Source organism: bacterium, from assembly GCA_030685015.1.
Taxonomy (GTDB): domain Bacteria; phylum CAIWAD01; class CAIWAD01; order CAIWAD01; family CAIWAD01; genus CAIWAD01.
The window spans coordinates 1-56,177 of sequence record JAUXWS010000060.1; the positions used below are offsets into that span (position 1 = coordinate 1).

The following is a 56,177-nucleotide window of genomic DNA, read 5'->3' on the forward strand; positions in this document are numbered from 1 at the left end:
GGTGCCTGGCACCGGCCTGGCACCTTATCCACCACTCATTAACAATTATGCGCGTCTTGTCGGCGAACGCCGCAGAACTGTCCGATCCGCCGCACACTTCGGACCAGAGTTCGATGCACCTTAACGCAAGGCCGCCTCCACGATGCATGCCAGCAGAGCGGGGAAATCCAGACCGGCGGCGGCCGCCGCCTTGGGCACCAGACTGGCATCCGTCATGCCCGGCGTGATGTTGATCTCCAGGCAGCAGGGCCGGCCGTCAGGGCCCAGGCGCCAGTCGGTGCGGGTGGCGCCCCGGCAGCCCAGGCTTTGGTTGAGGGCGGCCGTCCACTCCCCCAGGCGCTGGGCCAAGTCCGCGTCGAGCGGGGCCGGGCAAAGGTAATCCGTGCCGCCGCTGTACTTGCGCCGATAATCGTACCAACCCCCGTCCCGCGGGCGGATCTCCACCACGGGCAGGGTGCGGCCGTCCAGCCAGGCACAGGTCAATTCACGGCCTGGCACAAAGGCCTCGACCAGGGCATCGTCGCCCAAGGCATGCACCTCGGCCAGCGCCGCCGGCAAGTCCTCCGGTTGCTCGACGATGCGCACGCCCACGCTCGAGCCCATGCAATTGGGCTTGACCACAAGCGGACCTGCCGGCAGCATGTCCTCGACCTCCAATGCGGCGCCCCGGGGCACGAGACGGCCAGGGGCCACGGGCAGGCCCAGGCCTTCCATCCAGGTGCGGGTCCGCGCCTTGTCCATGGCCAGGGCGGAGGCGAGGGAGGGGCTGCTGCTGAGCGGCAGGCCCAGCAATTCGCAGAGGGCCGCCAGGTGCCCATCCTCCCCGAACCCGCCGTGGAGACAGTTGAAGACCAGGTCGGGCGCCTCGGCGCGCAGGGCGGCGACCAGGGCCTCGACCTGGGCCGGCTCCAGGCGAAGCAGGAGGGGCGATTCCTCGCGCGGACCCTGCCCGAAGGGGAAGGCGGCCAGCGGGGCAAGCTCCCGCGGGCGCAGCGGGTCCAGCAGACGCAGCTCGTGGCCCAGGCCGCTGAGGGCCTGGGCGCAGGCGTGGCCGCTGGCCAGGGAGACCTCGCGCTCGCCCGTCTCGCCGCCCAGCAGCAGCAGGATGCGCGCCATCAGCGCCCCCCCGCCGCGCGCTGCTCCCGCCGGTGGGCGCTGAGCAGCGTGTTGCGCAGCAGCATGGCGATGGTCATGGGACCCACGCCGCCGGTCACCGGCGTGATCGCCGCGCAGCGTGGAGCCACGGCGTCGAAATCCACGTCCCCCACCAAACGCGAGCCCTTGGGGGCGGAAGGATCCTCGATCCGGTTGATCCCCACGTCGATCACAACGGCTCCCTCCTTCACCATGTCGGCGGTGACGAAGCGGGCCCGCCCAATGGCGGCGATGAGGATGTCGGCCTGGCGGCAGATGGCGGGCAGATCCCGGGTGCGGCTGTGGCAGATCGTGACGGTGGCGTCGGCGCCCTCCGCCTTCTGCACCAGCAGGCTGGCCATGGGCTTGCCCACGATGTTGGAGCGCCCCAGCACCACCACGTGGGCGCCCGCCACGGGGATGCCGGACCTCTTCAGCATCTCCTGGATGCCAGCCGGGGTGGCCGGGGCGAAGGCGCCGGGCAGCCCCGCCAGCACGCGCCCGGCGTTGACGGGGTGGAAGCCGTCCACGTCCTTGTCGGGGTCGATGCGCTCGATCACTTCCTGCTCATCCAGATGCCCGGGCAGCGGAAGCTGCACCAGGATCCCGTCCCAGGCGGGGTCGGCGTTGAGTCGGTCCACCAGCCCCAGCAGATCCTCGCGGCGACAGTCCGCCGGCAGGCGGAAGATCTCGCTCAACAGGCCGGCCGCCTGGCAGGCCTTGTGCTTGCTGCGCACGTAGACCTGGCTGGCGGGGTCCTCGCCCACCAGCACGGCGGCCAAGCCCGGAGGCCGCCCGCCCCGCTCCGTCAGCGCGGCTGTCTCCGCCGCCACCTCGGCCTGGATCTCCGCCGCCATCCGCTTGCCGTCGATCACCATCGTCATCCCCGTCCTCCTTCACTGGCAGCCCTAAGTCTGTTCTTGCCCATCTTTCACCCTGTCCGCCGTCCAGGGCCGTGAATCCCGGTAGCCGCCCGCGTAGTGCAGATAGACGGCCAGGTTGTAGAGCGGCTCGTTCATAGGCAGGCCGCAGGCCTCCAGGCGGACCAGCAGGCGGTGCAGGCCCAGGCGCCAGGCGAGGCCCAGCAGTCCGGCGCCGCGGCCGCCCTCGGCGGCGGGCAGGAGGCGGTCCAGCTGCAGGTCCCGCCGGAGCTCGGGATGTCGCTCCACCAGGTGGTTCAGGCCCTCCCGCCCCAGGCGCTCCAGATTGGCGCAGTGGGTGGCGAAGGAGCGCTCCTGGGCGTGCAAGGCGCGGGCCTCCCGGCAATAGACCAGGCGGCCTCCCTTCTCCCCCAGGCGCAAGCCCATGTCGATGTCCTCGCCGCCCCAGCCGCGTAGACGCTCATCGAAGGGACCGGCCTGGGCCAGCAACCCGTGGTGCACGCTGCTGTTGCAGGTGTAGAAGTAGCGGGGCGGCATGGCGGGCTGGTCGCGGAACTTCCACGGGCCGCGGCGCTCCAGATAGCGCTGGTGGGCTTTCAAGCCGGCCCGGCGCCGGCGTTCGGCGGCGGGGTCGGCCGCCAGCAGGGCCATCTCCCCCACGCCCCGCGGCTGGTTGTCATACACCATCTCGCCCACCGCCACGACAAAGGGATCGGGTTGGCAGGCGCGCAGGCGGCGCACCCAATCCGGTCCCACCCGCAGGTCGGCGTCGAGGAAGAGCAGCCACTCGCCCCGCGCCGCCGCCAGGGCGGCGTTGCGGGCCGCGCTGCGGCCCCGGTTCTCCGGCAGCTCGACGACGACCAGGGGCAAGTCCCGCCAGGCGCCCGGCTCCACCTGGGAGTCCAGCGGACCGCCCCCGGCGCCGCCCCGCCCCCGTTCGAGCATGGAGCGGCTGCCGTCCCGCGAACCATCCAGGACGACCACCACCTCCCACGGCAGTCCGTGGTCCTGGGCGCGGAGGGAATCCAGGCAGCGCGCCAGGAGAGGCCCGTCATTGTAGCTGGGGATGATGACGCTGATTTCCACGTCGGCCCGATCCTCGCTTGGGGGACTCAAGGTGGGGATCCGGGCTGCTTCGTGCCGGCTCCCGATCCGCCGCCTGGACCTTCCGGCTTCCGGAAGAGGGCCAGGAAGGCCTCCTCCTCGCGCTCCCAGCACAGGTCGGTGGCGGCGCTGCGCAAGGCGCCCTGCCAGGCCGCCACGCGGGCGGGATCAAGCAGGACCTCCAGCTGACGGGCGATGGCGGCGGCGTCCCCAGGGTCGGCGCAGCGCCCCACCTGCCGCCCCAACACGACCGAGGCCGTTTCGGGCAGGGGGCTGGCCAGGACGGGCAGACCAGCCTGGATGTACTCGAAAAGCTTGTTGGGCAGCAGATAACGGTAGGAGAGACCCAGGTCCGGCACCAGCACGGTGCCCACGTCGGCGCCGCGCAGCAGATCCTCCAGGTGCTCGGGCGGCACCTTCCCGGCGAAATGGATGCGCCCGCCCCAGGGCAGGCCGGCGGCGTGGGCGCGGTGGAAGGACTCTCCCGGCCCCTCCCCGAAGTAGACCAGGCGGGGGGGTGCCTCCCCGGCTCCGCCCAGGTGGCCCATCGCTTCCTGCAGGGGGCGGAAATCGTAACCGGGCCAGAAACCGCCGGCATAGGCCACCACCGCCGCTCCGCCCAGGCCGGGCAGCAGGTCGCCCAGGGGCCGCCGCCGCTCCGCCTCCCGCTCACGCCACGAGTGGACAGGCAGGTTGCGCACCACGGCCACGCCGGGCAGGCGGTACTCCTCGGCCAGGGCGCGGGCAATGGAGCCGCACACGGCGCAGGAGGCATCGGCCCGCCGCATGCCGTGCCCCTCTCCCCAGCGCCAGAAGGCGGCCACGGCCGGCCGCGCGCGGTTGGTGGGCAGCTCCGCGTAGTACTCGCGGGCATCGTAGACGAGGCGGAAAGGCCGGCGGCGCCGGGCCAGCGCGGCGGGAAGCAGGGCGGGCGGGTCGACGGCCAGCACGCAGTCCGGCCGCTCCCGCAGCACCAGCCCGTGGAACCAGGACATGAAGCGCAGGAAGTAGGCCTTGCGGCGTCCGGCGCGGGGGTTCTCCAGGCGGTGCAGGGGACGGTCGCGCCAGAAGCGGGAGAGCGGCGCCGTGCCATTGTCCACCCAGGTGGCCGCCACCTCGTGCCCGGCGCGCTCCAGGCTCAGCGCCATCCGTTCCTGGCGGCGCTCATGGGACAGCTCCGACAGGATGCCGATCAGGATGCGCACGGTCCGCCTCCCCCGGGCGGGTCGTCCACCCGGTCAAGGGCCAGGCCGAGGGCGCCCTCCCGTTCCCGCCAATGGGCGGCCACCTCGCCCAGGCCGGCGGTCCAGCAATCCGGCGCGGCGATCCGCTGCAGCAATCCCTCCAGCAGCTCCCGCCGCCCGGGGAAGTCCGCTTGGCAGAGGGTGTGGGGGTGCCAGTTGACGGTGAGCAGGCCGCGCCCCCGCCGCACCAGTTCGAGGACCTCGCTGCTCTGGCGGGCCGCCGCCGGAGCGGTCAGCCCCTGCTCATCGAAGAGCTGGCTGTCCATGAGGATGAGGGGCAGCTCGAGGAGGGGGCGCGCCCGGCCCGCCATGTCCACCGGGCGGAATGGCAGGCTGGTGCCGGCGCGGAAGGCGGGACGGTCGTTGAAGCCCAGGCTGCTGTCCACGGCCAGGCCGGCACCCTGCTGGGCCGACCAGGTGCCGTCGACCAGGAAGCGCAGCCAATGCTGACGCACCACGGCCGTCCCTCCGCCCGACAGCCGCTCCAAGCGGTGGCGCTCGGCGGCCAGGCGCGAGGCCGACCGGTGGCTGCCCCAACCTCCGTGCAGGGCCGTCTCGAAACCGCGCCGGCGGATGCGCGCCAGCAGCCCCCGCACCTGGGCCCGGTCCAGGTGGTAGCGGAAGGTCTGGTGGTCGCGGGGCCTGGCCAGGAAGAGCAGGGTGGCATGGAGGCCGTGGCGCTCCTCCAGATCCATCAGCTCGTCCACAAGGAACCAGGGATCGGCGCCGCCGCGCAGGCGGTCCAGCAGTTCGCGCCAGCGGCCGGCCAGCTGCCGGCGACGGCCTTCCAGCAGCCAGCGCGGACTCTCCAGCAGCAGGCGCAGGGCGCTGCGCAGACGCCACTTGAAGAGCATGTCCACATCATGGCTGAGGGCGACGGCGAAACGGGCGCGACCCGGCCAGCGGGGCAGGGCGCCCGCCTCCTCCTCGTGCGGTTCCAGGTCCAGCAGGCGGGCGAGCAGGCGCAGGATCTGGTCCACCCAAGGCGTCAGGGCGAGATGCCGCTCGCCGGCGGGCAGGTCCTCCAGGCGGGCGTGCGCCCAGGCGGCCGGCTCCTCGCGCTCGGCGGCGCGGGAGATGGCGCGCAGCACGGGGCCGAGCAGATCGAAGCCCGACTGGATGAGGGTCTGGTTGTCGCGCGAGGTCCAACTGAAAGGGACGCCGCCGCCCAGATAGCCCCAGGGCAGGCCGCTCCCGCCGCGGAAGCGCACCAACCCGCCCATGACGGGAATGGGGCCGGGCTCGACCCAATCGCTCCGCGGCACGGCGGAGGGGTCGGGGGGAGGCAGGAAGAGCACGATGCGGGGCGCGGGCGGCGGCTCCAGCTGGAGCGGCATGCCCAGCACGATGAGGCGGGCGGGCGCCAGCTCCGGCGAGGAAATGCGGCGCAGGCGGGCACCCAGTCCGCAGGAGAGGAAGGCGAGCAGCGCATCCAGCCCCGGCGGATGCGCGGCCCCCACCGGATAGACACCAATCTCGATCACTGGGTGCGGCATGGCCGAAAATAGGATTTCCCCGGGCGCGCCCTCACACCTCGCCCAGGAAGTCCTCCATCGCCTCGGCGACCAGACGCGGCGATTCCAGGGCGGAGAGGTGTCCGCAGTTGCCGGGAACCACCACCAGGCTGGCCGCCGGCATGAGTTCGGCCATGCGCCGGTGGTCCGCGGGCGTGCTCATCTGGTCCTGGGCGCCGCACAGACAGAGGGCGGGGCCGGCGAAGGCGCGCAGGGTCCCCCCCATGTCCTCGCGGGTGAGCAGCAGGCGCAGCTGGCGAACGAAGAGGCCGGGCGCCTGGCGCCGGAACATGGCCCGCACCCGCTCGCCGTGGTCGCGCAGGCTCTGGGGGGCAAGCAGCCGGGGCAGGAACTCCTCCATCACCTGCTCGAAACGCCCCTCCTCCAGCCGGCGGATCACCTCCCGGCGGGCGGCCACGGCCTCCGCGCCGGGCGCCTCGCAGGTCGTGTCCAGCAGCAGGAGCCGCTTGACCGCCGACGGACAGCGCGCCGCCGCCGCCATCACGACACTGCCGCCCAGGGACAAGCCGCCCAGGTCGAAGCGGCGCAAGCCCAGGGCCCCCAACATGGCCAGCAGTTCAATGGCGCACTCGCGCACGCTCTCCTCGCCCTCCGACTGGAAGATGAGCAGGCGCCGCCGCCGGGCCAGGCGGTCGGCCTGGCCGGCGAAGAGCTCCTCGTCGCACATGAGGGCGCAAACAAGGGCCAGGGGGCTGCCCTGGCCGCGGTCACTGAGCAATTTCACCGATCCATTCCCCCCTGCGCCACGGCGCCGCCCCAGGCAACCGGTCGGGCTTGGACCCTCGCTGGGCTGCGCACCCATGTCGAAGCCGCTTCCTTGTAGATCTCGCTGCCCCTGCCGGCGGCATGTGCCGCCGACAGACCCGCTGCCAAGGTCGGGCAGGGCGCTGGGGAGCGCCCGACGGCCAAGTCCGGGAGGCTGCTTGCATCAAGCCCCATCAGAACTCCTGGCTGAGACGGAGCACCACCTTGAGGAAGCTGTCCTCGCGGTCGCCCGCCCACGATTGCCAGTCGAGACGACCGCTCAGCGCCAGTCCCTGCCGCCAGTTCCAGTCCACCTGGCCTCCCAGGTCCGTCCGGGTGAAGGCCTGGTCGGTGCTGGCGGACTCGCTGGTCACGCTCTGGAACTGGCCGCGCACCGTGCCGTGCAGACGCCCGCCCAGCCAGGAGCGCCCCAGGGCGGAACGCAGGTTCCAGTAGCCGTAGTCGGCCAGGGTGGCGTCGTCGTAACTGCTGCCGTAGACCGTCAGGCCCGCCTCGAGGCGCGTCGCCAGGCCGACGACCACCTGCCAGCCCAGGCCCAGCTGGTTGGCGCCGAAACTGCGGTCGGCGCGCAGGTGGAGAGCCGGGTTGGCCGGGTCCACCAGACGGCCCACTTCGTCGCTGTAGCCCTGGTTGACCAGACTCAAGTTCCACTGGTGACGTCGCCCCAGCCAGTCCAGGCTGCCCGAGAGGCCCAGGCGCAGCTGGGTCAGGCTGCCCTCGATCTGCTGGCTGTGGGCTTCCAGCCGGTCTGTCTCCGTCGCGTCGTCCGCCACCAGGTCGTCGGCCTCGTTGGCCTCCTGCTGCCGGTCAAGGCCCAGGCGGACCTGCAGGTCCCGTCCACGAGGATACCAGCCCAGCCCCAGGCTGAGCATGTCGCGCGTGGTGGTGCCCACCGAGGAGTCGTACTGGCCGTCCAGGTTGTCCGTCGTCCGGCCCAGGCCCAGATCGGCGTAAAGCTGGTTGCCGAGGAGGCGGACACGATCGCTCACGCGGATTTCCTGCTGGTCGGAGCTGAGGAAGCTGTTGCCCAGGCTGCGGTAGGCGCCGCCCACCCGCCGGAAGTCGAGCGAGGTCTCGTTGGCGCCCAGGGCCAGCTGCCAGTTGGAGCTGAGCGCCATGGAACTGAGGAAGTCCCCGTCGGCCAGGTCCATCGGGCTGAAGTAGGGGTTGATGATGATGATGTTGTCGAAGGTGGACGGGTCGGGGATGCCGTCCCCGGCGCCGATGGTCGCCATGTCCTCCTTGGTCCAGGCGCCGTCCGTGATGTTGGAGTTGTGCAGGGAGAAGGCCACCTGGTTGCGCCCCGACAGCCGGCCGCGCAGTGCGTTGAGATCCAGGCGCGCCGCCAGGGCGGCGTTGTCTTGGGGACTGATGCGGGCCAGGCTGTCCGTGCCCCACTCCGCCGGTGGCCGCGGATCGATGCTGGCCGCGTCGTCCTTGGCCTTGAGCACGCTCAGGCCGCCCTCGAGGAGGCCGTAGCGCCGCCCGAAGCGCAGGTCCGCGGCGTAGAGGCGGCGGGTGAAGGCGCCGGCGAAGTCCACCACATGATGGGTATCCACGTCGACGATGGAGCTGCGGAAAATGGGATCGCGCGCCTGCTGGGCGCGCCCGCCCACCAGGTGCAGGCCGAAGCCCTTGAGATCAGTCTCCAGCTCCAGGCCGCGCACGCGGGTGCCGCTCAGCAGCAGGGAGCTGTACTCGGGCTGGCGATCGCCCACTCCCAGCAGGAATCCCCGCCGGCCGGCCTCCAGGTTGAGGCGCGACTGGGGTTGCAGCTCGTCGCGCTCGAGGTCCAGGGCGGAGAGAAGGACGCGCCCCTTGAGGGTCCAGACCGCCTCGCCCTTGCCCCGCCAGGCGCGGAAGGAGGCCTGGCCGGCATGGTAGCGCTGCCATTGGTCGCCGCGGCTGTCCAGGAAGTCCATGTTGAATTCCTGCCAGGCGTTGGCGGCAAAGCCGCCGGGAACGGCATCCGGCGCCGCCACCCGTACTTGCAGGTGCTGGGGTTGCAGATCACGGCCCTGGCGGTCCTTGAGGCGCAGTTCCACCTGGTGGAGGCCGGGCGCCAGCGGACCGCGCCAGGTGAGTAGCCAAGGGTCCGCCTCCACGCCGGAGACGCGCTGGCCGTCGATCCAGAGCTGGCCGCCGGCCAGATCCACCTGGTCGTCCAGGGCCGAGAAGGCGAGGAGGGCCTCCTCCCCCGCCTCGATCTCCCGTTTGCTGAGCAGCTCGACCAGGGCCAGTTCACCGGCCGGGGCCAGCGCCACACGCCAGCGGCCATTGGCGGGCAGGCGGATCAAGCCGCCCTCCACGCGGATCTCGGCGCGGTAGGCCAGCTCGCGGCCACTGAGACGTTCGGGCGGCACCTCGAAGACGATGCGACCGGCCGCCAGCTCCACCGGGGCCAAAGGCTGCACGGTGCGGCCGTCCAGTTCAAGGTGGAGCAAGGCGTCGACCGGGGCCTGCCGGCTGTCTGGATCGAGGAACTCCAGCCGCAGCGGGCGGGTGCTGGGCGCCTGGCTTGGCGCGAAATGATTCCATCCGGCCTGGGCGATGCCGCACAGGCCGGACAACAGCAGGCCCAGGATCATCAACAACAGGCGACCACGGAACATGTGACTCCCCCCTCTCGCAGGCCCGCGGCGCCTGGCGCCACGGGCACGGCCGCCGGGGGAACCCGGCGGTTCCCCCGGCGGCCGGCCATGCGGCCCGACCTGCCCCTCAGGTCCGCCGCTACTCGTAGAACTCGATGATCAGCGTGCGCTGCGCGTCGCCGTCGCTGATGGGCACGGTGACCCGCCGCAGCTCGCCACGCTCCAGGCCGATCTGGTCCTCGGCCGTGGTGGGCGCCACCGAGGTGCTCCGGCCGTCGGAGCGTCCCGTTTGCCCCATCACCACGTCCAGCGTCTCGCCCGTGGTCTTGGACATGAGGGAGACGATGCCCTCCTCGGCAATGATCTCCGTTCCATCCTCCCGCGCCCGGGTCCACCAGGCCGTCCCCTTGACCGAAGCGACGGAGGTGGGCGTGGCGATGCGGAACTCCCCCTGCTGGCGCGTCACCTTGCTCCACAAGGTGCCCGCGCTCATCTCGACCTCCTTGTCCGTCCGGCCCGCCTGCCGGTTGGCATGCAGCGTCACCCGCGTCAGGGGGGTCAGCTTGAGCTGGCTCTTGTCGTCGGTGAAGACCAGCACGGCCCGTCCTTCCGGGCCGGTGCGCACCTGGTCGCCGTCGCCCAGGCGGGCGCCGGTCAGCAAGGCCTCTTCGCGGCCGTCCGCCGCCGCGGTGTGGAAGACCTCGCCCGTGGCCTTGACCGTCACGGCGACACTGGCGGCCCGCTCCTGGGCGGGCAGCGCCACCGCCGCTCCCAATGCAAGCACCAGGGTCAGGATCCAGCTGGCGGCGCGGCGCCCTTCCTTGAAGCGGTTCATGCTGCCCCCTACTCGATGCGGATGGACGCGATGTTCAACTCGCCCGCGGCCAGACGGCGCAGGAGATCCTCCAACTCCTCGCGGGTGACGACGCGCCCGTCGATGAGGATGGTGCCGTTGACGAAATAGCCCTCCAACAGGCCGGCGATGCCGGCCAGCTGACCCGGGGTCAAGGTGCCGAGCAGGTTGGCCAGATCGGGCTGGTTGCCGCCGCCCGGGCCCTGCTCCACACGGAAGACGCGGAGGGTGCTGGGGAAGCTGCGCGGCCCCGAGGTCGTGCTGAGCAGGGCCTCCACCCGCCACACGTACTGGCGGCCGTCCACCAGCGGTCGGGCGCTGGCGCCACCCAGGCCGTATACCACGCTGGTGGAGGACAGCTCCGCCTCCCACATGGGCGAACTCTCGATCGCCTCCAGCAGGCTGCCGTGGAAAACCGGGTCGTACTCGCAGACGCGCAGGCGATAGGCGCGGGCGCGGCCGCTCCAGGTGAAGGTGGGCTGGTCCGTCCAGACCCGGGAGGCGTCCCAGGGCATGAGCAGGTCCACCCGGCGCGGATCGTAGAAGGTGAAACTGGCCACGGCGGGGGGCGGTGTGGGGACCGGCTGGGAGAAGGTGATGCGCAGGGTGTAGGTGCCGGCGGGCAGGGTGTTGCCGCTGATGGCGTCGATGAAGCCGTCGTTGAACTCCCCGCCCACGCCGCGGAACTGGCCCAGCCCCTGGTCCTGGCGGATCTGGTTAAGACTGAAGGGACCGTAGGTGCCGGCGGATACCGCGCCCTGGGAAACCAGGCGCCCGCGCACCAGCCAGGCATTGCCAAAGCTGAGCTGCACTTGCATGTCGTACTGGAGTGGATTGGGGTCGGTGATTCCGAGGGTGACAAAGATTTCGTTGCCCACGCCGGTGAGATCCCCCCGCGGGTCCATGTCGCCCACGTAGTAGAGATCGTAGCCGGGGTCGGGGAACTGGATGGTGACGGTGGGGCTGGCCAGCGGACGGCTTGCCGCGCCAAGCAGCAGAAGCAGCCAGAGGCCACGGATGAAGGCGCGCATGGGGATCTCCTCCCTTGTGTCCCGGCCGGACGGCACCTCCGTCTCCGGGATCCGGCGACAATCAGCTATTGAACAAGGTGCTGCCTTGTGACGGTGCGCATGCGGACGGGGTGAGGCCGATTCATCGGGGCATGGACGCTTTACTGGCGAATGTAGTCCTGGAACAGCACCCGATCGATGGCACCCGCGCTCAGGAAACGGTTCAAGGCCGCTCCCAGGCTGTCCCGTATGCCCTCACGATAGGAAATGTCCGACAGAGAATCCTCGGTCATGGCGCTGAAGGTGTTGATCAGGTAGTCGCGCATGAAGGGCGTGCGTTGTTCCAGCTCCTTGGCCAGCTCCGGGTTGTGGGGATCGTACTCGAGGGACAAGCTGATCTTGAAGACCCGGCGCCCCTGGCTGCCCCTGGGGTTGATGATCAGGTCGGGAATGGGGTGGATGGCGCCGAAGTCGTAGGCCTTGGCTTTGGGTGCCGATTTGGCCGCGGTCGAACCGCCGGCAGCGCCGGACCCGCCGGCGGCCGCCGCCAGGCTGTCCTGCGCGCCAGGATGGGGCGCCGGGGCCAACCAATTGACGAGGAAGAACGCCATGACAACCTGCACGGCCAGGATCGCCACCACGATGCCCGCCTTGATCACCAGCTTCATCACGTACCTCAGTCCACCATGTTCTCAGTCCACCCGGCCCGGAGCGGGGGACTCCGGCCTGTCCCGTCATCGGCACATTCGCGCCAAACTTAAGCCCGCCCGGTCGCCGAGCGGGCGTCCTCCGCCGTCCCCACCGGCGCCGGACCCTCCCCGTCCCCCGGCGTCGCGCCACCCAGCGTGCGCCACATGGTCCAGCCGCCCAGCCCGCCCAGGAGCAGCAGGCCGGCCCCGGTCCAGGGACGCAACAGGAGCAGATGGCCGATGCCGAAGGTCATGCCATAGACGAGGGAGACGCCACCGGCCCAGGCCAACAGGCCACGGCCCACCCCCGAACCCCTTTTGCCCATGCCCTCCTGATCCGCCTTGACCGGCCCCCACCAGCCGCCCGGCCTGGTGCGCCGATAGAAGCGCCGCAGGTGCTCCAGGTCCTCCGGCGGCGTGAGGAGGGTGACCGTCAGCCAGACGACGATGGTGGCCGGCACCAGGATGACGGCCTTGTGGGCGGTGGTGAGGGTCACGCCGGCCAGCACGGGCGCAGTGGCGAAGAGCTTGTAGTGGCCCGGCGCCGCCTGCAGCCAGGCCATCGCCTCGAAGCCGAAGGCGATGACGATGGAGGCCAGCAGGGCGGACAGCTCGCTCCAGGCGTTGATGCGCCACCAGAACCAGCGCAGGATGAGCACGGCCCCGATCCCCGAACCCATCGCCCAGACAAAGATCCAGGCCTTCTCGATGCTGGTCATGAAAAGGGAGAGGCCGGCCGCGCAGGCGATGAGGGCCAGCACGGCGGCGCGGCTGGCCGCCACGTAGTGCCGCTCCGGCGCATGGGGCCGGATGAAGCGGCGGTAGAGGTCGTGCACGAGGTAGCTGGAGCCCCAATTGAGGTGGGTGTCGATCGTGCTCATGAAGGCGGCCAGGAAGGTGACGAGGAGCAGGCCCTTCAGTCCGGGCCCCAGCAAGGCGTTGAGCACCATGGGATAGCCCAGCTTGGCCTCGCTGCCCGCCAGGTCGGGGAAGAGCACGAGGCTGGCCAGGGCGACGAGGATCCAGGGCCAGATGCGCAGCGCGTAGTTGGCCACGTTGAACCAGAGGGTGGCTTTGAAGGCGTCCCGCTCGCTCTTGCAGGCCGCCATGCGTTGGATGATGTAGCCGCCGCCGTCGGCGTTGTGGCTGGCCCACCAGGTCAGCAGGATGAAGGTGAGGAAGGTGAGGAAGGGGCTGGCCAGCGGATCCGGCCCGGCGGCGCTCTCCATGGCCGGAACCATGTCCAGCAGATGGGGCGGCGCGGCGGGGGAGGCGGCCGCCCGGCGGGCCAGCTCGCCCAGTCCGCCCACCTTGCCCACGGCGATGACGGCCAGGGCGATGGAACCGCCCATGGCCAGCACGAACTGGAGCAGGTCGGTGACGGCCACGCCCCAGAAGCCGGACAACCAGGTGTAGAGGACGGCGATGGCCACCAGGATCCAGGTGGCGATGACGGGATCGACCTCCACCAGCACGGTGAGCACGCTGGTCATGCCGTTGATCACCCAGCCCATCACGATGAAGTTGTAGACGGTGGCGAACCAGCCGGCCTTGAAGCCGCGCAGCACGGCGGCAGGACGGCCGCCGTAGCGCAGTTCGATCAGCTCGTTGTCGGTCATCACCTCGGCGCGGCGCCACAGGCGGCTGAAGAAGACGACGCCCAGCATGCCGCCCAGGGCCATGTTCCACCACCACCAGTTGCGCCAGATGCCGTGGCCGCGCACCATTTCGGTGATGGCCAGCGGCGTGTCGGCGGCGAAGGTGGTGGCCACCATGGAGGTGCCCAGCACCCACCAAGGCAACTGGCGGCCGGCCAGGAAGAAGTCGCCCGTGGAGGAGCCGCCCCGCCGGCGCAGCAGCCAGCCCGCCCCCAGGGCGAAGCAGAGATAGAGCGCGACGATCAGCCAGTCGACAAAGGCCATGGCTGTCCTTTAATCGATATCGGTATCGCTATCGCTATCGGGATCGCAATCGCTATCGGGATCGGGATCGCTATCGGAATCGCAATCACTATCGGGATCGGGATCGGGATCGAATCCGATATCGATATCGATATCGATATCGATATCGATACCGATAGCGATCATGTTGCGAAGGGCCAGGGGCCTACACGCCCACCTGGATGCCGCGGAAGCGCGTCGGACTGCTGCCGTGGCTCATCTCCGCCGTCTGCCCGGGCTGCCCCTTGCCACAGTTGGCCACGCCCACCAGTTTCCATTCCTCGGGGCCGCAGATGCCGTCGCAGGCCCCCCAGAACTCGGGCGTGATCCCCTGATAGGTGGGGTTCTTCACGATCCCGGCCAGCTTGCCCCGCCGGATGCGCCAGCCGATCTCGCAGCCGAACTGGAAGTTGAGGCGCTGCTGGTCGATGGACCAGCACTTGTTGGCGTCCATCATCACGCCGTCCTCCACGCCTCCGATCAGCTCCTCGAGGGTGCCGGCGCCGGGCATGAGCGAGAGGTTGTTGATGCGCGTGATGGGCAGGTGGAACCAGCCTTCGGCGCGGTTGCAGCCGCGGGAGGCGGGCTCCTCCACCCGGTGGGCCAGCTCGCGGTTGGTCATGTAGCCTGTGAGGATGCCCTCCTGGACGATGGGCCAGCGCTGCTGGCGCACGCCGTCGTCGTCGTAGCCCTGGGTGGCCAGCCCGCCGGGCACGGTGCCGTCCGCCACCAGGTTGACCAGCGGGCTCCCGTAGCGGAAGTGGCCCAGCTTGTCGACCGTGGCGAAGCTGGTGCCGGCGTAGTTGGCCTCGTAGCCCAGGACGCGGTCCAGCTCGCTGGCGTGGCCCACGCTCTCGTGGATCTGGAGGACCATCTGCTGCGGCAGCAGGATGAGGTCCAGCCGGCCGGCGGGACAGACCGGCGCCGTGAGCAGGGCGATGGCCTCCTCGCGCACCCGCTCGGCGTGGCCGGGCAGGTCGAGGGCCAGGATCAGCTCCCAGCCCAGTCCCATGTACTGGCCGCCGTGGCTCATGGGATAGCTCCGCTCCTGGGCTTCGCCTTCCTGCACGGCCGTCGCCGTGTAGCCGGCGCCGCTGCGGACCAGGCGCTGCTCGATGAGGGCGCCCTCGCTGTTGGCGTAGTGCTGGTGCTCGCGCAGGAAGCTCATGCTGCCCGCCGCCTCCTTGATGCGGGGATCGGCCCGCAGGATGCGGTCGCAGGCGTGGAGGATGCGCAGTTTCTCGCTCAGGTCCACGGTGAAGGGATCGATCTGCAGCGGGGTCTGCCAGAAATCCCGCCAGGCGGGTTCGGGCGCCAGCCGCACGCGCTCCTTGTTCAGGCCGGCGCTGGCGCGGGCGATGCGCACGGCCTCCACCGCCTTGGCCTTCAGTTCGGCCGGCTCGAGCCGGTTGGAGGAGGCGAAACCCCAGGCGCCGCCGGCCAGCACGCGGATGCCGAAGCCCAGATCCTCGCTGTCGGTCAGGCCGGCCAGCTCCCCGTTGCGGGTCCGCACCACCTGTCGGCGGGTGTGGATGATGCGCAGGTCCGCCCAGTCCGCGCCGGCGCCCAGGGCGGCGTCCAGCGCCAGGAGCAACATGTCCTTCATATCAGAATCCGCTTTCGCTGGTGAAGTGGAAGTCCCGGATGCGCATCCCGGGCAGCACGAAGCCGCCCCCGAAGAAGCCGCCATGGAGGACCTGGTCGCGGGTCACGGCGTCGATGTTGGCAAAGGCCTTGAACAGGCTCTCCGTGAAGCGCATGTTGTGCACGGCCCCCGTGATGCGGCCCTGCTCGATGAGAAAGAGGCCGTCCCGCGTCATGCCGGTCAGCAGCATCTCGTTGCGGTCCTGCACGTTGGTGTAGTGCAGGTGCGTGACATAGAGGCCCCGCTCGGTGCCCGCCACCAGCTCATCGAGCGTGGCCGGGCCAGGGGCGACCACCAGGTTGCCGGGAAAGGGGCCGTGGGGGTTGGGCCGGGGCAGGGCGTGGCCCGTGCTCTCCACGCCGGCCTGGCGGGCGGTGACGCGGTCGTGGACAGGGCCCAGGAAGACGCCCTCGCGCACCAGGGGCACCGCGCGGCGCGGGAGGCCGTCGAAGTCGAAGGGCATGCCGTCGGTGAGGGGGTGGTCCGCGTCATCGGTCACGGTCAGGAGCGGCGAGAAGAGCTGCCGCCCCACCTTGCCGGCGAGGGGACTGGTCCCCGCCAGGTGGTCCTGGGCGCCGAAACCCAGCCAGTTGAGGAACATGAGCAGGTCCGCCACGGCGGCAGGCGGCAGCACGACGGTCCAGGCCCCGGGTTCCGGCGCGCGCGGTGCGGCGGCCTGGCGGGCGATGCGGCGGGCCTCGCGGCTGAGCGCCTCCACGTCGACCCCGCCGTATGTCCGGGCCTGCCCCTCCGTCCAGCCCGAGGCGTCGGCGCCGTGGAAGGTGGTGGAGAAGCGGGCCGTGCTGCCCTGGTAGCGGCAGCGCAAACCGGCGTTGTTGGCGATGGCCAGCTGGGACCAGCTGTTGGTCAGGATGCCGCTGGCCTCCAGGCCCTCCTCGCGGGCCAGCTCGAAGGTGAGGGCCAGGCGCGCCGCCTTCTCCTCGGGACCCCAGGCGGCGGTGGCCTCATCCAGGCAATCCCGCTCCGGCGTCGGACAGGAGGCGACGAGCGGCTCCAGATCCTTGGCCGGCTCCTGGAAGGAGGCCACGCGACGGGCCGTCTCCACCAGGTTGCGGCATCCCTCCTCGTCCAGTCGGTTCGTCTCGGCCAGCCCCAGCCGTCCCTGGTCCAGCACGGTGAGATGCAGACCGGCATCCTGCTGGCTCAGGTTCTGCTGGATGCCGTTGTTGGCGAAGCGCGAGAGCGCCTCGCCGCCGGCGCTGAGGCGCAGCTCGGCCCGCTCCAGCCCGCGGCACAGCTCCAGGGTGTGGTCCAGCAGCTCGTCCTGCCGGGCCCGGGTGTATCCAATCATGTCCACTCCCGATCTACTGCGCATCCCAAACCCGACCTCCTTCGACCGGCGTGGTCGGGTGTCAACATCGATGCAGGTCGCCGCCGCGCCCTGCGCCCGGGGCGGATCAACGCCCGCCCTCCTCCGGCCCGGTCTTGAGACCCTCGATCAGGACCTCCAGTTGGGGGTTGCCCGGATCCGCCTCCAGGGCGCGCCGCCAGAGGGCCAGGGCCTCAACCGGACGGCCCTGGCGCAAGCGCAGGTGGCCCAGGTGGGCCAGGATCTCCGCGTCCGGCTCCCCGCGGCACAAATCATAGGCGCGCTCCAGCTGGTCCTCGGCGTCGGCGTAGCGGCCCAGCAGGAAGAGGATCCAGCCCAGGGTGTCGCGATAGGGGGCGCTGTCCGGCGCCTCGTCCACCGCGGCGCGGGACAACTCGAGGGCCAGGGCCAGATTCCCGCCGGCCAGGGCCAGGCTGTAGGCGTAGTTGTTGCGAAGGTTGGGTCCGGCCTCCCCACCCAGGAGGGACAGGGCCCGCGCGTAAAGGGCGAGGGCCTCGCCCTCGCGGCCCTGGCCCTGCAGCAGCGCCGCCAGGCGCGACCAGTGATCCTCGCTGCCCGGATCGACCACCAGCAGGACGCGCAGAAGGGACTCCGCCTCGTCGGGCCGGCCGCTCTCCTCCAGTGCCACGGCGAGCAGGCTGAGGGCGTCCGGGTTGTCCGGGTCCAGATGGCGCGCCAGGCGCAGCTCGCGCACAGCCATCGCGGCGTCGCCTTCCAGCAGGGCCAGGCGCCCGGCCATGAGCGGGTGGAAGGCCTCCAGGCTGTCCAGGGCGCGGCCCCGGGCGATGGCGGCGCGCAGGCCGTCCAGATCCTCCTGCAGGGCGGCCAGGCGGGCGCGCACCAACCAGGCGGCGGGGTCGGCGGCGGCCAGGCGCGAGCTGTCGATCCAGGCGGCGGCCTGCCGGGTCCGGCCATGGCGGGCGGCCCAGATCAGCATCTGCTCCCAGAAGAGCCGGGCGCGCACGCCGCGCCTCTCCCAGGCGGCGGCGTCCAGGGCCAGCAGCCGGCCGAAGCTGGCCTCTAGACCAGCGGCGCGGGCCATGTCCGGCCCGTCGCTTCCGGGGATGGGTTCCAGCAGCAGTTGGATGCGCAGGTGGGGAAAGAGGGTGTCGGGCAGGGCCGCCAGCTGGCGGACCAGCTCCCGGGCCCGGCCCTGCAGGTAGAGGCGGTCCAGCCAGATGACCAGCTCGGGGGCGGCGGGGCGGCGGGCCGCCAACCAGCGGCCGGCCGCGTCCAGGCCGTCGTCCTGGTCCTCCACCAGGCTGAGGCGGAAGAGGGCCTCGGCCGCCACGGCGGGGGCTCCCTCCAGCTCCAGGGCGCGCCGGTAGGCGGCCACGGCCTGGCGCAGGTCGCCCCGCATCTCGGCCAGGCTGCCCTGCAGGACAAGGCGGTCCACTTGCTCTTCCCCGTCGGGGAGCGGGCGCGTCGCGCCGGCGGCCAGGGCCGCCAGCAGCAGAAGAAGCGCCGCCACCGGCCGGAAGCCGCTTCCTCCCAGTGTCATCAGCGCTCCCCGCCGGGCGCCTGCAGCTCCTGGGCGGCGGGGCGCTCCCGCTGCACGAGGCGCATCACGTCGTTCTTCATGACCAGGACCATGACCAACAGCAGGAGGATCATGCCGGCCTGCTGGATCCACAGCTTGAGGCGGTTGGGCAGCGGCCGGCGGATGGCGGCCTCGATGCCGATGTAGACCAGGTGGCCGCCGTCCAGCACGGGGATGGGCAGGATGTTGAGGAAGCCGATGTTGACGGAGATGAAGGCCATGAAGCTGAGGAAGACGACGAGGCCGCCCCGGGCCGATTCCCCCGACATCTGGGCGATGAGGATGGGGCCGCCCAGATCCTTCAGCCCGGCCTCGCCGCTGAGCAGGGCGGCCACCGTGCGATAGGCCATCTGGCATTCCGCCCAGGTCTTGCGCAAGCCGGCCGTCACGGACTGGCCCAGGCCCGCCGGCACGATCTCCACCTGGGGCTCGATCCCGATCAGGCCCACCTTGCCCGTGCCGGGCTGCAGCGCCTCCACGGGAAGCACGCGGATGGCCAGGGTATCCGCTCCCGTCGGTCCCGGCCGCAGCACGAGGAGCAGGACCTCGCGGCCGGGCCGCTGATGGATGCTGCCCGCCAGGTCGGCCCAGCTGAGGACCGGCTCGTCGTCCACGCGCAGCACGCGATCCCCCACCCGCAGCCCGGCGAGCTGGGCGGGCATGTCGGCCCGCAGGCCGCCCAGGACCGGCTCCTCCGAGGCGCGGCCCACGCCCCAGAACCAGGCGATGAGGACGTAGAGGAGGACGGCGAGCAGGCCGTTCATCAGCACGCCGGCGCTGATGACAAAGGCTTTCTGCCAGCTGCGCTTGGACATGAACTCGTCGCTGGCGCCCGTGATCTTGTCCTCGCCGTCCAGGCTCTCGTCGATCATGCCCGCCATCTTGACGTAGCCGCCCAGTGGGAACCAGGCCAGGCGGTACTCGGTGGGACCCCGCCGCCGCTTCCAGAGGGCGGGTCCGAATCCGATGGAGAAGGTCTCGACGCGGATCCCCACGAGGCGGGCGGCAATGAAATGCCCCCACTCGTGCACCAGGATGATGACCCCGATCACCACCACGAAGGAGAGGACGGTCAGCAGCACGTTGCCCCCTGTTTGCCCAGCCGGCGCTCGGTCCGCCGGCGGGTCTCGCCATCAAGTTCCATCAATTCTTCCAGCTCCCGGTGGCCGCCCGCATAGGCGGCCAGCTCCTCCTCCACCACTTCGACGATGCGGCCGAAGGGGATGCGGTCCAGCAGGAAATGCTCGACCGCCACCTCGTTGGCCGCGTTGAGGACGCAGGGCCAGCCCTCGCCCCGCCGCAAGGCCTCGCGGGCCAGGCCCAGGGCCGGGAAACGGGCGGCGTCCGGCTCCTCGAACTCGAGACAGCGCAGGCGCGCCCAGTCGGGCGAATCCACCTCCAGCTCCTCGTGCCGCGGCCAGCAGAGCGCGTAGAGGATGGGGATGCGCATGTCGGGCAGGCCCAGCTGCGCCTTCACGCTGCGGTCCCGGAACTCCACCATCGAGTGGATGATGGACTGCGGGTGGATCAGCACCTCGATACGCTCCTCGGGCAGCCCGTAGAGCCAGGCCGCCTCGATGATCTCCAGCGCCTTGTTCATCATGGTGGCGCTGTCGATGCTGATCTTGTCCCCCATGGACCAGGTGGGGTGGGCCAGGGCCTCGGCCCGCGTGGCGCCGCGCATGCGCTCCCGCTCCCAGGTGCGGAAAGGGCCGCCCGAGGCGGTCAGCCAGATGCGGCGCAGGTCCTCCCGCACCTCGCCCTGCAGGCACTGGAGGATGGCGCTGTGCTCGCTGTCCACCGGCAGGAAGACGGCGCCGCGGCGGCGCACCTCCCGCATCACCGGCTCCCCCGCCGTGACGAGGGGCTCCTTGTTGGCGAAGCAGATGCGCCGGCCGGCGCGCAGGCCGCACATGAGCGGCTCGAGGCCCGCCGTCCCCGTCAGGGCGGTGAAGAGCGTGTCCACCCCCTCCCGCGCCGGCAGCTCGACCAGGGCCGGGCGCCCGCTCAGGACCTCGATGCCCAGGCCCTCCAGCTCGCGCCGCAGCGGGGCGGCGTGCGCCTCGTCCACGTGGACGAAGGCGGGGCGGAAGAGGCGGGCCTGCTCGGCCAGGCGCTCCCAGCGCCGCCCGGCGCTCAGCCCCGCCACCCGGAAGCGCGCCGGGTGCTGGCGGATGACATCCAGGGTGGACTCCCCGATGGATCCGGTGGAGCCCAGCAGCAGCACGCCGTCGCGGTGTGGCATCGGCCCTCTTGTCTAGAACAGGTTGAGCAGCGCGCCCACCGTGATGGTGTTGAAATCGCCCAGGGCATACTCGGCATTGATCCTGAGCAGGGGGAAGGGCGTGATGTTCACACCCGCCGCCAGCCGCACGGGATTGGAATCCAGGTCCAGGCCGACTTTCTGTCCCTCCAGGCCCGGGGCCCGGCTGGTGTAGTCCAGCTCCGTCCTGCCCTGGATCAGACTGATGCCGGCATAGGGCTCCAGCACGACAAAGGACTTGGAGACGATGAGATCCAGTCCCGTCGCCGTGGTGGTCAGCGCATCGCCGACCTGGAGGCGGCTCCAGTCCGCCTGCAGGCCCAGGCGGGGCATGAGCAGCGGGATGTGGAAAAGCTCATTGATCTCGAAGCGGAGGCTGGCGCCCAGATGCTGCAGGCTGCCCACCTCCTTGTCCAGCTCCAGCGACATGAAGCGGGCGCCGACCTGGAGGCCCTTGACCAGGCCCTTGCTTGCCGTCAGCATGGGCAGCCCGACCGCGCTGGCCTCGCTGCGGTCCAGGACGCTGCCCGCGGGCACGTCGCCGGAGCTGAAGGGCACGGAGACCAGCTTGAGTCCGACATCCAGGCCCAGCAAGCCCTTGGAGCGGGCGCCGTGGAAGGTCCCTCCCGAGGCCAGGGCGGTCAGGGCGTCGCCCAGGGGCTGGACGAAATCCTCCACCTGGCTCTTGGTCGTGCTCTCAAAGTCCTTGAACAGGTCGTCGAAGGAGGGGGCGGCCTGGGCCATCCCCGCCATCAGGCCAAGGGCGGCCAGCCACGTCATGCCCGTGCTTGCCATCTTCGTCTCCCGGCTAGGGGCGGTCACCCGCGGCGGGCTCCGCCGACTCCAGTTGCTCTTCGGGTCCCAGGCGGGCCCCGGCCAGCCAGGCGCGGGCTTCCATCCGCCGCCGCCCGGCCGGAGCCAGTTCCAGCACTTCCAACTCACCCACGCCGCAGGCGGCGAAGAGGCGCCGCCCCTCCGACCGCAACCGTCCCGGGGCAGCGGGCCGCCCCTCCTCCGCCACGCGGGTGCGCAGCAGCTGCAGGGGCTGGCCGCGGAAACGGGCCAGGGCGCCCGGCTCCGGGGAGAGGGCCCGCACTTGGTTGTGCAGGGCGGCGGCCGGGTGATGAAAATCCAAGAGGCGATCGGCCGGACCCAGCTTGGGCGCCGTCGCAAAATCGCCCTCTGGCTGTGGCCGCAAGCGGCCCCGGCCCGCCAACAGCTCCGCCACCGACTCCACCAGGAGGGCGGCGCCCGCCCCCATCATGCGCTCCCGCAGTTCGCCCGCCGTCTCGTCGGGCCCCACCGCCAGCTCCAGCTGCCCCAGGATGCGTCCGGTGTCCACCCCCCGCTCGAGCAGGAAGGTGGTCAAGCCCGTCCGCTCCACGCCGTCCATCAAGGCCCGCTCGATGGGTGCGGCGCCGCGGTAGTGGGGCAGCAGGCTCCCATGCAGGTTGATCGAGCCCAGGCGCGGCACATCCAGCAGCGCGGCGGGCAGGATGCGATAGGCCACCACCACGAAAAGCTCGGCCCCTGACTCCGCCAGCCGCCCACCCAGGGCGGGATCCCGCAGCCGGGCCGGACATTCCAGGGGAAGTCCCTCCTCGCGGGCGTAGGCGGCCACGGCCGTGGGGCTGGTCCTCCGGCCCCGCCCGGCGGGCTGGTCGGGCCGCGAAAGGACGAGGGCGATCTCGTGCCCGGCCTCGCGCAGGGCCCGCAGGGAGGGCAGGGCGAAGGCGGGGCTGCCCATGAAGACGAGGCGTGCCACGCGGTCAGAGATTGCCCCGCCGGCCCACCTGGGCCAGACGGCGCTTGAGGGTGGCCCGCCGGGCCGGACTGATGCGGTCGACGAAGAGGACGCCCTCCAGGTGGTCCATCTCATGCAGGATGACGCGGGCCTCCAGATCCTCGAACCAGGCCTCCTGCCCGGCGCCGTCCAGGTCCTGCCAGTGCACGCGGATGCGCTCGGGGCGCTCCACCTCCTCGCGGATCTCGGGGATGCTCAGGCAGCCCTCCTCCATCACGCAGCGGCCTTCCTGCTCCACGATGCGCGGGTTGGCGAAGGCCATCAACTTGAGGCCCTCGCCCTCGTCGACGGGCACGCCCACCACCAGGAAACGGATGGAGAGCCCCACCTGGGGCGCGGCCAGACCGATGCCCACGGCATCCACCATGATCTCGTACATCTGCTCGGCCAAGTCCCGCAGGGGGGGGCCGAACTCGGTCACCGGCTGCGCCCTCCGACGCAGGACCGGGTCGCCGATGAGGCGGATCTCCAGATCCCGCAACTCCTCCATGCGATCCTTTCCGGGCGGCTACTCGCTCTCGCCGCCCTTGCGGCTGGCCACGGCGCCGCGGCTCACCTCGACCACCGTGTTCTCGGCGATCTTGACCAGGAGCGTGTCCTCGCGCAAGTCCTTGACCAGACCGTGCAGACCGCCGTTGGTGATGATGCGGTCACCCTTCTTCACCGCCTCCAGCATCTTCTGATGCTCCTTCTGACGCTTCTGCTGGGGTCGGATGATGAGGAAGTACATCACGGCGAACATCAGACCGAAGGTCAGCAGCATGCCACTCATTCCGCCGCCCGCCGGCGCCGCCTGGGCAAATATCGGCATGAATCTCTCCCGTTGGTTGGATGGCTCGACTGCCGGAAGGTAGCAAGGGAGGGCGGGAGAGGGGAGGAGCCGCGTCCGCCAATCCCCGGCGCGGCCTCAGGGCGACACGGCCACGACACGGAAGAGGCAGGTGGCCGTCCAGCCGCCTCCCGTGGCCAGGAAAGTGGTCCCCGTCTGGGTGGCCAGGGTCGTCCATGGCTGGTCCAGGCCGGTCCTCATCTCCAGGCGATCGTGCGAGGCCCCGGGCACAGCCGGCCAAACAAGCCGGAAACCGTTGGCCACCCGTTGGATGGACAGCAGGGGGGTGGCGACAGGACAGGGCGGAAAGGGCTGGTCCAGGACAAGATTGCCCCACCAGACGATCTGCATCTGGATCACGGATCCAATGCGCCGCACTTGGCCGCACACGCTCAGTTCCCCGTCTGTGACATAAGGATAGGAGCTCCACAGGGGACCTGAAGGACAGCCATCCCAGTCAGGCATGAACACGATCTGGAAGGCGGGCGGGTCGCCCCAGGGTCCGATGGGGATGCCGCTGTGGATCTCGCCGCTCCCGAAATCGCAGACAAAGGTCGCCCAGCAACTGATCTGGTCCGCCGTCACGCCGGGATCCACGGCGGAGGCCGGCAGCTCGATGACGAACTGGGCGGGCAGCGTCCCGGCCCAACCCAGGATCAGCATCAGCTTCTTCATGGGGCCACCTCTTGCTCATGTGGCGCGGGAGGGGGCAGACCACCGGAGGCAGGGCAGATCGCACGGTCGGAAAGGAGGAACTCGCGGCTGGGACAAGCAAGGACTTTGCCGGCAGTGCCAGGAAGGGCGGGAGCAGATGGCCGCGCGGGAGGGCCACCGCCATGGGTCAGGCGGGCGGCTTCTCCCCGTCCACCACAAAATCCGGAATGCCGCCCACGATGGGATAGACACGGCCGCAGGCTGTGCAGCGGATCTCCGCCATACGGCTCCAATCCAGCTCGCCCTGGCAGGCGGGGCAGATGAAGAGCGGGCGCAGCTCCGGGGGAACGGGATGGGTCTGGTCCGGCATGGGAAGATCCTCCGTGATTGGAATCCGCGGCATCCGGCGGCTACTGGTCCGGGTCCTCCACCGCGCCCAGGAAGAGCAGGACGCCGCTCCCCTCGTCGACAATGGCGAAGAGGAAGGGGCGGTCGCAGATCATGACGGGGGGCGCGCCGCCCGGACCCACCGAGGTCACGCCCATCTCGACCACGGTGGCGGCGGCCGCCTCCGTGCCGGTCTCGTCCAGCTTGACCTTGGTCTTGTGCAGCACGCTCCCGATGGACAAGGGCAGGTCGGTCGCGGCCATGCGGGAGAACTCGGCCCGGTTCGGGTCGAAGGCCCGCGGCATGCCCAGGGCGCCCAGCGGCCGCGCGAGGTCCGTCGCGAACTCCGTGTCCAGGCGGGGCAGGCCCAGCACGACCCGGGTCTCCTCCCCCAACTGCCGCTTGAGTTCCCCGAACCCCGGCCCCGCCAGGCTGGCCAGGACCGTGTCCAGGCTCCGGTCCGGCGCCGGCAGCAGGAGGTAACAGGCGGAGGCCCCGCCCTTGTAGGACAGCCGCACCGCCTGCAGGAGGCCGGTCTCGACGTAGGGCAGGCGCCGGGTCGCATGCATCATCTCGACCTCGGCGCGCGAGCCGTCCCCCCGGCGGAAGGCCTCCTTCCGTGTCTCGCCCCGCTCGAAGGAGTGCTGCCAATCGGCCTTGAAGTAGACGGCGTTGGCCAGCAGAAGAATGGCCTGGGCGGGGACCTGGTCGATGATGCGGCTGATCATGCCTTTCGTGCCGCGCGCCACCCAGCCGTTGATCAGGTCGGCCAGGTCGGCCCTCGTGAAATCGAGGGTGGTGATCTCCGCGCCAAAGCCGTCGCGGTTGGCCGCGAGGAAGTCCGGGCGGAAGGCGACGCCCTGGCGGGCCCAGAGGGCGTTGGCCAGCAGGAGCTGCCGATCCGGCTGGCGGCCCAGTTGCTGCAACAGGGAAGCCCACTGGCGATTCGCCTCCTCCCGGCTCAGCGCGGTGGTGCGCAGCACCTGCCGCATCTGGCGCTCCGTCTCGCCCGTGGCCCCGTGGGCGGTCATGGCGAGGGCGGCGTGGACGGAGGCGGGCGAGACGAGCACGTTGTCCGCGGCGCCGCCCCGCGTGGCGCGCAGCAGGTCCAGGCCGAAGTCGTTGACGGCCGAGGCCAAGCCCTCGTCCAGCGACGCCGGCGATTCCCCCGGCCGCGTCTGGCCGGCGGCCCCGCGGCTCGCCTCAGGCGCGGCGGGCTCCCGGCAGCCGCCCGCGAGCAGCAGCGCGACAAGGGCGGCCCTCAGGTGGTGGACGACGATGGGACGGGCGCGACCGATCATGACAGTTTCCTCATCCGTTGGCCACTCCGACCTGCAGCAGCGGTCTCAGTTCCGGCGGGATGCGGACCGCCCGCCGCCCGCCGCCCGCGCCGGCGGCCATGAAGCAGTGGCGCGTCCAGCCGCTGTAGCACAGCTCCCCGCCACGCCGCACCTCGTAGTCGATGGCGAACTGGATGGGCGAGGGGCGGCCGGCCACCTCCTCACCACGGAAGCCGGCAAGCAGCTCCAGCTCGTCGTCGTAGTGGGCGGCGCGGTGGTAGTCCACATGCAGGGCGAGGACGGGCAGCCAGAGCCCGCCCTCTTCGAGGGCGCGGTAGCAGTGGCCGCTGGCCCGCAGGAGTTCGGTCCGCGCCTGGTCGAACCAGACGGCGGCGTGGGCATGGTAGGCGAAGCGCATCTGGTCCGTCTCGCCATAGCGGACGCGCAGCCGGCCCACCACCCGCAGGCCCCCGGCGCCTTGCTCAGCCATCGAAGACGCCCATCGCCTCGTATTTGGCGACACGGCGGTTGACGCGCTCGACCGGATCCAAGGCCTCCAGCTCGTCCAGGTGGCGCACGACGGCCTCCTTCAGGCTCATGGCGGCGGCGTTGTAGTCCTGGTGGGCGCCGCCCAGGGGCTCGCGCACCACCTCGTCCACCACCCCCAGCTTGAGCAGGTTGGGGGCGGTCAGGCGCATGGCCTCGGCGGCGTCCTGGGCGCGCCCGGCGTCGCGGAAGAGAATGGAGGCGCAGCCCTCGGGGCTGATCACGGAATAGATGCTGTGCTCGAGCATGAGGATGCGGTCCCCCACGGCCAGGGCGAGGGCGCCGCCGCTGCCCCCTTCGCCGATGATGACGGTCACCACCGGCACCTGGAGGCGGGCCATCTCGAAGAGGTTGCGGGCAATGGCCTCGGCCTGGCCGCGGGCCTCGGCTCCCAGGCCGGGATAGGCGCCCGGCGTGTCCACCAGCGTGATGATGGGACGGCCGAAGCGCTCCGCCGTCTTCATGATGCGCAGGGCCTTGCGGTAACCCTCGGGCTGCGGCATGCCGAAGTTGCGGAAGATGTTGCTGCGCGTGTCGCGCCCCTTCTGGTGCCCGATGAAGGCCACGGCGCGGCCGCCCAGGCGGCCGAAGCCGGCCACGATGGCATGGTCGTCGGCGAAGGCGCGGTCGCCGTGCAGCTCGGAGAAGTCGGGGCAGATGCGCTCCAGGTAGTCCAGGGTGAAGGGGCGCAGGGGGTGGCGCGCCACCTGGACGGTCTGCCAACAGCTGAGCGAGCCGTAGGTCTCGGCCTTGAGGCGGGCCAGCTTCTCCTCCAGACCGGTCATCTCCTGGCGCATGTCCATGCCCGTGGTGTGGGAGAGGGCGCGCATCTCCTCCAGCTGCCGCTCCAGGGCGGCCACCGGCTTCTCGAACTCGAGGGGTTGTGCCTGTGCCATGGCGCTCCTCAGATTCGGCCCAGCAGGGCCCGCAGTTTCAGTTTCCACACCATCCAGATCGCCTCGCGGACGATGGCCTTGCTCATCTTGCTGTGGCCTTGCAGGCGGTCCACGAAGATGATGGGCACCTCCCGGATGGACAAGCCCTTGCGCCACACCATGAAATTGATTTCGATCTGGAAGCTGTACCCACCGCTGTGGACGCGCTCCAGGTCCAGTTGCTCCAGGGTGGACCGGCGGAAGCATTTGTAGCCGGAGGTGGCGTCGCGCACCGGCATGCCGGTGATCCAGCGTGTGTAGAGGCTGGCCCCGTAGGAGAGCAGCAGGCGCGAGAGCGGCCAGTTGACCACGTTGATCCCCGTCTTGTAGCGGCTGCCGATGACGAGATCGCAGTCCTCGATCTGGCGCAGGAACTCCTTCAGCACGATGGGATCGTGGGAGAAGTCGGCGTCCATCTCGCAGACGGCGTCATAGCCGCGTGCGATGGCCCAGCGGAAGCCCGTCACGTAAGCCGTGCCCAGGCCCAGCTTGCCCGGCCGGTGGAGGACCATCAGGCGTGGCTCCCGCTCGGCCAGCCGGTCCGCCAGGCGGCCCGTGCCGTCCGGGCTGCCGTCGTCCACCACCAGGATCTCGAGGCGCGGATCCTGCCCCAGGACCTGGGCGCTCAAGGCCTCCAGGTTCTCGGCCTCGTTGTAGGTCGGGATGATGACGAGGACGCGCTCGGGTCTCATGATGCTCCGCGGATCAATTGATCGACCACATTTGCGGCTGGTCCCGCAGCCAACCGCGCAGGGCTTGCTCGATGGCGGGGAAGCGCAGGCCCAGGGCCCGTTCCGTCTCCTCCACCACCAGGCCGCCCTCCCGGGGGCGGGGCGCCGCCTGCCCCAGCTCCGCCGTCGTCAGCGGACGCACTAGCGAGGCGTCCAGTCCCTCCAGCCGGGCCAGGAGCAGGGCCATGGCGTGGCGCGACATGCGGCCGCGCGCCGCCACGTGGAAGATGCCCGTGCGCCGCATCCGCAGCGCCGCGTCCATGGCGCGGGCCAGGTCCAGGGCCCAGCAGCAGTTGCCCACCTGGTCGGTCACCACCCGGATGGGCCGGCCCCCACGCAACTCGCCCAGGGTCCATTCGAAGAAGTCGGGCTTGAGGCCGTGGCCCTTGCCGAAGAGGACAATGGTGCGGAAGATGGCCGCCGGGATGGCGGCGCCGCGCACCAGGTTCTCGGCGGCCAGCTTGCTCTGCGCGTAGACGCCCGTCGCTCCCGGGGCGTCGTCGGGCCGATAGGGTCCACCCCGGCCGTTGAAGACAAAGTCGGTCGAGACCTGCCCCAGCCAGACGCCGTGCGGCCGGCAGCACTCGACCAGGGCCCGCGTCAACTCCACATTGGTCCGCCAGCAGGCCTCGCGCTTGGTCTCGGCGCCGTCCACGTCCGTCCAGGCGGCGGCGTTGATCACGGCGTGGGGACGGAAATCCAGGAAGAGCGGCTTCAGCTCCCGCCGCGAGACTCCTTCCAACGGATGGTAACGGAAGGAGGGGTGGGAGACGAAGCTCCGCTCCTCCACCCCCAACCCCAGGACGCGGGCCTCCGGCAACAGGACGCGCAGCAGGTGCTGGCCCAGGCGGCCGTGGCAACCCGCCAGGAGCACGCGTGGACGCGTCGCCTCCGTCACCCCCGGCGGCGGGACCAGCCCGGCGACAATCACGACAGACGGGCGCCGGCCGCCATGAAGGCATCCAGGCGGGCGGCCAGCTCCGGGTCCCCCAGGGACAGGATGCGCGCCGCCAGCACGGCGGCATTGATCGCTCCCGCCTTGCCGATGGCCACCGTCGCCACGGGAATGCCGGCCGGCATCTGCACGGTGGCCAGCAGGGCGTCCAGCCCCCCCAGGGGCGAGGCGTCCAGGGGCACGCCGATGACGGGCAGGCTGGAATGGGCGGCCACCACGCCCGCCAGGTGGGCGGCCATCCCGGCGCCGCAAACAATGACCGCCACGCCGGCGCGGCGCGCCTCGCGCGCCAGGCGGGCCGTCTGCTCCGGGTTGCGGTGGGCGCTGGAGACCTTCATTTCGGCCTGGATGCCGAAGTGCCGGTAATAGGGCAGGGCCGCCTCGAACACGGCGCGGTCGCTTTCGGAGCCCATCAGGATCAGCACCTGGGCAGGGGTCATGGCGTCGGCTCCTTCGCTTGCACGGGTCCGATGGGACGCCCTTCCTCGTCTGTGCCCGTGAAGGTGGCCACCAGCATGCTCAGCTGGTGCAGGAAGGGGGATTTGGGTCCACCCGGATTCAGGACCGCGGCGTCAATATAAAAGGTTCTGCCCTGCGGCAGGCCGGCCGCGCCCGGCACGTGGAGGGCATAGAAAAGGAAGGGGCCGCCGCCGATGAAGGCGTCGGTGCCCCAGAGTCCCTCCAGCAGCCGGGCCTCCAGGCCGCCCAGGCGCACCGTGCTGAAGCGGCCATGGCTCGGTTCCGAATAGTCCTTGTCCCAGTAGAGGCGACCCAGGCGGGCCCGCACGGCGCGCAGGCCCTCCTCGCTCAGGCGCAGGCTGTCGGGGCCGTCCACCCAGTGCACGGTGATCCAGCGGTCGGGATTGAGGCGTCGCAGCCGGACGAAGGGCGGCGCGGCGACGCCCTGCACCACGAACCAGTCCGGCGGAATGGCCAGGCGGAAGCCGCAGGCGATGGCAAGGCTGTCGGCCAGCTCCTTCTGCAGGCGCGTGCTGCGGTAGCCTTCCCGCTCCATGGCCTGCTCGTGCTCGAGGAACTGGGCGCGCACCTCCCCCACGCGCTCCAGGACCTGCCGGCGGAAGCTGGCGGGGTTGGGGGCGGCCAGGATGACCAGGAGCTGGTCGCGGGCGAAGGCGTCCGGCTTGCGGAAGAGGAAGGCCTCCTCCTGCTGGATGCGGTCGCGCACGGCGGCCCCCAGCAGGCCCTCCAGGAAGCGGCCGACCGGACCCTCGGGCGGTCCGTCGGAGGCGATGATCAGGCTGCGCCGCGCCAGGTACATCTCCAGGCGGGCGGGATCGGCCCAATGCCAGCCCATGCGTCGCTCGGGAATGGGCGTGATCCAATGATCGACGAAGAGGCTGTCCAGCAAGGGGGCCAGGGCCTCGTGGCGCGTGCTGTCGGCCAGCACGGCCACCTCCCAGCGCTGTCCCTCCGAGCGGGGTCGCGTGCAGCCCCCCAGCGCAAACGCCCCTGCCAGGATGATCAGCAGGACAAGCGGACGGATGGTTGTCATGGCTCCTCTCCTTGGTCGGTCGGGCGCGGCGGGCGCGCCACCAGGTGGCCTGCGCCCAGCCCTTCCGCCGCTTCCCGCAGGCCGGGTCCGTCCAGCCCGCTCTGGAAGGCCTGCTCGAGCAATCCCAGCGCTTCGGCGGCGCCCAGGGCGCGGGCCCGGAAGCGCACCCAATCGGCCATGCGCTCGCTGCGCGCCAGGGGCGTGGTGGGAGCCTGCACGGCCATGGAATGGAGACGGTCCGTCTCCTTGACCAGCTGCGTCGCCTGGGAGGCGTCGTTGGCCTCCACGGCGCGGAGGGCCGAGGCCTCGAAGATGACGGCCAGCAGGCCGAAGGCCGCCGACGATCCGAAAGCGCCGTTGCCGCCGCGCGCGAGCTGTTCGTTTCCCTCGTCGAGGACGCGGACCACGGCGGCGCGCGCCCCGTGCAGATCCCCTTGTTCCAGCAGCGCGGCCGCCCGCGCCAGCCGTCCGTCGACCGTGGCGGGATCGGTGGCGAACTCGCCCTTCAGGGCGGCCAGCCGCTCGTCCAGCGCCGCCGCGTCCACCCGGCGCAGGATGTGGATCTCCTCGTGGTCGTAGTAGCGCAGGCTGAACTCGGCGGGCTCGTCGTCGATGGCCAGCCCCAGCACGGTGGGCAGCGTTTGGAAGACGGTGTCGGTGGCAAATCCCAGCCGCCCGGCGAAAAGCTCCTGGTAGAAGCGGAGTTCGGCCCGGTAGCGCCCGTTGCGCTCGTAGCCCAGCTTGCGGTTGGATTCCAGGATGGCGGCCCACTCGACCTGGCGCAGGCGGTCGACCAGGAAGTCCAGCTTTTCGCCCTCGGTGGCGCCCGTGGCGCGGTGGATGGTGGGGATCTCCAGGCAGACGTTGCGGTAGCGCGGCATGTGGATGACGGTCTTGATCGTATTGGCGCTGCGCTCGTGGAGCAGGGCGGCGCCCGCCGGCAACCGGGCGGCCAGCCAACGGCCCGCCGCGATGCGGCTGTCCTCCCGGTCGTGGACGGAGGCAAGGGCGGCGGTCCAGCCCAGCGAGGGGAGGGCCACGGCGGCGGCCAGCGCCCAGGCCGCGGCCGTGGCGCCCCGCCCGCGCCGGGAGGCCCAGGCCAGCAGGTCGGACAACCCCACGGCGGCGGTGAGGGCCAGCAGGGGCAGGAAGGGCAGGGCATAGCGCATGAAGAGCACCTTGGCCCCGCCTGTCAGCAGCAGGCCGGGCAGCAACCAGATGAGAACCAGCCAGTCGGCCCGCCAGCGCCGCCAGGCCATCCAGGGCAGGGCGGCCAGCCCGGCCAGGAGCAGGGCGGGACCCGCCGCCCACCACAGCACCTTGCCGATGAGAAAGGGAAAGGGCAAGACATGCTCGAACTGGATCTGGAAGGGGTAGAAGAAGTCTCCCCGCACGTTGCGCAGGATGTGGACCAGTCCGAAGGCGTGGTCGGCGAAGAGGTAGCTGCGCCAGTCCAGGATGGCGTAGGGATTGAGCGCGAAGAAGATGGCCACCACCCCCGCCCCCGCCCCCAGCAGGCGGAGGGAGAAGAGGCGGCGCAGCAGGATCCGGCCGGCGGGGCCGGGTCCGGCCGGCAGCGGGTCGCGCAGCAGCTCCGCCAGGATGAGGGGCAGCACGACCAGCACGGCGTTCACCTTGGTGGAGACGGCCAGGCCGGCGGCCAGCGCGGCCAGGGCCAGGTCCAGGCGCCCCGGCGCCCGGAGCAGGCGCGCGCTGTGGGCGAAACTCCAGAGGGTGAAGAAGACCATGGGCATGTCCACCGTCCCGAAGCGCCCGCTCTGGGCATGGAAGGCCGCCCCGGCCAGCAGCAGCGCGGCCAGCCGCGCCGCCGGGAAGCCATGGAGGGTGAGGGCCGCCCAGTAGAGCATGGGGATGCAGGCCAGGCCCAGCAGGGCGGTGAGCCAGCGCACGGCCAGCCAGGTGGCGCGGAAGGAGCGGGGATCCTCCTCGTCGAAGGGGCGGATGTCGCCCAGCAGGGCCCGCGCCTTGACCACCGCCACGTGCAGGTAGATGGTGGTGGCGCCGTAGAGGCTGTAGTCCACTTGCTCGCCGTAGAGCTCGCCTGTGGGCCGCCAGGAGTCCGACTCCGTGAAGAGGCGGGCCGCCCGGATGTTGGAGGCCTCGTCCGGATGGAAGGCATGGAAGCGGCCCGGGCCGGTGGCGTCGGGCGCGGCGGGATCGAAGTCCGTCCAGCCCCAGTCCAGGCCGTTGACCCGCCAGCCGGCCGCCAGGACCAGGATGGCCAGCAGGACCAGATCAAGACGCCAGCTTCGCCCGGCCAGGCGCAGTTCGGCGAAGCCCGACTTCAGCGCGTCTCCCATCTCACACCTCCAGACGGATTCCAAGAGCGGTGGCCGGGATGCTCAGCGCCGGGCCGGCCCGTAGGCCCCCCGCGCCCGGCGGGCGACAATGTGGAGCAGGCCCCGCAGGCTGCCCGCCGTGTCCCGCAGGAGGCGGACGCGCGTGTCCTCGTCGTTGGTCCAGGTGACCGGCACTTCGCTGATGGCGTAGCCCAGGTGCCGGGCCAGGAAGAGGATCTCGGCGTCGAAACTCCAGTTGTGCAAGGTCTGGCGGGCGAAGATCTCGCGGGCCGCGTCCCGCCGGAAGATCTTGAAGCCGCAGGTGAAATCCGTCACCCGCACTCCGGCCAGCGCCTGGGCGAGCAGGGTGAAACCCTTGCCCATCGTCTCGCGCAGCCAGGGCTGGTGGCGAGCGATGATGGCCTGCCGGTTCTTGCGCGTGCCGATGAGGACGGGCCGCCCGGCGGCCAGTCCGGGCAGGAAGTGCTCAAGCATGGCCATGGGGGTGGATTCGTCAGCGTCGCAGAAGAGGATGTAGTCCCCCGCCGCTTCCAGCATGCCACGCCGCACGGCCCCGCCCTTGCCCAGGTTCCGCTCGTTGGCGAGGCCCCGGAAGGAGCGGGCCGCCGCCGCCGCCGCGCGCGCCGCGGCCAGGGTGCCGTCGGTGGAGCCGTCGTCCACCACCACGATCTCGTGGTCGGGGGCAAGGCGGTGGAGCACCTCGATGGAGCGGGCCAGGGCCGGCCCGATGCGGCGCTCCTCGTTCCAGGCGGGGATGACCACGCTGAGCCGGCCCTCAAACATGGCCCGCCTCCCGGTCGTCGACGAGCAGGGGCGGCGTCCAGCCCAGCTCCGCCACGGTGCGCCGGCCGCCCAGACGGCAGGCCAGGGCCATGCTGTGGGGGTAGTGCCGCAGTTGCAGCAGGGCCTCCGGCACGCGGCGTCCCGCCTGGATGCCGTGGCGGGCGCGCAGATCCCCGGGCAGGGCGACCAGCCAGCCCCCCACGCCGCACAGGCCGGCCCAGGCATGGCGCGGTCGTCCGGCGGCCAGATAGGACAGGATGGCGGCCCCGTCGAGCAGCAGGCGCACCGGCAGCCGGCGCAGCAGGGTGCCGGCGCCCGCGTTGCGCACCAGCATGCGCAGGCTGTTGCGATGGTTGAGCAGGATCTTGCGGGGGGATTCCGCCCCCAGGCTGTAGCCGCTGTGGTGCCGCACACGGCCTTGCGGGGCGGATGCGATCTCCCAGCCGGCCAGGCGCAGGCGCCAGTCCAGGTCGATCTCCTCCATGTGCATGAAGAAGCTTTCCTCGAGCAGGCCCACCTCGCGCAGGGCCTCCAGCCGCAGGATGCAGGCCGTGCCCGAGGCCCAGGCGATCAGGCGCGGCTCCCGCCAGTTCTCCCCGTCCTCCTCCAGGTGGCCCAGCACCCGGCCCAGGGCGAAGGGGAAGGCGTAGACATCCAGCAGTCCGCCCGCGCCCCCGCTGTAGTCCAGGCGACCGGGGAAGGGAATGGAGAGCAGGCGCGGCTGGGCGGCGCCCAGGCGGGGGTGGGCATCCAGGAGCGCGGTGAGGGCCTCCAGCCAGCCCGGCTGGGGCTCCGTGTCGTTGTTGAGCAGGACGGCGTAGACGCAGGCGGGATCGGCCAGGGCGACGCGCAGCCCGGCGTTGCATCCCCCGGCGAAGCCCAGGTTGCGCTCCTGGACCAGGACCTCGACGAAGGGAAAGTCCCGCCGCGCCGCCGCGACGCTGTCGTCGGGGCTGGCGTTGTCCACCAGCAGCACGCGGCAGCGGCCGCTGTCCTCCCGCAGGGTCCTCAGGCAGGCCGGCAGGATCTCCCGTCCGCCGGCGTGGGGTATGACCACACAGACGCGCCGGGGCGTCGCGCCACCGGTCTCGGCCGGAGGCGGGGTGGATTCCGCGGGGCGCGTCACCTCCGGGCGACCGCCTGGATCGAGTCCAGCTTCGCCTGATAGCGGGCCAGGCGGGCCGCGGCGCCGCTGTCGCCGGGATAGAGGGCAAGCCAGGCCTGCACCTGGGTGAGCGCCTCCTGCCACTCGCCCCGGATCTCCAGCGAGCGCAGCAGGCCGGCGGTCGCCTCGTTCAGGCCGGGCTGCTCGAGCAGGACGCGGCGGTAGCGCTCGCCCGCCAGGGCGTGCTCGCCGGCATCCTCCAGCACATAGGCCGCCTCCAGGCGGATCTTCTGGGAGGGGTCCATTTCCGCCATGCTGTCCAGGATGGCCAGGCCGCGCGTCGTTTCCTTGAGCGGATGGATCCAGTAGCTGCCCAGGTAGAAGAGCTCCTCCTGGCGCAGGGTGGCGGGGTCGAGCGCCTCCAAGCGCCGTCGCAGCGCCTCCGGATTGCCCAGCCGCTCGAAGAGCAGGCCCAGCTGCATGGACAGCTGCGCGTTGTAGGAGGGCACCACCGTCTCGGGCAGACGCAGGTCCATGCGGTTGAGCACGGCGAGGGCCTCGTCGCGCCGGCCCAGGCCGTCCAGCTCCAGGCCCATCTGGATGAAGGCGCTGCGGTAGTTCTGCACCAGCTTGCGGATGTTGTCGTCGTAGTAGACGCCCGTGTTGTCCAGGTTGCGCAGGTTCCCCCCGATGATGTCCAGGTTGGCGCCCAGCACGTCCAGGTCGATGGCGTTGACCCGCTGGGGTCGGTCCATCACGCGGTAGGCCAGCCCGTCCATGCGCAGGTTGGCGTCCAGGCCCACGAAGTTGTCCCGCGCCACGGTGACGGCGAAGTAGAGGGGCCGCCTCCATTGGTTGGCCTTGAGGATCTCCAGGATCATGCGGTCCTGGACGCGCAGGAAGTTCCGCTCCTTGTTGCCGTCGCCCATGGGGATGAGCATGGTGGGCGTCACCCGGATGACGTAGGGCTGCCCCGCCCGGTCGCGCATGGGCACCTTGTGCCAATCCTCGCGGGCCAGGGGCCGCCCCGCCGCGTCCCGCCACACCTCCGGCCCCCAGTAGCGCCAGGCGAAGGCCTGGTCGCCCTGTCCGTCCAGGGCGGCGCTGATCATGGCATCGGTGAAGGAGGAGCCAAGGGGCACGATGGGCGCCACGTCCCGCAGCTGGCGCACGTACCAGCCCGTGTTGAGCAGGCTCAGGTTGACCACCCGCACGTCGGTGCGGAAGCCCTCGACGATCTGCAGGTACCAGAGGGGGAAGGTGTCGTTGTCCCCGTTGGTGAAGAGGATGGCATCCGGCTCGAGCGTGGCCAGGGCGTTGCGGGCGTAATCCTGGGCCACGTAGTTGCCGCTGCGGTCGTGGGTGAAATAGTTGGCGCGCACCATGTGGACGGGCAGCGCGATGAAGAGCAGCACGGCCGTCGCCACCTGGACGGGGCCGCGCCAGCGGCCGGCCCAGCGGCCCAGATCCTCCATCAGGGTCCAGCAGCCCAGGCCAATCCAGATGGCGAAGGCGTAGAAGGAGCCGACGTAGGCGTAGTCCCGCTCGCGGGGCTGGGGATTGTCCTGGTTGAGGTAGATGACGATGGCCAAACCGGTGAGCAGGAAGAGGTTGCCCACCGTGAAAGCGCGCTTCCAGTCCCGGCCGAGGTGGGTGGCCAAGCCCCAGAGCCCCGCCAGCAAGGGCAGGCCGAAGAGCTGGAATGTCCAGATCCCGCTCTCGATGTCGCGTCCGATGAAGTTCCAGTTGAAGTAGCGGATGTACATGTGGCGGATCTGGTAGTCCCAGAAGGGCGCCTTGCGGTCCAGCAGCTGGGTGACGATGGACTCGCTGCCATACTGCTCACGGCTGAGGTAGGCGATCAGTCCGGCCAGGGTCTCGGGATCGTTCTCGTCAAGCGGTGGATTGAGGTCGCTGCGCACCAGGATGAGCACATAGCTGAGATAGCCCAGCACGACCAGGAGCAAGGCCGCCGCCCCCAACGCCAGGGGCCGGTTGCCCCGGCGGCGGGCCGCCAGGTGCAGGGCGCCCAGCCCGGCCAGCAGCGCGAGCAGCAGGGCGAGGCCGGCCCATTCCCCACCCAGGTCCCCCGCCCACTTGATCAGCTTGGGCAGCCACAGCACCACGCCCGGATAGATGGGCAGGATGGCCAGCACACCGAGGCCCCAGAAGAGGAGGAAGTGCTCCAGGCGGAAGGGCTTGCCCTCCTGCCAATGGAAATAGATGACGAGAAAGACGAGGGGCAGGGCCAGGACATTCAGCAGGTGGACGCCGATGGCCAGCCCCACCAGATAGAAACTGAGCAGGAAGATGCGGTCCCCGTCGTGGTGGCCCCGCAGCTCCAGGTCGTGCCAGACGAAGGCCAGCCAGACCACCAGCGCGGTGAAGAGCATGCTGATGGCGTAGACCTCGGCCTCCACGGCGTTGAACCAGAAGGTGTCGGTCGCCATGAAGGCGAGGGCGCCCAGGGCGGCGCCGGCCAGCTCCGGCCAGTGCATCCGCTCCACGGGCTTCCAGTAGCGGATCAGCTGCACGATGGTCAGGTAGAGCAGGAGCACGGTCAGGGCGCTGCTCAGCACGCTGATGAAGTTGATGCGCGCCCCGATGTCGGCGAAGAGGGGCAGCATGGTGAAGAGCCGTCCCAGCAGGAGGTAGAAGGGGGCGCCGGGGGGATGCGGCACGGAGAGACTGTAGGAGGAGGCGATGAATTCCCCGCAATCCCAAAAGCTGGTGGTGGGCGCCATCGTCAGGAAGTAGAGGACGAGGGCGGCCAGGAAGACCAGCAGGGCCGTGATGCGGTGCCAGGTGCGGAAGGCGAAGCCGGAGGCGGCGGCATCCGGCAGGGCGGTGTCGGGGCGTGGAGCAGTCATCCCTCTCCCAATCGATATGAAGCGATTCTGTGCCGCCAAGGTAGGAAAATGAGGACCCGGGGCGAGGCCGCCCGGCGGGCGGACTCCCGTCTCCCCCACATGCGGCGGGCCCTCCTTGTGGGAGGGCCCGCCTACCGACCATGCCACGGATATTCAGACCAAGACGCCGGTGGGGACCTTCTGGCCTCGCCGGCCTCCCGCCCTGCCAGGGGAAGGAGGCCACCGCTTCGCCTCCTGCCTCTGACGCGACAAGGATAAGCCTTGGATGTTAACGGCAGTGTTAACGGCGTGGTATCAATTCCAGTTAATGGCGCGGATCGTGACTGTCCAAGGGCGGGCCCGCCGCAGAGAATCCCCGTCCTCGCCGTCAGGTGTGACGGGCAGGAGCGGCCTCCCGCGGGAGCCGCCCCCCATCGAATCCAAACATGGGGCCGCTACACTGGGTGGGCAGAGGAGGATCCAGCATGCGCCCATCCCATTGCCCGTTGGAGGCCCAGGCCGGACTGCTGCCTTCACCCGTGGTGCAGGCGGTCATGCGGAAGGGGGAGCTGCTTCTATCCTGGACAGCCATTCCCGAGGCGGTGGACTACGTGGTGGAGTGCGCCACCCTGTCCGACACCGAGTGGTCGATGCTGGCGGCCACGCCCATCCGGCACCACGCCATGCCCATCTGCGGCAGCCGGCTCCTGATCCGGGTGCGGGCCCGCCGCTGAGATCCGCCTTCCTTTCCATCTGGTGTGACGAGCAGGGGCGGTCTCCCGCGGGAGCCGCCCCCTGTTCCATCTTCGTCATCGGCAGGAAGCTTAGAAGCCCAACTCCTCCAGGCGCTCGCGGGCCAGCTCCGCCTCCGGCCGGGTGGGCCAGCGCCGGCGCACCGTCTCCAGCAGTTGGCGGGCCTGCTCCGACTTGCCGTTCCCGGCCAGGATCATGGCGCGGCGCACCATGGAGGCCGGCACCTGGGAGTGGTCGGGGGCCAGGCGCTCGAAGGTCTCGTACTGGCCCAAGGCGGAATCCGGCTGCTGCTCCGACAGCCAGGTGTCGGCGATCCAGTAGTGGCAGAGGGGCACCATCTCGCCCTTGGGGTAGCGGCTCAGGTATTCGCGGAAGCCGGAACGGGCCAACTGGGGCAGACCGCGCACCCGGTCGAGCGTGGCCTGGTTGTAAAGCCAGGAGGGATCGGCCTGGGCCAGGCTGTCCCGTTGCTGGCGCAGGCCCTGGCGGGCCAGGATCAGGTTCAGCTCGTCCACTTTCTGCGCCAGGCGCCGGTTGTAGGTCTGGGCGTCCTCGAGGGTGGAGCGCACCTCGCCGATCAGGTTGCGCAGCTCGTCCGTTCCCTGCAGCTGCTCGGCCTTGAGCAGGCGCAGGACGGCCTCGGTTTCCCGGAAGCGGTCCTTGAGGAACTCCACGCGGCCGATGAGCAGGCTGTCCTGCTCCGTCTGGCGGGCCTCCACCCGATCCACCTTGCCCCGGATATGGGCCAGATCCTCCTGGAACCCCACGATCTCGCCCCGCGAGGCGCAGCCGCTCCAGGCGGCCAGACCCAGCAGGATCAGCGGGAGGAAACGCTTCATCTGTCTCATCCTTGTCTCGTTGGCTCCTGCCCTTTCACCCAAGCCGGACGCGAATCCCATTGAAGGCCCAGGCCCAAGCCTCTGGGTGCACGCCTTCACCGGCCTGGCCCCGACTCCCGGAAGCTCCCTGGTCCGTCAAGGCCGGGCGGCCACCGGCTCCCAGGCCGGCCCCTCGCCGCCGCCCCGGCTGATCTGGCGGCGGCCCGTGCCGTCGGCCAGCATGATCCACACCTCGTCGCGATAGCTGTAGGCGATGTGCTGGCCATCGGGCGACCAGGCCGGATCGAAGTGGTTGCCCACCTCGTCGGTGAGGCGCACCCAGTCGCTGCCGTCGGGCCGCATCTGGAAGATCTGCCAACCATTGCGCTCCCGCGAGATGAAAGCGATCCATTCCCCATCGGGGGACCAGGCCGGGCAATCCGAGCCCGTGCCCAGGAAACTGATGCGCTGCTCGTCCACCCCATCCTTTGTGATCGTGTAGAGTTGCAGGCTGCCACTGCGGTCGCTGGAAAAGACCAGGTGGCGACCGTCCGGCGACCAGGAGGGATTGGTGTCGATGGCCGGATGGCGCGTCAGGCGGACCGGCTCGCCCGTGCGCCGCCCGGTGCCCGGATCCATCGGGATGAGGTAGATGTCGGTGTTGGCCTTGACCGTGGCCGCGCAGGCCAGCCAGCGGCCGTCGGGGGACCAGGTCGGCGCCGTCTCCGACTCGGGTCCGCCCAGCACCATCTCGGCCTCGCCCCCTTCGACGGAACCCACCCACAGGTCCGCGCCCCGCTCCAGATGCACCTGGGTCCAAGCGAAAAAACGGCCGTTGGGGGACCAGGTGGGTGTGACGCGCGTCCGTCCGCTGCGGCTGAGCACCTGGCGCTGCTCGCCGAAGAAATCGGCCAGGGTGAGCACGGTGCCGCCGCGGTCGGGCTGCACGTAGAGCACGCGCGAATCAAAGGGAGCGCGGTAACCGGTGAGCAGCAGGAGGATCTCCTGGGCCAGATCGACGGCCTGGCGGCTGGCGTCCTGCCCCAGGTGGATCATCCAGGTGGAGATGGGCACGCCGCCGTCGTGGGAGACGAGGGCGATCTCCAGATGCTCGCCGCCGGCTCCCCCCATCCCCGCGATCTTCTCGTCCAGCCGCACCAGGCTGGCCAGCTCCGGGTCGCTCATGAGGGACTTGTCCGGACTGCCGTACCAGAGCTGCAGGGTGCCCGCCAGGGAGAGGGCCTGGCGCAGGCGGTTCTCGAAGGTCTGGAGCAGGACGGAGCCGGCCAGGGGCGGGTTCAGCACGAGACCGGGGCGGTAGTAGCTCAGGGTGCGGGCTTCCAGCGCCACCTCGGGCACGGTGCCGGGAGGGAAGAAGCCGCCCGGCGGCATGTCCTGGGCCCTGGCGGGACGGCCCATCGCCAGCAGGAGAACCGCCACCAGCAGAATGAGGGGGCGCCCTTGCTTGAAGCGGCGCTTCTGGGGATGCTTATTCGTCGACAAAGGTGAAAGTCACTCCGATCTGGTCGAATGGAAAGGCAGGGGGCAGGGGCGGCAACACGGCCCGCGTGATGGCGCTCTTGCCCGACAAGTCCAGCCCCGGCAAGCCCGATTCCACCACCTGGGTCAGGTCCAGCACCTGGCCGCGCCGGTCCACCCGGAAGTGGAAGACGGCCCGCCGCCCGCTTGAGCGGGCCGGATAGGTGAAGGCCCGCTGGATGGCGTTCTCCAGGCGCAGCAAGTATTGACCCATGCCCGGCAGGTCGGGCTGGTCGGACATGGCGCCGGTGCGGCTGCCGCCCGCGCCGCGCGGCCCCGCTCCCGCATCCCGCGCCCCTCCCGACGTGCTCCGGCCCTCGCCCCGTGGCCGCCCTTCGGTGGCCGTGGCCTGCTCCGACTCCCGGCGGGGGCGTTCAGGTTCCGCGGGGGGGGTCTGGGGACGGGCGGGGGCCGGGTCCGGTGTGCGGGCGACCCGGGGCGCCGCCTCCTGCTTCGTCTCCGGCGCCGGCTCCAGGCGTGCCTCGGGCTCCGGGGCGGCAGGCCGCTCCTCCGCCGGTGCGGCCGCCTGCATGGCTTCGCTCACCCAGCCGGGCCGGTTCTGTCCACCGCCCGCCAGGCGCACCAGGCGGATCTGTAGGGGCGCCTCGCGCTTGAGCTGCGGGCCGCCCCACCACAGCAGGCCGGCCACCAGACCATGCAGGAGGAAGGAAATGAGCAGGAAGCGCGCGGACAGTGCGCCACCGCCGGAGTCGAGGGTATTCATGGCCGTCGGGAGTGGTCGGGGGGATCCGTCATCAGACCCACGTCCTCGAAGCCGGCCTCGCGGATGCGGTCGAGCAAGGCCACCACCTCGCCGTAGGAGACGCGCTCGTCGGCGGCCAGGAAGACAGGCAAACGACGGGCGCCGACGCTGTCGCCGCCGGCCAGGGGCAGGGCCTCCGCCAGCAGGCGCCACCCCAGGTCCTGGGCCCGGACCGGCTCGCGGCCCAGGACCAGCTGGCCGTCCCGCCGCAGCTCCACCGTGAGGCCGCGGTCGCCGCGCCGGGTGCCGCTCTCGGACTGGGGCAAGCCCACTTCAAGGGCCGTTTTCAGCACGGGGGCCGTGATCATGAAGATGACCAGCAAGACCAGGAAGACGTCGACCAGGGGGGTGACGTTGATCTCGGACAGGGGGCCGCGATCCGGCGCCGCTCTCATGCCGGACTCGTGTCCCGCACCAGGGCGGTGACGAGGTCGCGCAGGGATTCGCAGCGCTCCCGCAGGCGACGGGCGGAGGCCAGGAAATAGTTGTAGGCGATGGTGGCGGGGATGGCCGTGGCCAGACCCACCACCGTGGCGATGAGCGCCTCGGCGATGCCCGGGCCCACCACCTCCAGCATGGCCTGGCCCTGCTGGTTGCCGATGCGCAGGAAGGCCACCATCACGCCCCACACCGTCCCCATCAAGCCGATGAAGGGGCTGGCGCTGGACACGGTGGCCAGCAGGCTGAGATGACGATCCGCATCGGTCAGAGCGCGCCGTTCGGCCGAACCAAGGGCGCCCTCCCAGACTCCAGCTGGAGGAAGGGGCCGGTGTGCGCCGGCCCCCTGGGAAGCGGAATGCGGCAGCAGGCGGCGAACCGCCTGCTGCAGCATGAGGGCGCTGGGCGCCCCCTTGTGATGTTCGGCCAGTCGCAGCAGGTCGGGCAGCCCCCGCACCCGCTCGGCGCCCAACTCAAAGGCCCGTTCAGCCTGGGCGGCGCGCCGGAAGTACCGCACCCGATCCAGGATGGCCGCCCAGCTGAGCACGGACAGCACGACCAGAATCAGGAGCACGACCTTGGAAAAGAGCGATGCGTGAGCAATGAAGGCCCACAGGCTCATGGATTCAGGGCCTGGAACTCACAGCGACGGTTCTTGGACCAGGCGGACTCGTCGTGACCCGGATCGACCGGACGGGACTTGCCGTAGGAGATGGTCTCGAAGCGGCCGGCGGTCAAGCCGAGACGCACGAAGTAATCCTTGACGGCATTGGCGCGCTTGTCGCCCAGGGCCAGGTTGTAGGCCACCGAGCCGTTCTCGTCGCAGTGGCCTTCCAGGCGGACGCGCAGGTCGTCCAGGTTGCGCAGCACGTCGCCATGACGGGCCAGCTTGGACCGCGTGTCCTCGCGCAGCTCGAACTTGTCGAAGTCGAAGTAGACGGCGGTCAGCGAGTTGATGGCATTGGAACGAGCTTCCCGGGCCAGGCGCTCGGCCTCGGCGGCGGCGCGCTCGGCGGCGGCCAGTCGCTCGGCCTCGGCGGCGGCGGCCAGACGCTCGGCCTCGAGGCGGGCGGCCTCGGCGGCGGCGTCATCGTCAATGACCACCTGCTGCTCGGCGGCGGGCTTGGCCTTCTTGCTGCAGGAGGTGCTGCTGAATCCGGCCACGATCACCAGTGCGGCCAGCAGCGCGATCTTCATAGTCCTCATAAGCCTGTCTCCTCTCTTTGGGGCCAATCGAAGATTTTGCCCGGGTTCAGAATATTGTTAGGGTCAAAAAGCCGTTTGATATCCATTTGCAGTCGTTGGCTGAGCGGACTCAGCTCAAGCCCAATATAAGACTGCTTCCAACATCCCACACCATGTTCGGCGGAAATCGTGCCATCCAACTGGACAGCCAGCCGGAAGACCTCTCCCACCACCAACCACATGCGCCGGTTCTCCGCCGGGCCCGGCACCGTACTCAGGACATTGACATGCAGGTTCCCGTCGCCGATGTGTCCATAGGCCAGGACGGTCAGGCCGGCCTCGTCCCCCAGCCGGCGACTGGCCGCCAGACATTCCTCCAGGCGGTCCAGGGGCACGGCGATGTCCTCGGACAGCTTCTGGACGAAGCGTTCACGCGTGGTGGTGGACAGGCGGCGCCGCACCTCCCAGAGGCGCTCCCGCTTCTCGCCGCCGTCGGCCACCAGCACATCCAGGGCGCCGGCATCCAGGCAGGACCCGCCCAGCAACTCCGCCTCGCGCTCCACCTCCTCCTCGCCGCCGTCCGCCTCCAGCAGCACGACGGCGCGGCAGGCGGCGGGCAGGGCGAGGGGCAGCTGGTCCCGCACCAGGTCGAGGGCCCGCTCGTCCATGAACTCCATGCAAGAGGGGCAAAGGCCGGCCCGGAAGACGGTCGTGACCAGGCGTCCGGCGCTGGCCAGGTCCGGCAGGAGGGCGAGCAGGGTGCGCACGCGGCGGGGTTTGGGCAGCAAGCGCAGCACCAGTTTGGTGAAGATGGCCAGGGTGCCCTCGGAGCCGATCAGCAGGTCGCGCAGGCTGTAACCCACCACGCCCTTGCGCGTGCGGACGCCGCAGACGACCGTTTCGCCGCTGGGCAGGACGGCCTCGATCTGGAGGACGTAGGGGCGCGTGGCCCCGTACTTGACGCAGTGGGGGCCGCCCGACTCCTCGGCCACGTTGCCGCCCAGGCTGCAGGACTCCCAGGAGGCGGGATCGGGCGGGTAGAAGAGCCCGTGGGCGGCCGCCGCCGCCTGCAGGGTCATGTTGATCACGCCCGGCTCCACCACGGCGAAACGGTTGACGGGATCGATCTCCAGAATGCGGTTGAAGCGCGCCATGCTGAGCACGACGCCGCCCCGATTGGCCAGGGCGCCGCCCGAAAGGCCGGTGCCGGCACCGCGGGGCGTGACGGGGACATGGTGGCGGTTGGCCCAGCGCATCAGCGCCTGGATCTGCTCGACGGTCGTGGCATCGACCACCGCCTCGGGCAGGTGGGGCATCTTCAGCTCGTCGGCGGCGTAGGCCTGGCGGCGATCGTCGAGCACGAGCGCGGCCGCACCCACGGCCCGCTCCAGCTCGCGCAGCTGATCGGCTGTGATCACGGCCGGGTTCCGTCCCTCTTGCAACGGTCACGCAGTCAGCGGGGGCCCCTCCCCCGCCTCCCCCCGACGCCCTGGTCGAAGCGGCTCAGGTCCCGGGAAGGACGGGAAAGTCCTCGCCGTAGCGCTGATGGAGCGCGCGGATGAGGTCCTCTTCGTCGTGCTCCAGCCTGCGCTCGCGCCGCGCCTTGACCGTGCGGGCGGTGGCCAGGGCCTTCTCCAGGTCATAGGGGGCCAGGCCGTCCTGGGGGCCGCCCCACGAGAAGGGCGGAATCTCCTTGGGCGGGAAGCCGCCACCCCAGACGTTGGCGAAGACGCCCACCACCGTGCCCGTGTTGAACATGGTGTTGATGCCCGTCTTGGCGTGGTCCCCCATCATCAGGCCAACGAAACGCTCGCCCGTCGCCACCGGGCGCCCCAGCATGCGCACGGTGACGGGGCCGTAGTTGTTCTTGAGGTCGCTGTTGTTGGTGTCGGCGCCCAGGTTGGTCCACTCCCCCAGGTAGGCGTGGCCCAGGAAACCGTCGTGCTGCTTGTTGGCGTGGCCTTGGAGGATCGACTCCGCCACCTCGCCCCCCACCCGGCAGCCGGGACCCAGATGGCAACCGCCCAGCAGGCGCGTGCCCGGCTTGAGGCGGGAGTCCTCGCCGATGAGGCAAGGACCTTCCACGACGCAGAAGGGGGCAAGCCGCGCGCCCCGCTCGATGACGACGGGACCTGCCGCGGCGTCGATCACGCAATAGGGGGCGATCATGGCCCCCGCCTCGATGTGGATGCGCTCCGCCGCCATCAGCCGGACGGAGAGGTCGACGTTCTCCGGCGGCGCCGAGCGGCCGCTTTGGCGCAGCCGCTCCTCCAGCAGGAGGAAATCCGCCGCGGCGGCGGCGGGCAGGGCGTGGATCAGGTCCCACAGGCGGCCGGCCAGGCACATGCCTTCCGGACTCTCCACCACATCCAGCTCGGGGCCGCCCTCGTCCAGGTCGGCCAGCCCATCGGCCGCCAGGCGGGCGGCCAGCAGGATCTCCCCCTGCAGCATGCCCTGCCCCGGCTCGAGGGAGAGGATCGCCTCGGCGTCCAGCTCAAGCAGGCGGCCGTTGACCATGAGGATGTCCTCGCCCTGCTCCAGCTCGGGATGGGGCAGCCCCAGGCGGGCCGCCACCGGCTGGAGCGGCCCCCGGCAGAGGCCGCCCGTCGCCTCCAGGCCCAGGCGCCATTCAATGCGCTGGCGCAGCGTGCCCAGCCCGGTGCGCAGCTCCCAGACGGGGCGCAGTTCGGTCAAGGGGTAGAAGTCGCGGACGCAGGGGTCCTCGAAGAGGATCAGTCTCATGCCTCATCCATGCTTTGCAGCAGCTCGACCAGGCGGTCCAGCTCCTCGCGGGTGTGGTAGTCGATGCGGATCTGGCCGCGGTTGCGGTTGGGGCTGATGGAGACGCGCGCGCCCAGCGCGCCGCCCAGGCTCTCCTCCGCCTGCAGGATGTCGAAGGGCTTGACCACGGCGGGGGCCGGGCCCTCCTCGCGCTGGCGGCGGACCAGCTCCTCCAGTTGGCGGACGGAGAGATCGCGCTTCACGCAGATCTGCCAGAGCCGGATCTTCTCGTCGTCGGTGGCCAGCCCGAGCAGGACCTTGGCGTGCCCGTAGCTGATCTTGCCCTCCTTGAGGCTGACCTTGACCACGGTGGGCAACTTGTTGAGGCGCAGCAGGTTGCCCACTGCCGGGCGGCTCATGCCCAGACTCTGTCCCAGCTCGTCCTGGGTGAGGCCGTGCTCCTCGATCAGGGTGCGCAGCGCGGCGGCCAGGTCCAGGGGCGGCAGGTCCTCGCGCTGGATGTTCTCGAGCAGGGCGAGGCGCATCAGGCCCGCCTCGTCGGGGCGCTCCCGCACCAGGGCGGGGATATGGCGCAGCCCGGCCAGCTGACAGGCGCGCCAGCGGCGCTCCCCGGCGATCAGCGTGTAGAGGCCGCCATCCTCGAAGACAAGGACGGGCTGCAGCACGCCATTGGCGCGGATGGACTGGGCCAGCTCCTCCAGCTCGACCGGCTCGAACTCGCGCCGGGGCTGGTGGCGGTTGCGGTTGATCAGCTCGAGGGGCAACTGCAGCACGCGCCCGACGGCCGCCTCGCCGCCGCCCGACTCCTCGGGCGACCCCCCGGAGGGCTTCTGGATGAGGGCGGAGAGGCCCTTACCCAGTGATTTGGACCGATTCATCGAGGATCTCCTGGGCCAGGGCGATGTAGTTCTGGCTGCCCGGGCTGCCCACGTCGTACAGCAGGATGGGCTTGCCGTGGCTGGGCGCCTCCCCCAGCTTCACGTTGCGCCGGATGATGCTCTTGTACATGCGGTCGCCGAAATGGTCCTCCACCTCCTTGCGCACCATGTTGCAGAGGTTGAGGCGGCTGTCGTACATGGTGAGCACCACCCCCCGCACGATGAGCCGCGGGTTGAGGCTCTCGCGCACCAGTTCGATCGTGTTGAGCAGCTGGCTGAGGCCCTCCAGGGCGTAGTACTCGGCCTGGATGGGAATGATGACGCCGTCGGCGGCGCAGAGGGTGTTGACCGTGAGCAGGCTGAGCGAGGGCGGACAGTCGATCAGGATGTACTCGTAGTCCGCCGCCAGGACGGCCAGGGCCTTCTTCAGGCGGTACTCGCGGCCCAGGGCGGCCACCAGCTCCACCTCGGCGCCCACCAGGCGCATGGAGCTGGGCAGCACGTCCAGGCCCTCGAGCTGGGAGCGGACCACCGCCTCCCGCGCCTGGGCCGGCTCCAGCAGACACTCATAGATGCAGGCCCGGGATTCGTCCCGCTCCAGCCCGATGCCGCTGGTGGCGTTGGCCTGCGGATCCATGTCCACCAGCAGCACGCGCCGCTCGGAGACGGCCAGGCAGGCGGCCAGGTTGACGGCGGTGGTGGTCTTCCCCACCCCGCCCTTCTGATTGGAGAAGGCGATGATGTCGGCCATGGCCGAATATAGGAAAGGCCTCCACCCGTCCCTCTAGGCGCGGCGGGCGCGGTGGCGTCACTCGAAGAGGCGGACGAAGCTGTCGAAGGTCTCGCGGTTGTGCTCGTTGACCATCTCGCGCTGGATGATGCGCAGGGCTTGGTAGGGACTGACGCTGGTCTTGTAGGGCCGCACCGAGGTGAGGGCGTCGTAGACGTCGGCCAGGGAGCAGATGGCCGCGTAGAGATGGATCTCGTCGCCCTTCAGCCCGTTGGGATAGCCGCTGCCGTCCACCCGCTCGTGGTGCTGGGCGACGATGACGACAGCCTCGGCGCTGAGGACCTGCGTCTCCTCGACGATGGCCAGTCCGCGCGCCACGTGGCAGCGCATCTCCGATACTTCCCGGTCGTCGAAGCGGCCCCGCTTGTTGAGCAGTTCGGACGGGATGCGCGTCTTGCCGATGTCGTGCAGGAAGAAGCCGGCCGCCAGCTCGTGCATGTCGTGGGCGTCGCTCTGCTTGAACAGGAAGCGGGCGAAGAGCAGCGACAGCGTACCCACGTTGACGGAATGGGTCCAGGTGTAGAAGTCATGCGTGGTGATGCGCAGCAGGCTGGAGGCCAGGGCGTCGTCGGACATGACGACGTCCACCAGGTCGGCCAGGCCCGTCTTGTATTCGGCCAGGCGCGCCGCCGTGGGCTCGCTCATGAGCTGCTTCATCTGCTCGATGGAGGCGCGCTGCACGGCGCGGGCCTTGACGGGGGCGGGCAGGCGCTCGTTGCGGATCAATTCCCGGAACTCTTCGGTGATGAGCTTGTTCTGGTCCCACTCCCTGGGCGGGGCGATGTAGGTCTTGGTCTGCTTGAGCGGCGTGAGCGGCTGCCCCGCCGGCAGGGGGACCACGCTGCGCCCCGGATCGACCAGCACCTGGTGGATGCCGGCCTTGCTCAGGCGCTCCACGTCCTCCGTCTTCCTTAGTAGAAAACGGTTGCGCAGAAAGGGGTGCTTGTGCCAGGGCGGCGGCAGCACGATGAAGTGCCCCGCGCGCAGGTCCTTGACGGACACCTTCTGCAGTCCGGTCATCTCTCCTCCCGGTGCAGGATCTCCTCCTGCCCAACCCATGGTATCAAGCGGCCGGGGGGGTGCCGCCGGCTGGACAGATGTGCTCCGCCCGCATCCCTGTATCGGAAGGCGGCGAAGCGGAATTCACCATGGCGGTCCGGTCCGGGCCGGGGCCACGTCCGGCGCCACTTGTCGGATATTGAACAAAAACCGGTGGGGGGTGTCCAGGAGCGGACAGGCCCGGCCCATCATGCATGGCGGATAGTGGTCGACTTGTCAGGGAATCCAATATCCATCAATACTTTCACATGAGATGAACTGCACTGCGGTTCGACAGGCCCGCTTCTTGCGCAGGCGACCATTCCGGTGCCAATGGGGGAGTCGCAGCCAGGATGGCTGCACTTCGGCACACACAGAACCATACTCTTAAAACGGTGGAGTCGAACATGAAGCAAGCACTCTGTCTGACCCTTCTGCTGGGTCTGGCTGGTGGAGCCGCGGCAGGCAGCTACGCCGAGATGAAGGCGGGGATGGGGCCCGATCCTTCGCCCACACTCTCTTATCTGGCCACCTCCAATGGCCAGGTGGAGGTCCATGTGGCGGAGCTGGGCACGGACAACGCCGGCCGCTTCACCATCGGCACGGGCACGGGCGAATACCTGCTCTACGGCCATGAGTGGGACCCCTGGAGCACTTACGTGCGCATCCGCATCGACGGCATTGTCTACGCCCCCGAGGGCGGCGGCAACTACGACGTGGCCATGCTGCCCAGCTTCGGACCGGCCCTGGTGGGAAGCACCATCACCACCTCATGGCAAGCCGAGGGCATCCTCATCGTCCAAAACCTGACGCCTGTCGTGATCGACGGCCAGGGCACCGTGGAGATCGAGTACGCCGTGACCAACCTGGGCAACACCGAGCGCGACGTGTCCGTCATGCTGGAGATGGACACCATGGTCAACTGGAATGACGCGGCCCCCATCTCCACCAGCAACGGCTACGTGGACGTGGAGACCTGCTACAGCGGCAGCATGGTGCCCAACACCTGGCAGGCTTTCGAGGAAGGCCCGAACCAGGATCCCTCCCTGCTGGTGGGCTGCGGCATCCTCAACGGCCACGGCGCCACCCTGCCCCACTTCGCCGCCTTCGGCGCCTGGGGCAGCGTCTACAGCGGCCCCTTCGATTACGTGTGCTCCGGACTGCAGTACTGGGACAGCGGCTGCCTCCTGCGCTGGAACGCGGGTTATCTCAACCCCGGCGCCGGCGTCACCTACCGGACCTACTACGGCACCTGCACCACCATCACGCAGCCCGGCGAGCTGGCCCTCAACCTGGGCGGCACGGCCAGCCTGTCCTGCGTGGACGGGGTGCTGACGCCCAATCCTTTCGATGTCAACCTGCTGGTCACCAACACGGGTGGCGAGACCTGCCACGATGTGATCGCCACCATCACCCCGGGCCCCGGCCTGACGGGTGGTGATCCGGTCTGGATCGGCGACCTGGAGCCCGGCCAGGTGGGCGCGGCCTCCTTCTTCCTCACCGTGGCGGACAACTATTGCGACAGCTACGGGTATTTTCTGGTGGAAGTGTCCTCGGCGGACTGCGAGGGCAACGGGATCGGCCGCGAGATCTGGATCCCCTGCTGCGAGCAGGAGCCGGTGGGCGCCGATGAGCAGCCGCTCGCCTTCACCCTGGACGCGGCCTGTCCCAATCCTTTCAACCCGGCGACCACCATCTCCTTCACCATGATGGAGACCGGACCCGCCACCCTGACCGTCTTCAACCTGGCCGGCGCGCCGGTGGCCACCCTCTGGCAGGGGATGGCCGAGCGCGGCCGCCACACGGTGGTCTTCGATGCCGCCGCGCTGCCCAGCGGCGTCTACTTCTATTCGCTGGGCACGAGCCAGGGCGTGCAGACACGCAAGATGCTCCTGACCAAGTGATATGGTGCCTTCGTCAAGACCTATGTGATGATGGCTGTGTCACATGTTGATTTCCAATCCCCCGGCTGCGCAAGCAACCGGGGGATTTTGTTTGGGCGCGCGAGTCGTCGACGGTGAATCTGACTGATATCCGCGGGTTGGCTACCGCACCTGCTGGTGTTCGTCGGGAGCGGCCTCGGTCTAACATCGCGAGTCGGGCACAGGGCCTGTCGCATACTTGAGACGAGGATCCTCCTGCCGCGTCACGCGCCCATCTTCTTTCTCAACACCTTCTTTTCTTCTTCAGTGTCCGGCCTCCAGCGCCATCAAAGCGGCCCAGATGAAGCCGCAGAGTTCCCGGGCCAGGGCAGTGACGGCCTTGTTGACGTGCTTGGTCTGGGCCAGGTGCCAGAAGCGTCGGCCGAGCCGATGCTGGGCCTTGAGGGCGGCGGCTGGTCCGCCCGCCGTCATCCTGCCCTGCCTGCACAACTTCTGGGCCCGGCCCCTGGCCGCGGATCCACTGGCCCAGACATTTCGGACAACCCCTGGGCCGCCGACGAAGGCCACACCAACCTCTACGCCGTGCCTTTCCTCGTGACGGCCGCCAGCGTGGGCTCGGCCCTGCTGGACTTCCATTTCCTGGTGGACCATTTCCTGGGCGAAGTCCATGCCGGCGTCAACGAGGGACTCCACCTCAATGGCCTGCCCCTGCCCGGCACGCGGGGACCCCGGCGGCGCGCTTGGGGTCCCTTCGCCTCTCTCAGTCACGCCTGGATTGGGACGACGCGCGACCCAGCCGCCATCACCTATCGTCCGGAGGGAATCGCAGCGCAGGCTGTTCAATTCCCGTCCCTTGATCCACGACACAGCGTTGATCCTCATGGATGCATATACGTATAACGCCTTTGATGTGGTATTTCATACACACTTTAAATACTACTGTTGTATGGCATAATCCTTGCGCGAGGATCGCTCCAGGCGGGTCGGCGTGACCCGCACAAACTGGTGCCCTGAACTCCCACATCCGTTTGAAGCAAGGAGGAGGACTCATGGCGAGCTCACCCAGGGGATTCGTCGTGCTCACCTGCATCCTGTTTGGCGCCACGAGCTCAGTGGCCGGCACCATCATGGCCTGGGGGCTCAACACGGACGGTCAATGCGACGTGCCGCCGCCCAGCACCGGGTACATGGCCGTGGCAGGTGGCCTCTACCACAGTCTCGGCCTGCGCATGGACGGCTCCCTGGCGGCATGGGGCCACAACGTCCATGGTCAGTGCAATGTGCCCTTGCCCAACAATGACTTCGTTGGAGTGTGGGCGGGCTTCTTCCATAGCCTGGGCCTGCGGGCAAGTGGCGAACTGGCGGCCTGGGGCCAGAACAGCGCCGGCCAATGCAACGTGCCGCCCCCCAACAGCGGCTTCATCGCCGCCGCGGGCGGCAATGCCCACAGTTTGGGCCTCAAGGCCGACGGCTCCATCGTGGCCTGGGGGATCAACACCTGGGGCCAATGCAACATCCCGCCTCCCAACTCCGACTACGTGGCCGTGGCCGCTGCCGGGGACATCAGCATGGCGCTGCGGGCGGATGGAAGCGTGGTGGCATGGGGGCATCTGGATCAATGCCAAGGATGTGTGCCGGCGCCCAACAGCGGATTCACGGCCATCTCCATCGGGCACACCGGGACGCCCATTCTAGGGTTGAGAAGTGACGGGTCCATTGCCGCCTGGGGTGGCGGCAACCAGTATGGCCAACTGGACGTGCCGGTGCCCAACCAGGATTTCATGGCTGTCGCGGCCGGCCTTTTCGGCGGTCTCGGCCTGAAGACGGACGGGACACTGGTGGGCTGGGGCGACCAAACCAACGGCTTGTTCGATGTCCCCGCGCCGGATCCTTGCCGTCTTTTCACAGGCGTGGCCGCCGGCTTCGCCCACATCCTGGCCGTGGCCGAACTGGACGACTCGCCCGGGCTTCTGGAGGTGATTCCCCAAGCCATGTCCATCGACTGCGTGGGGGGGCAGCTTCCGTCGCAATCCACCTTGGTCGTGCAGGTGGCCAACTTGGGATGCGAATCCTGCCAGGGTGTCCATGTGGCGGTGGAAACACCGCCGGGCGGCGGCCTGATCCATGGCGAAAACGTCTACCCCTTGGGCACCCTGTCGCCCGGTGGGCAGGTGGAGCTTGCGATTCCCCTTGATCTGACCGGGTTGTGCGACACCTACGGCCTGTTCACCGTGCACGTCCTGTCCAGCAACTGCCCTCCCACGGGCATTGCCGGAGAGCTGTGGATCCCCTGCTGCGAGGAGGAGCCGGTGGGCGCCGACGAGCAGCCACTCACCTTCACGCTGGACGCGGCCTGGCCCAACCCCTTCAACCCGACCACCTCCATCTCCTTCACCATGGCAGAGACAGGCCCCGCCACTCTCACCGTCCACAACCTGGCCGGCGCGCCGGTGGCCGTCCTCTGGCAGGGCCTGGCCGCCCGCGGGGCTCACGACGTGGTGTTTGACGCCGGCGGCTTGCCCAGCGGCGTCTATCTCTACACCCTGGCGACGACGTGGGGAAGGCAAAGCCGGAAGCTGTTGCTTGTCCGTTAGAAAACAGGAGGATCTCGTGTCAGGAATAGGACCATTGACCATCGCGCTGGGTCTGGCATCGATCCTGGCGACGCAAGCGGCCATGGGCGGGATGATCATCGCGTGCGGTGGCAATAGTGATGGACAGGCCGTCAATCCGGTGGACCAGTACAACTTCGTCGCGGTGGAAGCCGGCGTGCTGCACAGCCTGGGGGTGAAAAGCAACGGTTCCATCGTCGCGTGGGGGGCCAACACCCACGGACAGTGCAACGTCCCGCCTCCCAACACCGGATTCATTGCCGTCGCCGGAGGATACGCCCATTCCCTGGGGCTCAAGGCCGACGGCTCCATCGTGGCCTGGGGCACCAACTCCCATGGACAATGCGACGTCCCACCCCCGAACACCGGCTTCGTGGCCGTGTCTGCCGGCTACTTGCATAGCCTGGCCTTGAAGTCCGATGGCAGCATCGTGGCGTGGGGATACAACGCCTTCGGCCAGACCACCGTGCCCGGCGTCAACAGCGGGTTCACCGCTCTTGATGCCGGTGCTTACCACAGCCTTGGCCTGAAGGCGGACGGGTCCATCGTGGCCTGGGGTAAAGGCGACAGTGGACAATGCACGGTACCGGCTCCCAACTCAGGCTTTGTCTCGATCAGTGGCGGCCTGGTCCACTCCCTCGGCGTCCGTGCCAACGGGTCGGTGGACGCTTGGGGCGACAACAGCTGGGGCCAGTGCAACGTGCCACCCCCCAATGCGGGCTTCGCCAGGGTGTCCGGCGGCGACACCCACAGCCGTGGCTTGAAGATTGACGGGAGCGTGATTGGTTGGGGAGACCTTTACGGCCACATCTATCCTCCACCTTGCCACCCCGGGCACCCGACGGTTCACACCGCCATCGCGGTGGGCAGATACCACAACCTGGCCCTGACAGAGGACGGAAATCTGGCGGAACAGGTCGTCGCCCCTGCCAGCCTGGTCTGTGACAATGGCCAACTGGACCCCGCCTCCTTCACCGTGGAGGTGTCGCTGAGCAATTCAGGTTGCGAACCTTGCGAGCAAGTCATCATCAACCTGATGACCTGGCAGAACCTGACTGGCGGCGGTCCCCCCATCTTCCTGGGAACGGTCAATCCAGGTGACACAGTGTCGGCAAGCTTCGTGCTTGAGCCCTTCGATGGCCCATGTGACCTTTATGGCCAGTATGGAATCGAGATCCTGTCCGCCAACTGCGCCGACACGGGACACGGCTATGAGATCTGGATCCCCTGCTGCGAGCAGGAGCCGGTGGACGTCGACGAGCAGCCCATGTCCTTTGGCCTGGACACGGCCCGGCCCAACCCCTTCAACCCGGCGACCACCATCTCCTTCACCATGGCGGAGACGGGTCCGGCCACCTTGACCGTGTACAACCTGGCCGGCGCGCCGGTGGCCACCCTCTGGCAGGGGATGGCCCAGCGGGGCAGCCACCAGGTGGTCTTCGACGCCTCCCACCTGCCCAGCGGCGTCTACTTCTATGCGCTGGGAACGCCCCATGGCGTGCTGACGCGCAAGATGGTCCTGGCGAAGTAGGAGGAGCCGACTCCCGTCCGCGACCGGCCGTCCCGCTCACGCAAGAGCCCCGACGCACCAACGCCGGGGCTCTTTGTGGACATCAACAGGCTGCGCGGCGGCTCCGGCGCAGCGTGGCCTCAGCGGGACCAGCGCAGCAGCGGCAGGATGGGCCATTTGGCGTTGGAGCGGTCGTGGTTGATCAAGCCCAGCTGCAGGCCCTGCAAGGAGGAACACTGGTTGAAGAGTCCGAACTGCAGGCCCTGCACCCCCTCCGACAAGGCGACCAGTCCAATCTGGAGGCCGGTCATGGCCTCGTTGCGGGAGACAAAGGCGGATTGGATGCCGGTCAGCCTGCCGCCGATCTCGCTGTAGATCCAGGCTTCCTGGATGCCGGTCAAGTTCCCCTCCACCCGGTTGACCACGCCCCACTGGATGCCCGTGCAGGAGCCGGTGAGGTGGTTGACGAGGCCCGCCTCGACGCCCGTGAGCGAGGCGTTGCGGCCGTAGATTAGGTTGAGGGCGACCCCCTCGATGTCGTCGCCGGCCGGACGCCATTGCACCGGCTCCCAGAGGGCCAGCTGGAAGGGCTTGGCCTCGGCGCCTTTCCACAGGGCGCCCGCCGCCAGAAGGGCGGCCATCAGATGCTTGCTCATGAATGCTCTCCTCTTCTGGTTCTGCCGTCCTCATCGCCATCGCCAAACTGGCATATTGGCCCGGCGCCCGTGACAGTCGCGGACACCTGAGGGAGAAGCCATGCACGGTCCCACCCTGGCCCGCCACCGCCACGACCACCTCGCCCAGCCCCGCCGCACGCTGGCCCGCCGTCGCACGGCCCAGGTGCTGGCCCTCACCCTGGCTGCCATGGCGGTGGAGATCGTGGCCGGCGTCCTCACCGGGTCCATGGCCCTGCTGGCCGATGGCTGGCACATGGCCACGCATGCCGCCGCCTTTGGCATCGCCCTCTTCGCCTACCGCTTCGCCGATCGCCACGCCGACAATCCCCGCTTCTCCTTCGGGACAGGCAAGGTGGGCGTCCTGGGCGGCTTCGCCAGCGCCATCTTGCTCGCCGCCGCGGCCGGCATGATGGCGGTGGAGTCCCTGCTGCGCCTGGTGGCGCCCGAACCCATCCGCTTCAACGAGGCAATCCTGGTGGCCGCCTTCGGCCTGGCGGTCAATCTGGTCAGCGCCTGGATGCTCTCCCGGGCCGCCGAGCCGGAGCCTGACCACCCGCAGGAGGCGGACCATGCCCACGCCCACCACGGCCATGACCACGACCACAACCTGCGTGGCGCCTTCCTTCATGTGGTGGCCGACGCCCTCACCAGCGTCCTGGCCATCGGCGCGTTGCTGCTGGGACGCAACCTGGGCTGGATCTGGCTGGACCCGCTCGCCGGGCTGGCCGGGGCGGCCCTCATCCTGCGCTGGGCCTGGAGCCTGCTCCGGGAGACGGCCCTTATCCTGCTGGACGGCGACGCCGGCGAGGAGCTGCGCGAGCAGGTGCGGGCCGTCCTGGAGGTGGATGGCGACACCCGCCTGGCCGACCTGCATGTCTGGCACCTGGGACCGAAACACCTGTCCGTCACGGTGTCGCTGGTGGCGGATCATCCCCAAGCCCCGGACCACTACAAGGCGCGGCTGGCCGACCTGCCGGGATTGGCGCACCTGGTGGTGGAAGTGCACGCCTGCGACCGCGGGGACTGCGGCGGTGAGGCGTCCGCCCACTCAAACTTGTTCAACAAAGAGACCTGAAAGCCCGGGGGAAGCCCGGGGGAGACTCGGGGGAGGCCCGGGGGAAGCCCGGGGGAGGCCCGGGGGAAGCCCGGGGGAAGCCCGGGGGAAGCCCGGGGGAAGCCCGGGGGAAGCCCGGGGGAAGCCCGGGGGAGACTCGGGGGAGGCCCGGGGGAAGCCCGGGGGAAGCCCGGGGAAAGCCCGCCCTCCCTCGCAGACCGCCGCTTGCGAGGACACACTGGTTCAGCATTGGGACGGTT

Annotated in this window: 52 protein-coding genes; 5 read left to right on the plus strand and 47 right to left on the minus strand. The window is 70.0% G+C overall.

What is annotated here, in order from left to right; genetic code table 11:
• Positions 1-120: 120 nt before the first annotated feature.
• From Q8O14_08665 to Q8O14_08830, 34 genes are all read right to left on the minus strand, one after another.
• The gene (locus Q8O14_08665) at positions 121-1,116 is read right to left on the minus strand and encodes a D-alanine--D-alanine ligase (protein ID MDP2360811.1); all 996 of its coding nucleotides are present in this window, start codon (positions 1,114-1,116) and stop codon (positions 121-123) included.
• A complete protein-coding gene (gene folD, locus Q8O14_08670; protein ID MDP2360812.1) occupies positions 1,116-2,018 on the minus strand; it encodes a bifunctional methylenetetrahydrofolate dehydrogenase/methenyltetrahydrofolate cyclohydrolase FolD in 903 nt (300 codons plus the stop codon). The genes Q8O14_08665 and folD overlap by 1 nt, the downstream gene beginning before the upstream one ends.
• A gap of 24 nt (positions 2,019-2,042) precedes the next feature.
• Entirely contained in the window at positions 2,043-3,131 is a 1,089-nt protein-coding gene (locus tag Q8O14_08675) for a glycosyltransferase family 2 protein (protein ID MDP2360813.1), read from the minus strand.
• Complete coding sequence (locus Q8O14_08680; GenBank protein MDP2360814.1) at positions 3,128-4,324, minus strand: glycosyltransferase; 1,197 nt, start codon at positions 4,322-4,324, stop codon at positions 3,128-3,130. The genes Q8O14_08675 and Q8O14_08680 overlap by 4 nt, the downstream gene beginning before the upstream one ends.
• A complete protein-coding gene (locus Q8O14_08685) occupies positions 4,312-5,859 on the minus strand; it encodes a polysaccharide deacetylase family protein (GenBank protein MDP2360815.1) in 1,548 nt (515 codons plus the stop codon). Before Q8O14_08685 ends, Q8O14_08680 begins: the two co-directional genes overlap by 13 nt.
• Positions 5,860-5,890: 31 nt before the next feature.
• Positions 5,891-6,622 carry an alpha/beta hydrolase gene (locus tag Q8O14_08690; GenBank protein ID MDP2360816.1) on the minus strand — a complete coding sequence of 244 codons (732 nt, stop codon included), beginning with the start codon at positions 6,620-6,622 and terminating at the stop codon, positions 5,891-5,893.
• A gap of 214 nt (positions 6,623-6,836) precedes the next feature.
• Complete coding sequence (locus Q8O14_08695; protein ID MDP2360817.1) at positions 6,837-9,275, minus strand: hypothetical protein; 2,439 nt, start codon at positions 9,273-9,275, stop codon at positions 6,837-6,839.
• Between the two features lie 118 nt (positions 9,276-9,393).
• The gene (locus Q8O14_08700; GenBank protein ID MDP2360818.1) at positions 9,394-10,089 is read right to left on the minus strand and encodes a FecR family protein; all 696 of its coding nucleotides are present in this window, start codon (positions 10,087-10,089) and stop codon (positions 9,394-9,396) included.
• An 8-nt stretch (positions 10,090-10,097) separates the two neighbouring features.
• Positions 10,098-11,138, minus strand: a complete 1,041-nt coding sequence (locus Q8O14_08705) for a hypothetical protein (protein ID MDP2360819.1) — start codon at positions 11,136-11,138, stop codon at positions 10,098-10,100.
• Between the two features lie 140 nt (positions 11,139-11,278).
• Positions 11,279-11,785 carry a flagellar basal body-associated FliL family protein gene (locus tag Q8O14_08710; protein MDP2360820.1) on the minus strand — a complete coding sequence of 169 codons (507 nt, stop codon included), beginning with the start codon at positions 11,783-11,785 and terminating at the stop codon, positions 11,279-11,281.
• Positions 11,786-11,874: 89 nt separating this feature from the next.
• Positions 11,875-13,728 (minus strand): sodium:solute symporter family protein, encoded by a 1,854-nt coding sequence (locus Q8O14_08715; protein ID MDP2360821.1) that lies wholly within the window; start codon positions 13,726-13,728, stop codon positions 11,875-11,877.
• Positions 13,729-13,737: 9 nt separating this feature from the next.
• Entirely contained in the window at positions 13,738-13,893 is a 156-nt protein-coding gene (locus Q8O14_08720; protein MDP2360822.1) for a hypothetical protein, read from the minus strand.
• Between the two features lie 19 nt (positions 13,894-13,912).
• Positions 13,913-15,352, minus strand: coding sequence for a TldD/PmbA family protein (locus Q8O14_08725; GenBank protein ID MDP2360823.1), 1,440 nt, complete (start codon positions 15,350-15,352; stop codon positions 13,913-13,915).
• A 1-nt stretch (position 15,353) separates the two neighbouring features.
• Positions 15,354-16,703 carry a metallopeptidase TldD-related protein gene (locus Q8O14_08730; protein ID MDP2360824.1) on the minus strand — a complete coding sequence of 450 codons (1,350 nt, stop codon included), beginning with the start codon at positions 16,701-16,703 and terminating at the stop codon, positions 15,354-15,356.
• A gap of 106 nt (positions 16,704-16,809) precedes the next feature.
• Positions 16,810-18,243 carry a tetratricopeptide repeat protein gene (locus Q8O14_08735; GenBank protein MDP2360825.1) on the minus strand — a complete coding sequence of 478 codons (1,434 nt, stop codon included), beginning with the start codon at positions 18,241-18,243 and terminating at the stop codon, positions 16,810-16,812.
• Positions 18,243-19,364, minus strand: a complete 1,122-nt coding sequence (gene rseP / locus Q8O14_08740; protein MDP2360826.1) for an RIP metalloprotease RseP — start codon at positions 19,362-19,364, stop codon at positions 18,243-18,245. Before rseP ends, Q8O14_08735 begins: the two co-directional genes overlap by 1 nt.
• Positions 19,355-20,527 carry a 1-deoxy-D-xylulose-5-phosphate reductoisomerase gene (dxr, locus tag Q8O14_08745; protein ID MDP2360827.1) on the minus strand — a complete coding sequence of 391 codons (1,173 nt, stop codon included), beginning with the start codon at positions 20,525-20,527 and terminating at the stop codon, positions 19,355-19,357. Before dxr ends, rseP begins: the two co-directional genes overlap by 10 nt.
• A gap of 12 nt (positions 20,528-20,539) precedes the next feature.
• The gene (locus Q8O14_08750) at positions 20,540-21,340 is read right to left on the minus strand and encodes a hypothetical protein (protein ID MDP2360828.1); all 801 of its coding nucleotides are present in this window, start codon (positions 21,338-21,340) and stop codon (positions 20,540-20,542) included.
• 13 nt (positions 21,341-21,353) lie between these two features.
• Positions 21,354-22,310: a methionyl-tRNA formyltransferase gene (locus Q8O14_08755; protein MDP2360829.1), complete on the minus strand. Its 957-nt coding sequence runs from the start codon at positions 22,308-22,310 to the stop codon at positions 21,354-21,356.
• A 4-nt stretch (positions 22,311-22,314) separates the two neighbouring features.
• Positions 22,315-22,839, minus strand: coding sequence for a peptide deformylase (gene def, locus Q8O14_08760; protein ID MDP2360830.1), 525 nt, complete (start codon positions 22,837-22,839; stop codon positions 22,315-22,317).
• An 18-nt stretch (positions 22,840-22,857) separates the two neighbouring features.
• On the minus strand, positions 22,858-23,160 hold the full coding sequence (gene yajC, locus Q8O14_08765) for a preprotein translocase subunit YajC (protein MDP2360831.1): 303 nt from the start codon (positions 23,158-23,160) through the stop codon (positions 22,858-22,860).
• A 96-nt stretch (positions 23,161-23,256) separates the two neighbouring features.
• On the minus strand, positions 23,257-23,853 hold the full coding sequence (locus tag Q8O14_08770) for a hypothetical protein (GenBank protein ID MDP2360832.1): 597 nt from the start codon (positions 23,851-23,853) through the stop codon (positions 23,257-23,259).
• Positions 23,854-24,019: 166 nt separating this feature from the next.
• Positions 24,020-24,202 carry a Trm112 family protein gene (locus tag Q8O14_08775; GenBank protein MDP2360833.1) on the minus strand — a complete coding sequence of 61 codons (183 nt, stop codon included), beginning with the start codon at positions 24,200-24,202 and terminating at the stop codon, positions 24,020-24,022.
• A 40-nt stretch (positions 24,203-24,242) separates the two neighbouring features.
• A complete protein-coding gene (locus Q8O14_08780; protein ID MDP2360834.1) occupies positions 24,243-25,520 on the minus strand; it encodes a serpin family protein in 1,278 nt (425 codons plus the stop codon).
• A 10-nt stretch (positions 25,521-25,530) separates the two neighbouring features.
• Entirely contained in the window at positions 25,531-25,989 is a 459-nt protein-coding gene (locus Q8O14_08785; protein ID MDP2360835.1) for a thioesterase family protein, read from the minus strand.
• Positions 25,982-26,941: an acetyl-CoA carboxylase carboxyltransferase subunit alpha gene (locus Q8O14_08790; GenBank protein ID MDP2360836.1), complete on the minus strand. Its 960-nt coding sequence runs from the start codon at positions 26,939-26,941 to the stop codon at positions 25,982-25,984. The genes Q8O14_08785 and Q8O14_08790 overlap by 8 nt, the downstream gene beginning before the upstream one ends.
• A gap of 8 nt (positions 26,942-26,949) precedes the next feature.
• Positions 26,950-27,672 carry a polyprenol monophosphomannose synthase gene (locus Q8O14_08795; protein ID MDP2360837.1) on the minus strand — a complete coding sequence of 241 codons (723 nt, stop codon included), beginning with the start codon at positions 27,670-27,672 and terminating at the stop codon, positions 26,950-26,952.
• Between the two features lie 13 nt (positions 27,673-27,685).
• Positions 27,686-28,585, minus strand: a complete 900-nt coding sequence (locus Q8O14_08800) for an SDR family oxidoreductase (protein MDP2360838.1) — start codon at positions 28,583-28,585, stop codon at positions 27,686-27,688.
• Between the two features lie 53 nt (positions 28,586-28,638).
• Positions 28,639-29,106 carry a 5-(carboxyamino)imidazole ribonucleotide mutase gene (purE, locus tag Q8O14_08805; protein MDP2360839.1) on the minus strand — a complete coding sequence of 156 codons (468 nt, stop codon included), beginning with the start codon at positions 29,104-29,106 and terminating at the stop codon, positions 28,639-28,641.
• Positions 29,103-30,179 (minus strand): DUF4837 family protein, encoded by a 1,077-nt coding sequence (locus tag Q8O14_08810; protein MDP2360840.1) that lies wholly within the window; start codon positions 30,177-30,179, stop codon positions 29,103-29,105. Before Q8O14_08810 ends, purE begins: the two co-directional genes overlap by 4 nt.
• On the minus strand, positions 30,176-32,500 hold the full coding sequence (locus Q8O14_08815) for a phospholipid carrier-dependent glycosyltransferase (protein ID MDP2360841.1): 2,325 nt from the start codon (positions 32,498-32,500) through the stop codon (positions 30,176-30,178). Before Q8O14_08815 ends, Q8O14_08810 begins: the two co-directional genes overlap by 4 nt.
• Positions 32,501-32,542: 42 nt before the next feature.
• A complete protein-coding gene (locus Q8O14_08820) occupies positions 32,543-33,283 on the minus strand; it encodes a glycosyltransferase family 2 protein (protein MDP2360842.1) in 741 nt (246 codons plus the stop codon).
• Positions 33,276-34,409 (minus strand): glycosyltransferase family 2 protein, encoded by a 1,134-nt coding sequence (locus tag Q8O14_08825; GenBank protein ID MDP2360843.1) that lies wholly within the window; start codon positions 34,407-34,409, stop codon positions 33,276-33,278. The genes Q8O14_08820 and Q8O14_08825 overlap by 8 nt, the downstream gene beginning before the upstream one ends.
• Entirely contained in the window at positions 34,406-37,258 is a 2,853-nt protein-coding gene (locus Q8O14_08830) for a DUF2723 domain-containing protein (GenBank protein MDP2360844.1), read from the minus strand. Before Q8O14_08830 ends, Q8O14_08825 begins: the two co-directional genes overlap by 4 nt.
• Positions 37,259-37,722: 464 nt before the next feature.
• On the opposite strand from Q8O14_08830, the gene Q8O14_08835 reads away from it, so the two are divergent.
• Positions 37,723-37,971, plus strand: a complete 249-nt coding sequence (locus tag Q8O14_08835) for a hypothetical protein (GenBank protein MDP2360845.1) — start codon at positions 37,723-37,725, stop codon at positions 37,969-37,971.
• Between the two features lie 90 nt (positions 37,972-38,061).
• Here Q8O14_08835 and Q8O14_08840 read toward each other — a convergent pair whose 3' ends face one another.
• From Q8O14_08840 to Q8O14_08890, 11 genes are all read right to left on the minus strand, one after another.
• On the minus strand, positions 38,062-38,829 hold the full coding sequence (locus tag Q8O14_08840) for a tetratricopeptide repeat protein (protein MDP2360846.1): 768 nt from the start codon (positions 38,827-38,829) through the stop codon (positions 38,062-38,064).
• A 135-nt stretch (positions 38,830-38,964) separates the two neighbouring features.
• Entirely contained in the window at positions 38,965-40,311 is a 1,347-nt protein-coding gene (locus Q8O14_08845) for a hypothetical protein (GenBank protein MDP2360847.1), read from the minus strand.
• The gene (locus tag Q8O14_08850; GenBank protein MDP2360848.1) at positions 40,298-41,071 is read right to left on the minus strand and encodes a cell envelope integrity protein TolA; all 774 of its coding nucleotides are present in this window, start codon (positions 41,069-41,071) and stop codon (positions 40,298-40,300) included. Before Q8O14_08850 ends, Q8O14_08845 begins: the two co-directional genes overlap by 14 nt.
• Positions 41,068-41,505 carry a biopolymer transporter ExbD gene (locus tag Q8O14_08855; protein ID MDP2360849.1) on the minus strand — a complete coding sequence of 146 codons (438 nt, stop codon included), beginning with the start codon at positions 41,503-41,505 and terminating at the stop codon, positions 41,068-41,070. Before Q8O14_08855 ends, Q8O14_08850 begins: the two co-directional genes overlap by 4 nt.
• The gene (locus tag Q8O14_08860; GenBank protein ID MDP2360850.1) at positions 41,502-42,170 is read right to left on the minus strand and encodes a MotA/TolQ/ExbB proton channel family protein; all 669 of its coding nucleotides are present in this window, start codon (positions 42,168-42,170) and stop codon (positions 41,502-41,504) included. Before Q8O14_08860 ends, Q8O14_08855 begins: the two co-directional genes overlap by 4 nt.
• Positions 42,167-42,754, minus strand: a complete 588-nt coding sequence (locus Q8O14_08865; protein ID MDP2360851.1) for an OmpA family protein — start codon at positions 42,752-42,754, stop codon at positions 42,167-42,169. The genes Q8O14_08860 and Q8O14_08865 overlap by 4 nt, the downstream gene beginning before the upstream one ends.
• On the minus strand, positions 42,751-44,151 hold the full coding sequence (locus Q8O14_08870; GenBank protein ID MDP2360852.1) for an FAD-linked oxidase C-terminal domain-containing protein: 1,401 nt from the start codon (positions 44,149-44,151) through the stop codon (positions 42,751-42,753). Before Q8O14_08870 ends, Q8O14_08865 begins: the two co-directional genes overlap by 4 nt.
• A gap of 85 nt (positions 44,152-44,236) precedes the next feature.
• Positions 44,237-45,475 (minus strand): putative sugar nucleotidyl transferase, encoded by a 1,239-nt coding sequence (locus Q8O14_08875; GenBank protein MDP2360853.1) that lies wholly within the window; start codon positions 45,473-45,475, stop codon positions 44,237-44,239.
• On the minus strand, positions 45,472-46,353 hold the full coding sequence (locus tag Q8O14_08880) for a ParB/RepB/Spo0J family partition protein (protein MDP2360854.1): 882 nt from the start codon (positions 46,351-46,353) through the stop codon (positions 45,472-45,474). The genes Q8O14_08875 and Q8O14_08880 overlap by 4 nt, the downstream gene beginning before the upstream one ends.
• Entirely contained in the window at positions 46,328-47,104 is a 777-nt protein-coding gene (locus tag Q8O14_08885) for an AAA family ATPase (GenBank protein MDP2360855.1), read from the minus strand. Before Q8O14_08885 ends, Q8O14_08880 begins: the two co-directional genes overlap by 26 nt.
• A gap of 57 nt (positions 47,105-47,161) precedes the next feature.
• The gene (locus tag Q8O14_08890; protein ID MDP2360856.1) at positions 47,162-48,163 is read right to left on the minus strand and encodes a DUF3391 domain-containing protein; all 1,002 of its coding nucleotides are present in this window, start codon (positions 48,161-48,163) and stop codon (positions 47,162-47,164) included.
• A gap of 425 nt (positions 48,164-48,588) precedes the next feature.
• On the opposite strand from Q8O14_08890, the gene Q8O14_08895 reads away from it, so the two are divergent.
• Positions 48,589-50,085, plus strand: a complete 1,497-nt coding sequence (locus Q8O14_08895) for a T9SS type A sorting domain-containing protein (protein ID MDP2360857.1) — start codon at positions 48,589-48,591, stop codon at positions 50,083-50,085.
• Positions 50,086-50,367: 282 nt separating this feature from the next.
• Here the strand turns inward: Q8O14_08895 and Q8O14_08900 are convergent, their stop codons facing one another.
• Complete coding sequence (locus tag Q8O14_08900) at positions 50,368-50,535, minus strand: hypothetical protein (GenBank protein MDP2360858.1); 168 nt, start codon at positions 50,533-50,535, stop codon at positions 50,368-50,370.
• A gap of 578 nt (positions 50,536-51,113) precedes the next feature.
• On the opposite strand from Q8O14_08900, the gene Q8O14_08905 reads away from it, so the two are divergent.
• The gene (locus tag Q8O14_08905; protein MDP2360859.1) at positions 51,114-52,658 is read left to right on the plus strand and encodes a T9SS type A sorting domain-containing protein; all 1,545 of its coding nucleotides are present in this window, start codon (positions 51,114-51,116) and stop codon (positions 52,656-52,658) included.
• Positions 52,659-52,692: 34 nt separating this feature from the next.
• Positions 52,693-54,207 carry a T9SS type A sorting domain-containing protein gene (locus tag Q8O14_08910; protein MDP2360860.1) on the plus strand — a complete coding sequence of 505 codons (1,515 nt, stop codon included), beginning with the start codon at positions 52,693-52,695 and terminating at the stop codon, positions 54,205-54,207.
• Positions 54,208-54,326: 119 nt separating this feature from the next.
• Here Q8O14_08910 and Q8O14_08915 read toward each other — a convergent pair whose 3' ends face one another.
• Complete coding sequence (locus Q8O14_08915) at positions 54,327-54,842, minus strand: hypothetical protein (protein ID MDP2360861.1); 516 nt, start codon at positions 54,840-54,842, stop codon at positions 54,327-54,329.
• Positions 54,843-54,942: 100 nt separating this feature from the next.
• On the opposite strand from Q8O14_08915, the gene dmeF reads away from it, so the two are divergent.
• On the plus strand, positions 54,943-55,938 hold the full coding sequence (gene dmeF / locus Q8O14_08920) for a CDF family Co(II)/Ni(II) efflux transporter DmeF (GenBank protein ID MDP2360862.1): 996 nt from the start codon (positions 54,943-54,945) through the stop codon (positions 55,936-55,938).
• Positions 55,939-56,177: the final 239 nt, after the last annotated feature.

What these genes read in the sequence shown, in the direction of transcription:
- Q8O14_08665 (MDP2360811.1), bottom strand. Translation starts at nt 1,116, where the DNA reads ATGGCGCGCATCCTGCTGCTGCTGGGCGGCGAGACGGGCGAGCGCGAG.
- folD (MDP2360812.1), bottom strand. Translation starts at nt 2,018, where the DNA reads ATGACGATGGTGATCGACGGCAAGCGGATGGCGGCGGAGATCCAGGCC.
- Q8O14_08685 (MDP2360815.1), bottom strand. Translation starts at nt 5,859, where the DNA reads ATGCCGCACCCAGTGATCGAGATTGGTGTCTATCCGGTGGGGGCCGCG.
- Q8O14_08695 (MDP2360817.1), bottom strand. Translation starts at nt 9,275, where the DNA reads ATGTTCCGTGGTCGCCTGTTGTTGATGATCCTGGGCCTGCTGTTGTCC.
- Q8O14_08700 (MDP2360818.1), bottom strand. Translation starts at nt 10,089, where the DNA reads ATGAACCGCTTCAAGGAAGGGCGCCGCGCCGCCAGCTGGATCCTGACC.
- Q8O14_08705 (MDP2360819.1), bottom strand. Translation starts at nt 11,138, where the DNA reads ATGCGCGCCTTCATCCGTGGCCTCTGGCTGCTTCTGCTGCTTGGCGCG.
- Q8O14_08710 (MDP2360820.1), bottom strand. Translation starts at nt 11,785, where the DNA reads ATGAAGCTGGTGATCAAGGCGGGCATCGTGGTGGCGATCCTGGCCGTG.
- Q8O14_08715 (MDP2360821.1), bottom strand. Translation starts at nt 13,728, where the DNA reads ATGGCCTTTGTCGACTGGCTGATCGTCGCGCTCTATCTCTGCTTCGCC.
- Q8O14_08720 (MDP2360822.1), bottom strand. Translation starts at nt 13,893, where the DNA reads ATGATCGCTATCGGTATCGATATCGATATCGATATCGATATCGATATC.
- Q8O14_08725 (MDP2360823.1), bottom strand. Translation starts at nt 15,352, where the DNA reads ATGAAGGACATGTTGCTCCTGGCGCTGGACGCCGCCCTGGGCGCCGGC.
- Q8O14_08730 (MDP2360824.1), bottom strand. Translation starts at nt 16,703, where the DNA reads ATGATTGGATACACCCGGGCCCGGCAGGACGAGCTGCTGGACCACACC.
- Q8O14_08735 (MDP2360825.1), bottom strand. Translation starts at nt 18,243, where the DNA reads ATGACACTGGGAGGAAGCGGCTTCCGGCCGGTGGCGGCGCTTCTTCTG.
- dxr (MDP2360827.1), bottom strand. Translation starts at nt 20,527, where the DNA reads ATGCCACACCGCGACGGCGTGCTGCTGCTGGGCTCCACCGGATCCATC.
- Q8O14_08750 (MDP2360828.1), bottom strand. Translation starts at nt 21,340, where the DNA reads ATGGCAAGCACGGGCATGACGTGGCTGGCCGCCCTTGGCCTGATGGCG.
- def (MDP2360830.1), bottom strand. Translation starts at nt 22,839, where the DNA reads ATGGAGGAGTTGCGGGATCTGGAGATCCGCCTCATCGGCGACCCGGTC.
- yajC (MDP2360831.1), bottom strand. Translation starts at nt 23,160, where the DNA reads ATGCCGATATTTGCCCAGGCGGCGCCGGCGGGCGGCGGAATGAGTGGC.
- Q8O14_08770 (MDP2360832.1), bottom strand. Translation starts at nt 23,853, where the DNA reads ATGAAGAAGCTGATGCTGATCCTGGGTTGGGCCGGGACGCTGCCCGCC.
- Q8O14_08775 (MDP2360833.1), bottom strand. Translation starts at nt 24,202, where the DNA reads ATGCCGGACCAGACCCATCCCGTTCCCCCGGAGCTGCGCCCGCTCTTC.
- Q8O14_08780 (MDP2360834.1), bottom strand. Translation starts at nt 25,520, where the DNA reads ATGATCGGTCGCGCCCGTCCCATCGTCGTCCACCACCTGAGGGCCGCC.
- Q8O14_08785 (MDP2360835.1), bottom strand. Translation starts at nt 25,989, where the DNA reads ATGGCTGAGCAAGGCGCCGGGGGCCTGCGGGTGGTGGGCCGGCTGCGC.
- Q8O14_08790 (MDP2360836.1), bottom strand. Translation starts at nt 26,941, where the DNA reads ATGGCACAGGCACAACCCCTCGAGTTCGAGAAGCCGGTGGCCGCCCTG.
- Q8O14_08795 (MDP2360837.1), bottom strand. Translation starts at nt 27,672, where the DNA reads ATGAGACCCGAGCGCGTCCTCGTCATCATCCCGACCTACAACGAGGCC.
- purE (MDP2360839.1), bottom strand. Translation starts at nt 29,106, where the DNA reads ATGACCCCTGCCCAGGTGCTGATCCTGATGGGCTCCGAAAGCGACCGC.
- Q8O14_08810 (MDP2360840.1), bottom strand. Translation starts at nt 30,179, where the DNA reads ATGACAACCATCCGTCCGCTTGTCCTGCTGATCATCCTGGCAGGGGCG.
- Q8O14_08815 (MDP2360841.1), bottom strand. Translation starts at nt 32,500, where the DNA reads ATGGGAGACGCGCTGAAGTCGGGCTTCGCCGAACTGCGCCTGGCCGGG.
- Q8O14_08820 (MDP2360842.1), bottom strand. Translation starts at nt 33,283, where the DNA reads ATGTTTGAGGGCCGGCTCAGCGTGGTCATCCCCGCCTGGAACGAGGAG.
- Q8O14_08830 (MDP2360844.1), bottom strand. Translation starts at nt 37,258, where the DNA reads ATGACTGCTCCACGCCCCGACACCGCCCTGCCGGATGCCGCCGCCTCC.
- Q8O14_08835 (MDP2360845.1), top strand. Translation starts at nt 37,723, where the DNA reads ATGCGCCCATCCCATTGCCCGTTGGAGGCCCAGGCCGGACTGCTGCCT.
- Q8O14_08840 (MDP2360846.1), bottom strand. Translation starts at nt 38,829, where the DNA reads ATGAAGCGTTTCCTCCCGCTGATCCTGCTGGGTCTGGCCGCCTGGAGC.
- Q8O14_08850 (MDP2360848.1), bottom strand. Translation starts at nt 41,071, where the DNA reads ATGAATACCCTCGACTCCGGCGGTGGCGCACTGTCCGCGCGCTTCCTG.
- Q8O14_08855 (MDP2360849.1), bottom strand. Translation starts at nt 41,505, where the DNA reads ATGAGAGCGGCGCCGGATCGCGGCCCCCTGTCCGAGATCAACGTCACC.
- Q8O14_08860 (MDP2360850.1), bottom strand. Translation starts at nt 42,170, where the DNA reads ATGAGCCTGTGGGCCTTCATTGCTCACGCATCGCTCTTTTCCAAGGTC.
- Q8O14_08865 (MDP2360851.1), bottom strand. Translation starts at nt 42,754, where the DNA reads ATGAGGACTATGAAGATCGCGCTGCTGGCCGCACTGGTGATCGTGGCC.
- Q8O14_08875 (MDP2360853.1), bottom strand. Translation starts at nt 45,475, where the DNA reads ATGAGACTGATCCTCTTCGAGGACCCCTGCGTCCGCGACTTCTACCCC.
- Q8O14_08880 (MDP2360854.1), bottom strand. Translation starts at nt 46,353, where the DNA reads ATGAATCGGTCCAAATCACTGGGTAAGGGCCTCTCCGCCCTCATCCAG.
- Q8O14_08885 (MDP2360855.1), bottom strand. Translation starts at nt 47,104, where the DNA reads ATGGCCGACATCATCGCCTTCTCCAATCAGAAGGGCGGGGTGGGGAAG.
- Q8O14_08890 (MDP2360856.1), bottom strand. Translation starts at nt 48,163, where the DNA reads ATGACCGGACTGCAGAAGGTGTCCGTCAAGGACCTGCGCGCGGGGCAC.
- Q8O14_08895 (MDP2360857.1), top strand. Translation starts at nt 48,589, where the DNA reads ATGAAGCAAGCACTCTGTCTGACCCTTCTGCTGGGTCTGGCTGGTGGA.
- Q8O14_08900 (MDP2360858.1), bottom strand. Translation starts at nt 50,535, where the DNA reads ATGACGGCGGGCGGACCAGCCGCCGCCCTCAAGGCCCAGCATCGGCTC.
- Q8O14_08905 (MDP2360859.1), top strand. Translation starts at nt 51,114, where the DNA reads ATGGCGAGCTCACCCAGGGGATTCGTCGTGCTCACCTGCATCCTGTTT.
- Q8O14_08915 (MDP2360861.1), bottom strand. Translation starts at nt 54,842, where the DNA reads ATGAGCAAGCATCTGATGGCCGCCCTTCTGGCGGCGGGCGCCCTGTGG.
- dmeF (MDP2360862.1), top strand. Translation starts at nt 54,943, where the DNA reads ATGCACGGTCCCACCCTGGCCCGCCACCGCCACGACCACCTCGCCCAG.